A 44373-nucleotide genomic window follows, 5' to 3' on the forward strand; every position below is an offset into this window, starting at 1 on the left:
CCGAGGAGCCGATCGAGGGCGAGTGGGAGAACGAGGGTGGCGGGAAGTGGACGTTCACCCCGACCACCCCGCTGCCCGAGGGTGAGACCGCCGAGGTGGTGGTGACCGACCCGGCCGGGAACGAGTCGGAGGCCGCACCGGTGGTGGTGGACACCACCAAGCCGGACGCCGCGGTGGTGCCGCCGACCAAGGGTGAGGTGGTCGAGGTCGAGGGTGTCGAGGAGGGGGCGACCCCGTCGATCCGGGATAAGGAGACCGAGGAGCCGATCGAGGGCGAGTGGGAGAACGAGGGTGGCGGGAAGTGGACGTTCACCCCGACCACCCCGCTGCCCGAGGGTGAGACCGCCGAGGTGGTGGTGACCGACCCGGCCGGGAACGAGTCCGAGCCCACCCCGGTGCCGGTCGACCGCACCGCGCCGGACGCCCCGGTGCTGAACCCGACCAACGGCAGCGCGATCACCGGCACCGCCGAGAAGGACAGCACCGTCGTGCTCACCGACCCGGCCGGGACCGTGCTCTGCACCGTGCTCGCCCACGCGGTGACCGGTGAGTTCCGGTGCGCCTTCGACCCGGCACTGGAGCACGGGCTCACGGTCACCGCGGTCGCGGTGGACGCGGCCCGGAACGTCTCCGACCCGGCCTCGGTGATCGTGGACACCACGGTGCCCCCGGCGCCGAAGCTGCGGCCGACCAACGGCACGGTGGTCTCCGGCACGACGCTGCCCGGCGCCACCGTGGTGCTGAGCGTCGTCACCACTGGGAAGAGCCTGGGCAGTGCGGTGGCGAACGCGTCCGGCGAGTTCTCGGCGCCCTTCGACCCGGCGCTGGCCGACGGCACCGTGGTCGGCGCGATCGCGGTGGTGGCCACCGGGAACCGCTCGGAGCAGTCGATGGTGATCGTGGACGCGGTCCGGCCGGACGCCCCGGTGTTGAAGCCGAGCAACGGCACCCACGTGTCCGGCACCGCCGAGCCCGCCACCACGGTCACCCTGACCGCCCCGGACGGGAACGTGCTTTGCGTGGTGACCGCGAACGCCCGCACCGGCGAGTTCCGCTGCGGCTTCGACCCGGCGCTCGCGGACGGTCTGGTGGTCACCGCGGTGGCGACCGACGCCGCCGGCAATGTGTCCGACCCGGCGTCGGTGACGGTGGACGCGGTGTCCCCGGAGCCGCCGAAGGTGGATGAGACCGAGGGGGAGACGATCACCGGCTGCGCCGAGGCAGGTGGGACGGTGAACGTCTACGACTCCGAGGGCAACCTGATCGGGACCGGCACGGCCGACGAGGACTGCCGATTCGAGATCGTGCTGCGCCCGCCGCAGGGTCCGGGTTCGGAGATCGAGATCGAGGTGGTCGACGAGGCCGGGAACGTCTCCGAGCGGATCCGGATCACCGTCAAGCGCCAGGTGGTCGTGACGCTGTCCGCCGACCAGGTGACCGCCGGTGACTCGGTTACCGTGACCGCGACCGGCCTGGCCGGGAACGAGTCCGCCGAGGTCTGGCTGCACTCCACCCCGGTGCGGCTGGTCACGGCACTGACCGACGCGGACGGCTCAGTCCAGGTCACAGTCACCGTCCCGGCGGACGTCACCGCCGGGGAGCACACGGTGGTGGTGAAGGGCCTGGAGTCGCGGGCCGAGGGTTCGGCACCGCTGCGGGTCACGGCGCCGGTGGTCTCGCCGGTGGTGCTGGCGATCACCGGCGGCGAGGCGCTCACCGGGCTGGCCGGGGCGGCGGCACTGCTGCTGCTCGGTGCGGTGCTGCTCCGGGTCCGCCGCCGTCGCCAGGAGTCCTGACCGCACGACCACGCAGGGGCGGGCGAGGGAGCACCCTCACCCGCCCCTGTGGCGTGCTCAGACCTCGACGACGAAGGTGCTCAGCGAGTCGGCGGGCAGCACCGGGCTGACCACCTGGTCGCCGATCAGGATGCTGACCGGCATCTCCTGCGCGGTGTCGTTCTGCATCACCAGGATCAGCGAGCCGTCCGGGTTCCGGAACGCCAGCTGGTTCTCGTACCCGGCGTAGCTCAGGGTCGGCACCAGGCGGGCGCCGGGCCGGACGTAGTGGCTGACGTGCTTGAGCACGTAGTACTCGTGGGTGAACTCGTAGCGGGCGGTGTCCGGGTCGACCACCACCAGCGAGTTCTGCGACCAGCCCCACCGGCTGACCCCGCCGCGATCCAGGGACAGGTTCCAGTACTGGTAGGCGTTGGCGCCGTCGTTGAGGAAGTCCCGCATCAGCCGCCAGGCGTAGCGGGCGTACCGCCAGTCGTTGGCGCCGTCGCCGCACTCCTGCTCGGTCTGGAACAGCCGCAGGCCGGGGTAGTCGCGCCGCAGGAAGGGCATCAGGGTCTTGCCGTGCCACTGCACGCCGATCCCGCTGATCGCCTCGGCGGCGACCGGGTCGGCCAGCACACCGGCGACCAGGGACTCGTCCGGCCGTTCCACGGTGCCGAGGAAGATCTGCACGCCGCGCTCGCGCATCCGGGGCGCCAGCTGCCGGATGAACGCGACCAGCCCGGCCGGGGTCCAGGTGCAGCTGGGGTACGGCTGGGCGGAGTTGAACTCGTTCTGCGGCATCACCATCCGGATGTCGATGCCCTCGGCGGCGTAGGCATCGATGAACCGGGCGAAGTAGTCCGCGTAGGTCGCCAGGTACCGCTCGTCCTGGATGAAGGAGTCGGTGCCCTCGACCTGCACCTGGTCCGGGCGCAGGCCGGTCTCGACGCCGTCCACCCAGGGCAGCGACGAGGCGTAGTGCCCGTTGGTCTTCATCCACTGCGGCGGGCACCAGGGCGAGGCCCAGAGCCGCAGGTCGGGGGCGTACTGCTGGGCGGCGTGGATGTACGGGATCAGGCTGTCCCGGTCGTGGTCGATGCTGAAGTGCTCCAGTGCGAAGTCGCCGGGCACCTCGGCGTAGGAGTAGTAGTCCCGGGCGAAGTCGTTCGCGGCGATCGGCATCCGGCCGATCGTGAAGTTCGCGCCGGTGCCCGGGGCGTAGAGCTCGCGGAAGATCTCGGCCCGCTGCTCGGCGGTCAGCCGGCTGAGCGAGGTCCAGCCCAGCTCGTTGAAGGTGGCGCCGAAACCCTCGATCTCCTGCTGCGGGTCGTCCAGTTGCACCAGCACGTCCGGGATCCGGCCGATCGGTGCCGGGTCCACGGTCCCGAGGTCGCGCCAGCGCTCGTGCTCGCTCGTGCTGGTCCAGCTGGTGATCTTCATCGAACGTCTCCCACGTCGTCGTCGGGCTTACCTACTGACTGCTAGGTAGGCTAGCGCGGATCCCGACCGGCCGGAAAGCGTTCAGTCGATCCGCCGGATCGCCCGGGCCGGCACCCCGGCGACGACCGTGCGCGACGGCACGTCCCGGGTCACCACCGCGCCCGCCCCGACGATCGCCCCGTCGCCGATGGTCACCCCCGGCACCACGGTCACCGCGGCGCCGATCCACACCTGTCGCCCGATCGTCACCGGCGCCGGCTCCAGGTCGCCGCGGTGGTCCGGGTCTATGCCGTGGTCGAGGGTGGTGAGCGTGGTCCCGTGGCCGATCAGGGTGTCGTCGCCGATGGTGATCCCCCCGGTGTCCTGGAACCGGCAGCCCTGGTTGACGAACACCCCGGTGCCGAGCACCAGGTTCTTGCCGAACTCGCAGAAGAACGGCGGGAACAGCGTGACCGACTCGTCCACCTCGCGTCCGGTGAGCCGGCCGAGCAGCGCCCGGACCTCCTCCGGGGTGCGATACCCGGTGTTCAGCTCCGCGACGGTGCGCAGGGCGTCCTGGGCGGCGCCGTGCATGAACCGGTGGGCGGCCGAGCCGGCCGGGATCGGCTCCCGGCGGCGGACGTGGGTGAGGAAGTCGTCGAGCTGCATGCCCTCGACGGTAGGGCGGTGACCGTCGACCGCCGGAGGGCCTGCCAGGACCCCTCAGCCGAACAGCTGCACCGCCCGCAGCAGCGGACCGGCCACCACCAGGTACATCAGCCCGAAGAACACCGCCGCGGTGACCGTGAATCCGAGCGCGTTCAGTGCCGCGCCGGGGCCGCGCAGGTGGGCGATCAGCTTGGACACGATCCGCCACGGCCGCACGATGTCCCAGCTGTTCAGGCGCAGGTGCCGGCCGAGGTAGATCCCGAACGCGGCCAGCAGCAGCACCACCCCGGTGACGGCGTTCACCTCGGGGCTGGTCAGCCGGTCCACGTCGTCGAACCGGATCGCCACATAGCCCAGCTGCACCAGGAAGATGTTGAACAGCATGTTCAGCACCCCGGACATCGCCAGCGCGAGCACCAGCAGGATGTCGTACCACTCCGGCACCCGTTCGCCCGGGCGCCGGTGGTTCAGGTTCAGCTCGGTGATCAGGTAGCCGGCGTTCGGCAGCAGCAGCAGCCAGCCGGCCAGCAGCACGATGCCGACGATCAGGATCAGCACCGGCGGGGCGTCGACGTTGACCAGGATCGCGACCGCCAGCAGGGCGCCCATCAGCACCAGCACCGGCGCCACCGAGAGCCCGACGTTCAGCAGCATCGGCCGGTACAGCCTGGTGTGGAACAGCCGGGAGCGCGCCACGATCAGCACGACCGCCAGCACGTTCATCCCGACGATGCCGGTGATGCTGTCGTTGAGGAGCATGGCCCCATGCTGCCGTGCGGAGGGCTCAGGCGCTGGCCAGGGCCCCCGACCGCAGGCTCACCGGGGCCTCGAACCACACGGTCTTGCCGACCCCGGGGTGCACGTCCACGCCCCAGGTCGAGGACAGGGTGTCCACGATCCGCATCCCGTTGCCGCCCGGTCGCCCGGGGCTGGTCGGCCGGACCACCGGCAGGGTGGTGTCGGTGTCGGTGACCGCCACCCGCACTGCGTCGTGGCGGATCTCCGCGCTGACCGCGATCGGGGCGGTGGCGCCGGTGTGCACGATCGCGTTGGTGAGGAGCTCGCTGGTCAGCAGCGCCAGGGTGCGCTCGGTGGCCGGGCCTGCCTGTGCCCGGCGGGCCAGATCGGAGATCCAGTGCCGGGCGCGCGCGATCGAGGTGGGCACTGCGGGAAGCAGCAACCGCTCGGACATCCCGGCTCCTCTCTCGATCTCGGGTCCCGGTTCCAGGGTGGCCCCGATCGGACCGGTCTGCATCCCGGTGCCGGCGTGCTTCAGGCGGTGGCGGGCGGCGGGACGACCCGGATGCGGGTGATTCTACGGCCGCTGACCTGCACGATCTCCAACCGGTGCCCGCCGGCCTGGACGCTGTCGCCCACCCGGCCGAGCCGGCCGAGCCGGGCGAGCAGGAACCCGGCGACCGTCTCGTAGGGGCCGTCCGCGAGGGTCAGTCCGGTCAGCTCGGTGAACTCCTCCAGCGTCAGGCCGGCGTCGTAGGTGCCGGGGGCGTCCTCGCGGTGCTCCGGGCCGGAGGAACCCGCCACGTCGTACTCGTCGGTGATCTCCCCGACCAGCTCCTCGACCAGGTCCTCCAGGGTGACGATGCCGTCGGTGCCGCCGTACTCGTCCACCACCACCGCGATGTGCACCCCCTCGCGCCGCATCCGGGACAGCGAGGGCAGGATCTTGTTGGTGCCGGGCAGGGCCACGATCTCCCGCATCGCCTCCCGGACGGTCCGGCCGGGGTCGCGGGCGTCGATCAGGTCGCGGATGTGCAGGAAGCCCAGCACGTCGTCGACGTCCACCCCGGTGACCGGGTACCGGGACCAGGGCTGCTCGCGCACCTCCTCCAGGGCCTCGGCCAGGGTGAGCGAGGCGGACAGGAACTTCACCTCGCCGCGGGGGCGCATCACCTCGGACACCGAGCGGTCGGTGGCCTGGAACACGTCCGCCAGGATGCGGCGCTCGTCCTCCGGTAGCCCCTGGTGCGCGATCACCAGGTCGCGCAGCTCGGCCTCGGACATCTCCTCGCTGGTCGCGGACGGATCGCCGCCGAACAGCCGGACCAGCAGGTTGGTGGAGGAGGACAGCAGCCAGATCACCGGGCGCATCAGGGTGGCGAACCGGTCCAGCGGCGGGGCGACCACCAGGGCGACCTTGGCCGAGGACTGCAGGGCGATCCGCTTGGGCACCAGCTCGCCCAGCACCAGGGACAGGTAGGCGATCACCAGGGTCAGCACCACCAGCGCGATCGTGCCCGCCGGTCCGGGTGGCACCCCGAGCGACTCCAGCACCGGGGCGAACGCCGGCGCGATGGTCGAGGCGCCATAGGCCGCGGAGAAGAACCCCGCCACCGTGACGCCGATCTGCACCGCCGCCAGGAACCGGTTGGGGTCCCGGGCGACCGCGGCCACCCGCGCCCCCCGGGGGCTCTGGCGCTCCATCCCGTTCAGCTGGCTCTCCCGGAGTGAGACCAGGGCGATCTCGGTCCCGGCGAACACGCCGCCGATCAGGATGAACAGCAGGACCAGGCCGATGCTGCCCCAGGTCGAGGAGTCCATCACAGGGTCCGGCGCGGCGTGGGAGGCATGCACCGATCCAAGACAACGCTGCGCGGACCGTCAAACGGTCCACACCGGATCTTTACCCGGAACCGCCCCCGCCGGTCACAGCGGGTTCTTAGGCTGTCCGGGTCGGCGGGCCGCAGTGGCGACGCCTCGGACCCGGGAGTGGTGGATGCGGTCTCGCGCGGTGGCGGTGCTGGTGATCGCCGGTCTGGTCGGCGCCCTGGCGGCCTGTGGTGGCGGCGACGACGGTGATCTGCGCCAGGAGGCGGCCGACGCCCTGGCCGCGGCGATCGCGGACGGCGACTTCGCCGAGGTTCCCCTGGACGGTGCCGACCCGGATCAGGCTGCCGAGCGCCGGGACGCGGTGGTGGCCGGGCTGGACCCGTGGCAGCCGGAGGTGACCGCCGGGACGGTGCAGGACGGTCAGGACGACGACAGCGCCTCGGTGACGCTCAGCTACAGCTGGGACCTGGACGGCACACCCTGGACCTACGACACGAACGCCCGGCTGACCCGGGTGGACGACGAGTGGCGGGTCGCCTGGGGCTCGATGCTGCTCGCCCCGGACCTGACCGACGCCGAGGTGCTGACCGTGCAGCGCACCACCGCCGACCGGGCGCAGGTGCTCGGCGCGGGCGACGCGGTGCTGGTGGAGAACCGGCCGGTCAGCCGGGTCGGGCTGGACAAGACCCAGCTGCCCGCCGACCAGTGGGACGGTGCGGCCCGGGCGCTGGCCACCGCGCTGGAGTTCAACCCCGACGACTATGCGGCCCAGGTCGCGGCGGCCGGGGAGAAGGCCTTCGTGGAGGCGATCGTGGTCCGCGACGGCGACCCGGCCTACTCGGTGCCCGACCTGACCGCACTGCCCGGGGTGATCGCGGTGCCGGACACCCTGCCGCTCGCCCCGACCCGCAGCTTCGCCCGGCCGGTGCTGGGCTCGGTGGGCCAGGCGACGGCCGAGATCGTCGAGTCCTCGGAGGGCGCGGTCGCCGCCGGGGACCTGACCGGGCTGAGCGGCCTGCAGCGGCAGTACGACGAGCAACTGCGCGGCACCTCGGGGCTGACCGTGCTGGCCGGGGAGCGGACCCTGTTCAGCACCGACCCGCAGCCGGGCGAGCCGCTGCGGCTGACCCTGGACCCGACCGCACAGACCGCGGCGGAGGGCGTGCTGGCCGGGCAGGTCGAGGGCGCCTCGGCGCTGGTGGCGATCCGGCCGTCCACCGGGGAGATCGTGGCGGTGGCCAGCGGCCCGGGCGGCGACGGCACCTCCACCGCGACCCTCGGGATGTACGCACCGGGGTCGACGTTCAAGGTGGCGAGCGCGCTGGCCCTACTGCGCACCGGCGCCACTCCGGACACCCCGCTGGAGTGCCCGGCGACGCTGAACGTCGACGGCCGGGTGTTCCAGAACGTGCCGGGCTACCCGACGAACCGGCTGGGCACGATCTCGCTGCGCACCGCGCTGGCGAACTCCTGCAACACGGCCTTCCTGGGCGCCCGGGACGTGGTGCCGCAGGCGGCGCTTGCGGATGCCGCCCAGTCGCTGGGGCTGACCGAGGCGGATCTGGGCTTCGCCGCGACCCTGGGGTCGGTGCCGGCCGAGTCGGAGGGCACCGACCACGCCGCCTCGCTGATCGGGCAGGGACGGGTGCAGGCCACCCCGCTCGGCATGGCGACGGTCGCTGCGTCGGTGGTGGCCGGGCACCGGGTGGTGCCGCAGCTGGTGGTCGGCTCCACCCCCACGCTCACGCCCGCCGAGCCCGCCCACCCGCTGACCCCGGCGGAGGCGGAGGCGCTGCGCTCGATGATGCGGGCGGTGGTCACCGAGGGCGGGTCGGCCTTCCTGCAGGACCTGCCCGGCGCCGAGGTGATCGCCAAGTCCGGCACCGCGCAGTACGGCGACGGGTCGCAGGCGCACGCCTGGATGATCGCCGGCCAGGGTGACCTGGCGGTGGCGGCCTTCGTCGAGACCGGCAGCTCCGGGGTGGACACCGCAGGCCCGCTGCTGGAGGCGTTCCTCACCGCGATGGCCTGACCCCGGCCCGTGACGGGGCCGCGCGTTCCCCGTCGACCGGGTGAAAAAGCCAATTCGGGCGATCTTGGGGCCAATGTCCCTTCCGAGACGACCGCGGGTGAATCTAGAGTCTGATTCGTCAGCGATAAGGCAAACCCTCCGCGAGGCGGGGACGCAAAGCCACGGGACCCACGCGGTCAGCCGGGCTGCCGAACGAAGGACGTGGTCATGGACCCGCGTGGATTCTCCGAGTCGACCGAGCGCGACCTCGCCGAGCGGATCGCCGCCCGCCTGGGCTCCTGGAGCCGTGCGGCCGCCGCCCGGCTGGAGGTCATCCCGACCCAGGCCGAGGCGACCCCGCTGAGCTGACCGGCACCGGCCGGCGCTACAGCTCGCCGACCTTGCGCAGGTAGCGCATCGCCGCCCAGCCGACCGGGATCCGCAGCCAGTAGGTCAGCACCCGGAACAGCACCGCCACCGACGTGGCGACACCGGGGTTGACCCCGACCACCGCCAGCGCGCCACCGAGCGCGAGCTCCGTGGTGCCCACCCCGCCCGGGGTCGGGGCGACCGACCCGGCGGTGTTGCCGACCAGGAACACGATCGCGACCTGCACCAGCGACAGGTCCTGGCCGAAGGCCCGCAGGCAGACCTCGAAGGCCAGCACGTAGCCCAGCGTGGTCAGGGCGTTGCCGCCGATGCCGAGCAGCAGCCGGCTCGGCTGGCCGACCACCTCGATCAGCCGGGGCCAGGTCTGCTGCAGCGTCGGCAGCGTCTTGGCGGCCACCCACTGCCGCACCCGCGGCACCAGCATCAGCGCGGCGATCACGGCGACCAGGATCCCGATCGCCAGCACCACCACCGGGGAGATGGTGAACCGCTCCAGCTGATTGGTCCCGGAGGCCACCGACAGCACCAGCAGCATCAGCAGGGTCACCACGAACTGCGACACCTGCACCAGGGCCACGGTCGCGGTGGCCAGCGGCCCGGACACCCCGCGCTTGGTCAGCAGCCGCAGGTTCAGCGCCGCCGGACCGATCCCGGCCGGGGCGGCCAGCGCGACGAAGGTGGCCGCGGACTGGGTGACCGTGGCCCGCCAGAGCGGGATCTTCTGCGGCGCGAACGCCACCAGGGTGAGCGCGGCGCCGACCAGGGTGCTCATCCCGAAGGCGAAGGCCAGCACGCTCAGCCGCCAGTCGGTCTCGGCCAGCGCGTCGAGGATCTCCTGCAGGTTGATCGTGGTGAGCAGCACGATCACCGCGGCCACGGTCAGCAGGATGGTGATCAGGGTGCGGGCGCCGAACCGGTTCAGCGCCACCGGCTCCACGTCGGCCTGCGGCAACCGGTCCACCAGCGCCGACCGCAGCTCGGCCAGCACCTGCTTGTGCGCGCGCAGCTCGTCCCGGGTGCGCTGCGGCAGGGCGACGGTCTGCAGCAGCGGGCCGATCGCGGCGATGTCGCCCTCGTCCAGCACCGCCACCGCCGACTCCAGGGCGCGCGCCGGCCCGACCCGCAGCGCCAGCAGCGCCACCATCTGGGTCCGGTCCATCCGCTGCGCCAGCTCGGAGGAGGCGACGTCGCCCTGCTCCCAGCCGATGATCCACACCTCGGGGGCACCGGCCGCGTCCCGGCCGAGCAGCAGCACGTCACTGGTCAGCGCGCGGTGCGCCAGCCCGGCCTCGTGGGCGATGCCGAGCTGCCCCCAGATCGCCCGCAGCACGTCGTCGTCGATCGCCTCCGGGTCCAGGTCGGCCAGCGGCACCGCGTCGTCGATCCGGTCCTGCACCAGGATCATCGAGGAGTCGGCCTCGGCCAGGGCGTGCAGCTGCGGGGCGCGCACTCCGGCGGCGGTGGCGGTGTAGCTGAGCAGCGCCGACCGCTCCGCCGCGGACCGCAGCGACACCGTGGACCGGCCGTCCAGCCCGCGCAGCCGGATCGAGCGCCACAGCCGGGACAGGAAGCCGATCACCGCCCGGTCGCCGTCGTAGACCACCACGTCGTACCGGTCGCCCTCGACCGTGGTCATGTCGTAGACGCGGTGGTCGGAGTAGCGGGCCATCGCCCGGGCGGCCGGGGTGCCCGGCTCGTCCTGCGGGCGCGGGGAGTCGTCGCCGGGGATGTCCTCCGGGACCCGGATCAGCAGCGCCGGGTCGAAGCCCGCACGGCGGATGCCGGCCACCAGGCTGCGGCCGTAGGCGCGCTCGGAGTGCACCCCGGAGACGTACCGGGTGGCCAGACCGCCGGCCCGGCCGATCAGCAGTGCCACCCCGAGCCCGGTGATCGACACCGACCCGGTGATCACCATGATCCCGACCGCGACCCAGACCAGGTTCCACGACCAGGACACCGTGCGGCGCCGGGTGCGCGGGCCGGTGGCGGTCAGCAGACCGGCGATCAGCGCGATGTACCCGGGGATCGTGACCGTCCAGACCCCGCCGAGCCGCACCGACAGCCCCGCGATCAGCTGGTCCGACCCGACGTGCTCGACCAGCCACAGCACGGAGGACGACGCCAGCACGGACACCACCGCGGCGGCCACGCCCTCCAGCATCTGCCGGCCCAGCCGCCGGATCGCCAGTTCGATCAGCACCGCGGTCGGCACGAAGAACGTGACCACGCTCTCCAGCAGCGCGGTCGGCACCACCAGCAGGTCCTGCAGCAGGGAGGCGACGCCCTCGACGTCCTCGGCGACCCCGGAGGTGGTGTTGTGCGCGTAGGTCGCCAGCACCATCACCAGCACCGCGCCGAGCAGGCTGAGCACCACGCCGAGCAGGTCGCTGGGGTGGTGCACCCGGTTCTCCGGGGTGTCGACCACCCGGGCACGCGCCGGTGCCGACGTCGGCGCCGGCGGGGACGTCACGGGCGGCACACCGGCGTCGTCGCCGGACCGACCGGGCGCCGCCGGCGCGCTGGTCGGCGTGTCGGGCATGGTCCGGATTCTAGGCAACCGGTGGGTCGCAGGCCCGGTAGAACGGCCTGGATCCGGCGATTCCGTCCTTGCGACGGAGCCCGGCACGATGCGGGTCATCCCCGAGGAGGATGCGCGTCCCCGTGGTGCGCCGCACCGGCCGGGGCTAGCGTGACCTGCGCGGGGAGCGCCGGGCTCCCGGACGGGAGGCGCTCGGATGGACGTCAACGGTCGGATCTCGACCCTGCTGGGCCGGGTCTGGTGGATGCCGGTGCTGCGCGGGGTGCTGCTGGTGGTGCTCGGGCTCCTGATGCTGGTCGAGCCGCTGCGCACCCTGACCGCCCTGGGCTGGATCTACGGCGCCTTCGCGGTGGCGGACGGCCTGGTGGTGCTGGGTCAGGCGTTCCTGGTCCGCGGCCGTCCCGGTCTGGGCTGGTGGGTGGCGGAGGCCGTGGTGTCGATCGCCTTCGGCGTGATCATCATGCTGTGGCCCGGCCTGACCGCCCTGGTGCTGTTCTACCTGCTGGCGCTGTGGGCGCTGGTGGTCGGCGTGATGGCGCTGATCGTCGCCGCGACCCAGTTCCGGGCCCGCGATCTGGGCTGGGTGGGCACGCTGATGTTCGGCCTGATCGGCTTCCTGTTCGGCGTGATGCTGGCGTTGCAGCCGCAGGAGTCGCTGACCGTGGTGGTGGCGATGTTCGGGCTGTTCGCGCTGGTCGGTGGCGCGGTGATGATCGTGGCCGGCTTCGTCACCCGGTCCTTCGGGCGGCAGCTGCAGGCGTTCTCGGACAGCGCGGCGTCGTCCGGGGCCGGCCCGGTCTCCTGACGGACGAACCGCGTCGCTGACCTGGTCTTCTTCCGGTTTTGGACGCGATGGTGCGAGACTGGGGCCGCGCCGCCGGGGAGGTCCTGATGTCCGTCGTACCGAGTGAGTCCGAGTCAGCCCGGATCGTGCTGCCCGCACGGGCGCCCGACCGTCTGCGCCGGCTCGGGGTGTCGATCGAGCGCCTCGGTATCGCGCTGGACGCCGGGGACGTGGCCGCGCGACAGCTCGACGAGTTCGCCCCTGCGACCGGAGTGGGGCTCGAGCGCTGGATCCACACGGTGCAGAGCTTGCGTCAGGGCCTGGCCGAGGACGGCTGGACCATCGACAACCCGGACAACGTGCCGCTCGCCGTGGATCCGACCGGGACGACAGCGATCCGCGTCGCGAGCGGGACCTCTGACATCGGCCGCGCCGGAGGTGACGGACCGCAGCGCAAGCACCCCAAGCCCGGCGCGAAGCCGACCGGTCGGGTCAGCGGGCAACTGCAGTTCGACTTCGATGCCAGTCTCCGGCCGTGGCAACCGAGGACCGGCCTGCTCACCTGGTGGCTGCTCTACTACCGCGCTCCGTACGACGAGCTCCGCGCGGAGCTGTCGTGGGCGGTCGGCGAGTCGGCGGGTGAACTGACCTGGGGGGAGCGGGTGCTTCTTCCCCCGCGGACCTTCGGCCCGGATGTGGTCATTCCCGCCGACGCGGGGGACGACGAAGTCGAGTTCGATGTCCGCGCACGCTGAGGCGCGCCTGTCCCCGTCCCGGATTCGGCTCGCTCGCGAGCGCCGGGGCCTGACGAAGGTCGCGCTGGCAGCCGAACTCGGCGTGACCGCACGGGTCCTGCAGACCTACGAGAACGAGGGCGCCCCCGGCGCGCGGGCCGACGACCTCGCCGTGGCCCTGGAGGTCACTCCACGCTTCTTCCATCTGCCCGACCGGGACGCGATCACGCCGGAGCAGGGCTTCTTCCGTGCGCTGCGCCGGGCCAGCGCCGCCCAGCTCGGCCGTGCCCGCGCGGCGGCCGGGATCGGGTTCGAGATCTACGAGTGGGTGACCGCGCGGTACGAACTCCCGGAGCTGGTGCTGCCCGACGTCGACGCGGCCACTCCCGAGCTGGCGGCCGCGACCGTGCGCGCGGTCTGGGGGCGCGGCGATGAGCGGTTGCCGAATCTCGTCCAGCTGAGCGAGGCGCACGGGGTCCGGGTGATGAGCCTGCCCAGCGACGCCGAGGCGGTCGATGCGTTCAGCGTCTGGCACGCGGGACTGCCCTACGTGTTCCTGTCGAGGTCCAAGAGCCCGGAACGCTCTCGCTTCGACCTCGCGCACGAGCTGGGACACCTGGTGATGCACTCGGGCGCGCGGGCCGGGGTGGAGGTCGAACGAGAGGCCGACCAGTTCGCGGCCGCTCTGCTGATGCCCCGGGACGGCCTGTCGGCTCGTGCGGGTCGCGAGCCGGCAGTGCCCGAGATCCTCCGGCTCCGGAGTCACTACCGCGTCTCGGCCATGGCGATGACGAGGAGACTGCACGCGATCGGCAAGCTCACGGAGTGGTCCTACCGGCAGAACTGTGTGCAGCTGTCCCGGCAGGGTTTCCGCGTCGGCGAGCCCGACGGCATCGAACCGGAACGCTCCCGCGTCTTCGCGACCGTGTTCGCTGCACTCCGCGACCAGGGGGTGACCGCTCAGGATGTCGCGGCGGAGCTGGGGATCACCGCCCGGGAACTTCATCTCATGACGCTCGGTCACGCGCCCGCGCCGATCGAGGGTGGCGCCGAGCGGACCGAGCGCCCCTCGGGCGCCCATCTGCGCCTGGTGCGCTGACCGGCCCGGTCAGCTGATCCCGAGCGCCGCCAGCCAGGCGTCCGGCAGCAGGGCGTACCCGACGAAGGACACCACGTCCAGCACGGTGTGCGCGACGACCAGCGGCATCACCCGTCGCTTGCGCCGGTAGTACTCGGCGAAGACCAGCCCCATCACCACGTTGCCGAAGAACGGGCCGATGCCCTGGTACAGGTGGTACGACCCGCGCAGCAGGGCGCTGGTGACGACGATCGCGATCGGGCTCCACCGCAGTTCGCGCAGGCGCTCCATCAGGTAGCCGACCACGATCACCTCCTCCAGCAGCGCGTTGTACAGCGCCGACAGCAGGAGCACCGGGACGGTCCACCAGGCGCTGTTCAACGCGGCGGCCTGCACCTCGACCGTGATCCCGATCGCGCGGCCGGCCACGTACAGGCCCAGGCCGGGCAGGCCGATCAGTGCGGCCAGCCCGACCCCGACACCCAGGTCCCGCAGCGGCCGGGCGGCGTCCAGGCCGATCCGGCGCAGGGCGCTGCGACCGTTGTGGGACAGCAGGTACAGCGCCAGCGCGACCGGGACCAGCCCGAAGCCGATCGACAGCAGTTGGTAGACCAGGTCCAGGTACGGGCGCTCGGACTGGCTGACGTTCAGCGAGGCGGACTGGTCACGCAGCGGGGTGTCCGCTGTGAGCCGGGCGATGATGTTGACCACCGCGTACACCCCGGCCTTGCCCAGCGACAGGCCGAGGACGATCCAGATCTCGGCGGTGATCCGGCGGCGACGGGCACGTTCGGAGGGGAGTGGGGCAGCGGTGCTCACGACCGGGGCGGCATCGGACTCGGACACGTCGGCAGCCTACGGGGCCAGGCCGGGAGATCGCTGGACGGCGGCTGGGCGTCAGCCGCGCAGGGCCAGCGCCGCCGCCGACACCAGGGCCGGGTCGGTCACGGTGTAGCCCGCGTCGCCACCACCACCGGGACCGCCGTCGGCCTGGACCGCGCGGCTGGCCGACAGGTGCACCGCGTCCACGCCGAGGGCGACCAGCGGGGGGATGTCCTCCGGCCGCACGCCACCGCCGGCCATCACCTGGATCCGCCCGGCGGCGTGCTCGACCAGCGCGGCCAACCGGTCGGCGCCCTCGATCGCCCGGGGCGCGCCGCCCGAGGTCAGGACCCGGCGCACCCCGGCCTCGACCAGCTGGTCCAGGGCTGCCAGCGGGTCGGCGACGGTGTCGATCGCCCGGTGGAAGGTGACGTCGATGCCGTCGGCGGCCTCGACCAGCCGGGCGAGCAGTGCCCGGTCGACCTGGCCATCGGTGGTCAGGCCCCCGACCACCACGCCGTCGGCCCCGGCAGAGCGGATCATCCGCACGTCCCGGACCAGCACCTCGGCCTCGTGCTCGGCGTACTCGAAGCCGCCGGGCCGGGTGCGGACCAGCACGTGCACCTCCGGGGCGGGCCGTCCGGCGCCGCGCAGGAAGCCCCGCTCACCGAGCACGGTGCCCAGCAGGCCGGCGCTCGGGGTCAGGCCCCCGGTGGCGGCGAGGCCCGCGCACAGCTCGATCCGCTGGGCGCCGGCCTCCGCGGCGATCCGGTAACCGACCGCGTCCTGCACGGCGATCTCCAGGGCAACGGTCACGGCGGTCCTCCAGCGTCGGGTCGGCTTCGATCGCATCATGCCGCACGCGACCCGGGACCCTCAGGGAGTCCCGGGCCGACGTGTGCAGACCGGTCAGTGGAACCGGCGCAGCCGCAGCGAGTTGGTCACCACCAGCACCGAGGAGAACGCCATCGCGGCACCGGCGATCATCGGGTTCAGCAGACCCAGCGCGGCCAGCGGGATCGCCGCCACGTTGTAGGCGAACGCCCAGAACAGGTTCTGCTTGATGATCCGCAGCGTCCGGCGGGACAGCCGGATCGACTGGGCGGCGGAACGCAGGTCACCGCGGACCAGAGTGACGTCGGCGGCCTCGATCGCCACATCGGTGCCGGTGCCCATCGCCAGGCCGAGGTCGGCGGTGGCCAGCGCGGCGGCATCGTTCACCCCGTCGCCGACCATCGCGACCCGGGCACCAGCGCGCTGCAACTCGGCGACCCGGTCCACCTTGTCGGCGGGCAGCACCTGGGCGATCACATCCGACTCGGGAATGCCCACCTCGGCGGCGACCCGGCGGGCGGCCCCGGCGTTGTCGCCGGTGAGCAGCACTGGCCGCAGTCCGAGCGCCCGCAGGTCGTCCACCGCCTGGGCGGAGGTCGGCTTCAGCGGGTCCCGCAGCACCAGCGCACCGCGGGCGGCGCCGTCCCAGGCGGCCATCACGGCGGTGGCACCGTCCTGCTCGGCGGCGGCGAACCGCTGCGCCAGGCCGTCGTCCACCGTCACGCCCTGCTCGGTCAGCCACTGCGGCCGGCCGACCAGGACCCGGCGGCTCAGGGTCACCCCGCTGTGCGGCGCCCGGACCACACCCTCGACCCCGCGGCCGGGGACATTGGTGAAGTCGTGCACCTCCAGCTCGCCGGTGTCCGCGGCACGGGCCACGGCCTGGGCGATCGGGTGCTCGGAGCGGGACTCCACCGCGGCGGTGAACCGCAGCAGCTCGTCGCGGTCGCCGTCGGTCAGGACGTCGACCAGCTCCATCCGGCCCTCGGTCAGGGTGCCGGTCTTGTCCAGCACCACGGTGTCGACGGTCCGGGTCTGCTCCAGCGTCTCCGGGCCCTTGATCAGGATGCCGAGCTGGGCGCCGCGGCCGGTGCCGACCAGCAGCGCGGTCGGGGTGGCCAGGCCGAGGGCGCAGGGGCAGGCGATGATCAGCACCGCGACCGCGGCGGTGAATGCCGCCTGCACCGAGCCGCCGGACAGCAGCCACACCGCGAGCGTGCCCACGGCCAGCACCAGCACCACCGGCACGAACACCGCGGAGATCCGGTCCGCCAGTCGCTGCACCGGGGCCTTGCCGGTCTGGGCGCGGGTGACCAGCCGGCCGATCTGGGCCAGCCGGGTGTCCTCGCCGACCCGGGTGGCGCGGACCACCAGGTGACCGGAGGTGTTGATGGTCGCCCCGGTGACCTCGTCGCCGGGGGAGACGTCCACCGGCACCGGCTCACCGGTCAGCAGGCTGGTGTCCACCGCGCTGGTGCCCTCGACCACGATCCCGTCGGTGGCGACCTTCTCACCCGGCCGGACCGCGAACTCGTCCCCGGCGGACAGCTGCCCGATCGGCACCCGGCGCTCGGTGCGCCGGCCGTCCTCGCCGGTCACCAGCAGCGCGACATCCTTCGCCCCGAGGTCCAGTAGGGCGCGCAGCGCGTCACCGGCCCGGCGGCGGGAACGGTGCTCCGCGTAGCGCCCGGCCAGCAGGAAGGTGGTGACCACGGCCGCCACCTCGAAGTACAGCTCCGGCATCCCGGTGTGCTCGTCCGCGGCGGGCCACAGGCTCGGCGTCATGGTCATGCCGAGCATGCCCGCGCCGCCGAACAGCAGTGCCCACAGCGACCAGCCGGTGGCGGCGATGATGCCGATCGACACCAGGGTGTCCATCGTCGAGGCCCCGTGCCGGGCGGCGCGGGCGGCGGCGCGGTGGAACGGCCAGGCCGCCCAGGTCGCCACCGGCAGCGCCAGGACGGTCACCAGCCACTGCCAGCCGGTAAACTGCAGCGCCGGAATCATGCTGAGCAGCACGACCGGGATCGTCAGCACGGTGGCCACCCGCAGCCGACGGCGCAGGTCGGCGCCGCGCTCGTCGGTGGGGGCGGAGGTGTCCTCGTCCGGGTCCATGTCGTGCCCCGGGGCCATCGTGTGCCCGGAGAGCGCGTGCTCCACCGGGTCCATCCCGGCCATGCCGTCGTGGTTCATGTGCTCGTGGGCGGGCGCGGCGGTGCCGGTCCCACCGGTGACCGTGGCCTCGTAGCCCGCCTTGCGGACCGCCTCGACCAGTGCCTCGGTGTCCGCGGCGGCGCCGTCCACCGGGTGCAGCTCCACGTGGGCGGTCTCCAGCGCCAGGTTCACGGTGGCCTGGACGCCGGGCACCCGGTTCAGGCGCTTCTCCACCCGCGCCACGCAGGAGGCGCAGGTCATCCCGTGCACGGCCAGGTCGACGGTGCCGACCGGGGCCTGGGGGAACGGGGTCGGTTCGGCTGTCACAGCAACGATCCCTTCGGCGTGACGGCGTAGCCCGCCTCGTCGACGGCCGCGGCGATCGCGGCGTCGTCCAGCGGAGCCTCGGAGATGACGGTGACCGGCGAGGAACCCCCGGCGACCAGCTCGACCTGCACGTCCTGCACACCGGGCAGTGCGGTCAGCTCCTCGGTGACGTGCTTGACGCAGTTGCCGCAGGTCATGCCGTCGACGGAGAAAGTGGTGGTGGTCATGACGATGTCCTCTCGGTTGGGGTTCAGCTCCGCACCAGGCGGGCGATGGCGTCGGCGGCTTCCTTGACCTTGGCCTCGCCCTCCTCGGGCGACTTGCGGGCCGCGTCCACCACGCAGTGGCCGAGGTGGTCCTCGACCAGCGCGATGCTCACCGACTGCAGGGCCTTGGTCACCGCGGCGACCTGGGTGAGGACGTCGATGCAGTACACGTCCTCGTCGATCATCCGGGCGATGCCGCGCACCTGGCCCTCGATCCGGCGCATGCGCTTGGCGTAGTCGTCCTTGTTCGGGGTGTATCCGTGCACGGTGGCCTCCGGGTCGTCGGTGTCGACGGGCTCAACCGTATACCCCCTGGGGGTATTCCGCGCAGGGTCACCCCCGCCGCAGCACCGGCCCGTGCCCCGGCACCACGACCTCGGCCGGCATCGCGGCCACCGCCTCCCGCCCCGCACGGGCGAGCGCCGGGTCGTGGTGGAAGAACTCGGGCAGGTCGACCAGCCCGGGCCGCTGCGGCCGGGGACCCGCCGGGTGCCCGGTCACCGCGGTGTCACCGGAGGCGATCACCCCGGAGTCGCCGAGCACAACCACCGCACTGCCCGGGGTGTGACCGGGAACCGACCGCAGCACCGGTGCCAGCGGCAGGTCGAGCGGCTGATCGGCGGGGGCGGCGAGGGCGTCGGGCACCGCGACCTCCCGCAGGCCACCGGCGGCCATCGCGGCCAGCGCCCACCGGGAGACCCGGGGCCGCCAGAGCGAGGGGGCGATCTCCGCGATCCCGGCCTGGTGCACGGTCTGGCCGCGCAGCGCGGGCAGCTCTTCGGCCAGGGCGTACACCGGGAAGCCGAGCCCGGCGCGCAGCTGGGCGAAGCCGCCGATGTGGTCGACGTGGCCGTGGGTGGCGATCCCGGCGACCAGATCCTCCGGTCGGCGGCCGACCTGATGCAGCGACTCGACCAGGGCGTCGATCTGCCCGGGGTAGCCGGAGTCGATCAGCAGGACGGCGTCACCATCGACGGCGATCAGCCAGTTGGCCAGGGGCGTGCGGGCGGTGAACAGGCCGGGTGCGGTCTCCCGGACCGCGAGCTGCGGGGTCATGCTGCGACGGTAGGCCGGGGCCGGTGGTGGGCGCAGGCACTTCGGCCCACCACCGGCACCCGATCCTCAGGCCAGCGCGCGCCACTCCTCGCGCCGGCGCTCCTGTTCCGCGGGGTCCGGCACCGGCAGCGAGGCCAGCAGTCGCCGGGTGTAGTCCTCGCGCGGGTTGCCGAGCACCTGCTCGCCGGTGCCCTCCTCGACCAGCCGGCCGTGGTGCAGCACCGCGATCCGGTCGGCCAGCAGGTCCACCACCGCCAGGTCGTGGCTGATGAACAGGCAGGCGAAGCCCAGCTGCTCCTGGAGTTCGGAGAACAGCTCCAGCACCCGGGCCTGCACCGACACGTCCAGCGCACTGGTCGGCTCGTCGGCGATCAGCAGCTCCGGGTCCAGGGCGAGTGCCCGGGCCAGCGAGGCGCGCTGCCGCTGGCCGCCGGACAGCTCGTGCGGGAACCGGTCGCCGTAGGAGCGCGGCAGCTGCACCGACTCCAGCAGGTCGTCCACCGTGGCCCGGGCCTCCTCGGCCGACCGGGCCCGGCCGTGCACCACCAGCGGTTCGGCGACGCACTGGGCGATGGTCAGCAGCGGGTTGAAGCTGGTCGCCGGGTCCTGGAAGACGAAGCCGATCCGGCGCCGGATCGGCCGGAACTCGCGCTCGCGGACGCCGTTCATCTCCACCCCGAGCACCCGCAGCCCACCGCCGGAGACCGGGGTCAGCCCGGCGATCGCCCGGCCGATGGTGGTCTTGCCGGAGCCGGACTCGCCGACCAGGCCGAGCACCTCACCGGGCCGGATCGACAGCGACACCCCGTCCACCGCGCGGAACCCGGGGCGGCGGAACCGGCCGGGGTAGGTGATCTCCAGGTCGGTGGCCTCGACCACCGGGGTGGCGGCGGCCCAGTCGGCGGAACGGGCCGCCGCCCGGGCCGCGGCGTGGGTGGTGCCGCCCCCGACCCGGGGCACGGCGTCCAGCAGCCGCCGGGTGTACTCGTGCGCCGGTGCGGCGAACAGCTGCCGGACCGGCGCCTGCTCGACGATCCGGCCGGAGTACATCACCGCGACCCGGTCGGCCAGGTCGGCGACCACGCCCATGTTGTGCGTGATCAGCACGATCGCGGTGCCGAACTCGTCCCGGCAGCGGCGCAGCAGGTCCAGGATCTCGGCCTGCACGGTGACGTCCAGCGCGGTGGTGGGCTCGTCGGCCACGATCACGCCGGGGTCGAGCACCAGGGCCTGGGCGATCACGATCCGCTGCTTCTGGCCGCCGGAGAACTCGTGCGGGTACTGGTCGATCCGGTGCTCGGGGTCGGGGATGCCCACCCGGCGCAGGATGTCGATCGCGGCGGCGCGGGCCTCCTTCCGGCCGAGCTTCCGGTGTGCGCGCAGGCCCTCGATGATCTGCCAGCCCACGGTGTACACCGGGTTGAGCGCGGTGGACGGCTCCTGGAAGACCATCGCCGCGTCCCGGCCGCGCACCTCGCGCAGCCCGGCCCCGCGCAGGCTGATCACATCCCGCTCGGTGCTGCCGTCCTTGCTGGTCAGCAGCACGGCTCCCCGGGTGGTGGCGGTGCTGGGCAGCAGACCGAGGATGGTCTTGGAGGTGACCGTCTTGCCGGAGCCGGACTCGCCGACCACGGCCAGCACCTCCCCGGCGGCGACCTCCAGGCTGACGTCGTCCACCGCGCGGACGGTGCCGGCGTCGGTGGCGAAGGAGACCGACAGGTTGTCGATCCGGACCACGGGGCCGCTCATCGGGCACCCCCTTCCAGTTCACGTGCCTCGTCGATCCCACCGGGGTCGGCGACATGGGCGGTGAGCGCGCCACCGGGCACCACGGAGGTCGCGGCGACGTCGCCGGTCACGTCCGCGGCCCGGCGACGGGTGCGCAGCCGCGGGTCGGCCAGGTCGTTCAGCGACTCGCCGACCAGGGTCATGCCGAGCACCACCAGCACGATCGCGATGCCGGGGAAGGTGGCGGTCCACCAGACACCGGAGCTGACGTCGGCGATCGCCTTGTTCAGGTCGTAGCCCCACTCGGCGGCCGCGGTGGCCTCGATGCCGAAGCCCAGGAAGCCCAGGCCGGCCAGGGTGAGGATCGCCTCGGAGGCGTTCAGCGTGATGATCAGCGGCAGGGTCCGGGTGGCGTTGCGCAGCACGTGCCGGAACATGATCCGCGGGTGGCCGGCGCCGATCACCCGGGCGGACTCGACGAAGGCCTCCGCCTTGATCCGCACCGTCTCGGCCCGCACCACCCGGAAGTACTGCGGGGTGAAGACCACCGTGATCGACAGCGCCGCGGCGAGCACCCCGCCGATCATCGACGACTGCCCCCCGCTGATCACGATCGCCAGCACGATGGCCAGCAGCAGGGACGGGAAGGCGTAGACCGCGTCCGCGATCACCACCAGCACCCGGTCCAGCCAGCCGCCGAAGTACCCGGACAGCAGCCCGAGCAGCACCCCGACGAACAGCGACGCAGCCACCGCGATCACGATCACCAACAGCGCGGTCCGGGCACCCCAGATCACCCGGGACAGCACGTCGTAGCCGCCGACCGTGGTGCCGAGCAGGTGCTCGGCCGACGGCGGCTGGGTGGAGCCGAACAGTCCGGTGTCCGGGCTGCGCAACTGGCCGTAGCCGTAGGGGGCGAGCAGCGGGGCGAAGATCGCGGTGATCAGGAACAGGCCGGTGAGCACCAGCCCGGCGATCAGCATCCCGCGTTGCAGCCCGACGCTCTGCCGGAGCTGATGGACGACCGGCAGGTCCTTCCAGGTGCGACGGCGCATCAGTACCTCACCCTCGGGTCGATCAGGGCCGCGATGACGTCGACCAGGAAGTTGGTCAGGGCCACGATGATCGCCAGCATCACGACGATGCCCTGCACCGCCACGAAGTCGCGGGCCTGCAGGTACTGGGACAGCTGGAAGCCGAGCCCGCGCCACTCGAAGGTGGTCTCGGTCAGCACCGCGCCGACCAGCAGCATCGCCACCTGCATCCCGACCACGGTGATGATCGGGATCAGGGCGGGCCGGTAGGCGTGCTTGCGCAGCAGCCGGGACTCCTTGACCCCGCGCGAGCGGGCGGCCTCCACGTAGCCGGAGCCGAGGGTGCCGATCACGTTGGTGCGCACCAGCCGCAGGAACACCCCGGCGGTGAGCATGCCGAGCGCGAGCGCCGGCAGGATCGCGTGCTGCAGCACGTCGGCGATCACGTCACCGTTGCCGGTCCGGATCGCGTCGATCAGGTAGATGCCGGTCGGGTCGTCCAGCCGGCGCATCGCCAGTTCGGACCGGTTGGAGGCCCGGCCGGCGACCGGCAGCCAGTGCAGCTGCACAGAGAAGATCAGCTTGAGCAGCAGCCCGGCGAAGAACACCGGCGTGGCGTAGCAGGCGATCGCGAACACCCGCAGCAGCGCGTCCGGCACCCGGTCCCGGAAGTACGCCGCGAGCAGCCCGCCCGGGATGCCGACCAGGAACGCGACGATCAGCGCGTAGATCGCCAGCTCCAGGGTGGCGGTGCCGAAGGTGGTCAGCACCTCGGTCACCGGGCGGGTGTCCGAGATGGTGGTGCCCAGATCCCCGCGCAGCAGGTCGCCGAGGTAGTCGACGTACTGGGTCAGGATCGGCCGGTCGTAGCCCGCGGCGTGGATCCGCTCGGCGAGCTGGTCGGCGGGCAGCCGGCCGCCCTGGGCCGCGGTGATCGGGTCGCCGGTGGCCCGCATCAGGAAGAAGACCGTGGTCACCAGGATGAAGACGGTCGGGATGATCAGCAGGAAGCGGATCAGGATGTAGCGGCCGAGGCCGCCGCCAGACCGCTTGGGGCGACCGGCCGGGCGCGGGGTATCGACCGTGGTGGGGTCGAGCGTGGTGGACGTCATGTCACTCCTGACAACGCCCCGGGGCGGGCCGCTGGATGTGCGGCCCGCCCCGGAGTCGTGATGGTGGATCAGCTACGGCTCAGGGCGCCGTAGCGGAACTTGAAGGACGCGTCGAGGGTGTCCTCCGCACCGGCGATGTCGGTGCCGGTCACGGCGACCTGGGCACCCTGCAGGTACGGGACGGTGGACAGGTCCTCGGCGACCAGGCCCTGGATCTGCTCGATCAGGGCGGTGCGCTGGTCGGCGTCCTCGGTGACCGCCTGCTCCAGGATCAGGTCGTTGACCTCCTGGTTGTCGTAGTGGTTGCCCAGGAAGTTCTCGGTCAGGAAGAACGGGGTCAGGTAGTTGTCCGCGTCCGAGTAGTCCGGGAACCAGCCCAGCTGGTAGGCCGGGTACACGTCCGAGGTGCGGTCCTTGGCGTACTGCACCCACTCGGTGGTCTGCAGGTTGACCGTGAACAGGCCGCTGGACTCCAGCTGGTCCTTGATCAGCGCGTACTCCTCACCGGAGGACGGGCCGTAGTGGTCGTTGGAGTACTGCAGGTTCAGCTCGATCGGGGTGCTGACCCCGGCGTCGGCGAGGGTCTGGGTTGCCTTGTCGACATCCGGGCCGCCGTCGCCGTCGCCATACAGGTCCTTGAGCGGCTCGACCGCGCCGGTCAGGCCGCTCGGCACGTAGGAGTACAGCGGGGTGTAGGTGTCCTTGTAGACCTGGGAGGCAATCTCCTCGCGGTCGATCAGGTCGGCCACCGCCTGGCGGACCGCCAGCGCCTTGGCCGGGTCGGCCTCGGAGGTGGTGTTGCCGAACGGCTGGGTGTCGAAGTTGAACACGATGTACCGGATCTCACCGCCCGGCCCGTCGACCACCTGGACGTCGTCGTTGCCGCGCAGGTCCTCGATGTCGGTGGCGGACAGCGAGCGGAACGCCACGTCGATGTTCCCCTCCTGGATGTCCAGCTTGAGGTTCGAGGCGTCGGTGAAGTACTGCACGTCCACCGCGTCGTTCGCCGGGGCGCCGAGCAGGCCCTGGTAGTCCGGGTTCGCCTGGTAGCTGATCAGGTCGTTCTGCGAGTAGTCCGTGATCGTGTACGGACCGGCGAAGGCCTGACCGTCCACGATGTCCTGATCCGGGGTCAGGGCGTCGGGGGAGAAGACGTCCTCGTCCACGATCGGGCCGGCCGGGCTGGACAGGATCTGCGGGAAGACCTGGTCGTTCTCGGTCTTGAGGTGGAAGACCACGGTGGTGTCGTCCGGGGCGTCCACGCTGTCCAGGTTGTACAGCAGCGAGCCGGGGCCGTTGCCGCCGTCCGCGCCGGACTCGAAGATCGACAGCTGCCGGTCGAAGGTGAACTTCACGTCCGAGCTGGTCAGGTCGTTCCCGTTGGCGAAGGTCAGGCCCTCCTTGAGGGTGACCGTGTACTCGGTCGGGCTGGTGAACTCGGCCTTCTCGGCGATGTCCGGCTCGACGTCCGGGCTGCCGTAGGGGGTGTTCATCAGGAACGGGTACACCTGGTTCATCACGGCGAAGGACCCGTTGTCGTACGAGCCGGCCGGGTCGATGGTGGTGATCTTGTCGGTGGTGCCGATCAGGATCGAGTCGTCGCCGCCACCGCCGCTCGTGCCCTCGTCGTCGCCGCCACCGCTGCCGCAGGCGGCCAGGAGCAGACCGGTGACCACCAGACCGGTGGTCGGGACGATCAGGCGTCGGCGCGTGTGAACCGCTGTCATGGTGTTCCTCTTCCGTGTCGGATCGGCGAGAACCGCCTCGGCCGGGGCCGGCCGCACTGCCGCCGGGCCTGTGATGTGGGGCACAGGAAAGCACAGCGGCGGGACGATTGGTACATCCCTCTGTTAACAGGATGTTTCGGGGCAATCTCGCCGCAGGTCAGCCGCTGGTTACCGCTCAGTAGCGGTTCGGGTCGCCCAGGTCGGCCAAGTCGCCCGAACGGGTCACGCGCCGGGCAGGTAGACGTTCGGCCCGGCCGCCGACGAGCCGAAGGCCAGCCAGGCGGTCCGGCCCGCCGGGACCGCCCCGATCCGCAGGGCGGTCACGCCGAGCTCACCCGGGTCCAGAACGGTCACCGGCCGGGCCGCGGGGCTGGTGACGTCGGCCTGGACGTTCACCTGGGCGGAGACCGCGGCCGGCAGGGCGGTCAGCAGCGACTGCAGGGTGCTCTGGGCGGCCGACACCGCCGCGACCACCTGGCCCTGCGCCGGCATCGGAGTGGTGGTGCCGGTGCCGTAGATCGTGCTGGTCAGGGCGTTCGCCACCGCGGCCCGCAGATCGGCCTGACCGGAGGCCGAGTTGAGCGAGTTCCGGATCGAGGTGCAGGCGGCGGTGGTCACCAGGCCGCAGGCGTTGTTCACCCCGACCGAGACGCCCACCGTCCCGCCCTGCTGCGCCCGCAGCTGGTTCAGGGTGCCGGTGTAGGTGACCGACGTCGGCTCGGTCACCAGGCCCAGGCCGAGCAGGGACACCGTGGTGTCCACCCGGAGGGTCGCCACGCTGGTGTTCAGCGCGGTGGAGATCGCGGCCAGCACCGCGCTCTGATACGCCGGGAGCAGAGTGCCGACCGAACCCGCCGCCGCCGACATGATCGCCGCGGTCAGCACCTCGGTGTTCGGGGCCAGGCCGTTCACCCCGGCGGTGCTGCTGGTCAACGCCGCGACGTCGACGGTCATCCGGCCGGTCGCCAGGTTCAGCTGGACCGGGCCACCGGCGCCGAGGGTCTGGCCGGTCAGCCCGGCGACCGCCGCCGGGACGTTCACCGCCAGGCTCAGGGTCAGCGTCCCGGTCGAGGTGCCGGGGGTCAGGAGATTGAGCAGGTCCTGCCGGGTGCGGAACACGGTGTTGACGTTCGCGGCGGTGCCGGACGCCACCGCCCCGCCGGAGGTCAGCGAGTTCTGGATCGCGGTGGCCGCCGCGGTGGTCTGGGTCGCGACCGCCCGCAGCGCGGTGCTGTCCGCCTCCAGCCGCAGCCCGGACACCCCGTAGGCCCGGGTGGTGGTGTCCCGGGAGATGCAGGCGTCCCGGGTGGTGGTCGAGGCGACCGTGCCGGGGATCAGCCGCAGCCCACCGGTCACGTCGGTGGCGGCGGTGGCGCCCAGGGCCGAGGTCAGCAGCGCCGGGGTGACCAGGGCGCGTAGGTCCACCGTGGCCAGGTCCGGCAGCCCCGACCCGGCGGACTGGGTGGCGGCGTCCAGCACCCCGGCGTTCGACACCGCACCCGACCCGCCGGTCACCAGGCCGGTGCTCGCGGCGCTGCCGTACTGGTTGGCCTGCGCCGGGGTGACCGCGCCGAAGGTGACCGCGGACTCCAGCGTCGCGGAGCCGGCCTGCAGGGCGCTCGCGGACACCGGCGAGACGAAGGCGTTCGGCGCCGTGCCGGTCGCCCCGGCCGGGGTCGCGGAGACCGCCGACCCGGTCTGGGTCACCCGCAGCGGCGCCACCCCGGAGTCGGTGGACCCGCTGCCGACCGTCCCGGCGAACAGCTGCCCGCGGGCGGTGGTCCGGTACAGGCCGGTGTCGCACCAGGTGCTCCGGGTGCCGAGCGTGCCGGTCAGGTACTCCCGGTCGGTCCAGGCCGCGTCGGTGAGCTGCGGGGTCAGCGGGCCGTGCAGGGTCAGCGCGGCGGTGAGAGCCGCCAGCAGGCCCAGGGCGGCCCGGCGTCGGCGGGCCCCGCGTCGTCCTGGCCCGGCCCGGCGCCGGCGGTCCACCGGGCCGCTGCCGAGCGGTTCCGGCCCGGCCTGGCGCCAGCGGTTCACCGGCCCGCCTTGCGCCGGTCCCGTACCCAGGACCCCAGCACCGAACCCAGCAGCAGCACCAGCACCGCCCAGCCGGCCGGGCGCAGATCGGCACCGGTGAGCGCCAACCCGCCCGGACCAGGCGCCGATCCCCCCGCGCCCGGACCGCCCGCCCCCGAACCCGTGGCCCCTGGACCCGCGGCCCCCGGTCCGGGATCCTCCGACCCCTGCGGCGGCACCTCCCCGCCGACCTGATCGACCCGCGACTCCCCGAACGCGTCGAACCGCAGCGCCAGGTACATCGCCTGCCCCTGCGCCTCGGCGGGCAGGTCCTCGGCCACCTGGAGCCGCACCGCCACCTGCTGCGGCCGCTCGCTCGTCAGCTCGCCGACCGGCACCCGGTCCACCAGCACCACACCGTCCCCGGCCGGGGCGGGCAGATCGCGGGCGCCGTGCGGGCATGCGCCGTCCGCCGCCCAGCCGCCGTCACACAGCCGGAGGGTCAGCCGTACCGCGTCGCCGAGCTCCACCAGCGGGCCCCCGGCGATCAGGGTGACCCACACCCGGCCGGTGGCGGCGTCGGCACCGGCCGGCGGGCGGGCGGCAGAGGTGACCCGCCACAGCAGGTCATCGCCCGGCGAGAGAGACCAGTCCGTTCCCGGCGGCAGCGAGGAGGACAACGCCAACACCCCGTCGCCGGCCGGGTAGCCGGTGGCCGGGGGCGCGGTCGGCGTGACGGTGGGCGTGGGCGGCTCCGGGGCGGGTGCGGCGGCCGCGGGCGAAGGTCCCGGGCCGATCAGTACGGCGCCGGTGGCGAGCAGGACCAGGGCACCCGTGATCGCGGCGGTCCGGCGGCGGGGCCGGGGCGCCTCCGGCTCGGACGGCGTGTCCACCCCCGGCCCACCCGCGTGGCTCGGTTCCCGCTCCGGCCCACCGGCGTGGCTTGGTCCCCGCTCCGGCGCACCTGCGTGGCTCGGTTCCCGCTCCGGCCCACCCGCGTGGCTCGGCCCCCGCTCCGGCGCGCTCCGGCGGGGCGGCCACAGCGCCCACAGGATCACCCCGGCGACCAGCACCGTGATCGTCCCCAGCGCCCGCGGGTCGTGCAGCCGGACCAGCGCGACGCCCACCCCCGGCGCGTGGGCCACCACCCGCCGCACCTCGGTCACGTCGTAGGGGAAGGGGTCCGGAGCGTCGTTGGCGTCCCCGCGCAGCACCAGCCGGGTCGACCCGTCCGCCAGCGGCTCGACGGACACCACCCGGTGCGTCACCGGCAGCGGACCCACCGGCGAGGGCACGGTCACCACGTCGCCGACCTGGACCTGCTCTGCGGGCAGGGTGCGCACCAGGGCGGCCGAGCCGGTCGGGATCGCCGGGCTCATCGACCCGGTGCGGAACACGATCAGCCCCAGGTTGAGTGTCACCACCAGCATGACCAGGACGGCGCACACCGCGCCGAAGACCGCTGCGGCGGTCAGCAGCAGCTCGCGGGTCAGGTCGGCGGCGCGGCGCCAGGACCGGCCGGGTGCCGGCGGGGCGCTGTGCGTGCCGGACACCGGTGGCTCAGGAGCTCGTGGCCACGACGTTCCACACCGGTGTCACGGTCTGCCCCTGCAACGACGCACCGGTCGCGGTGGACGGCATCGTGATCTGGAAGCAGAGATCGACCGGCGTCCCGCCGGTGGTCGCATTCGGCGCGGCCGGGATCGGGAACGACGCGGTGCCGTTCGCGGTCAGCGGCTGACCGGCGGCCACGATCACGGTGCCGGCGCCGATCCCCGCGGCGGTGCAGTTCGCCTGGGTGACGCCGGTGCGCACCTGGTAGGTCAGGGCGGAGAACAGGGCGGTGTTGGTGTTCGGCCCGGCGACCGCGCCGTTCAGCACCGCGGTGCCCGCCACCGACCCGGGCGCCGCCCGCAGCTGCAGCGGCGCGTAGACCACCGCACCGGGGGTGAGTGAGGACGCGGCGACGGTGAAGTTCAGCTTCCCGGCGGTGGCGTCGGTGGGCCAGTTCTGCCGGTTCTGCCAGCTCTGCCCGTCGTAGACGTTCTGCTCGACGTTGAACACCGAGGTCCCGATCGGGGTGTCGTTGTTGGTGCCACCGAAGATCCACTCGGTGTCGGTCCAGGCCGCCAGGGTGACGGCGGCGCCGATCCCGAGCACCCCGGCGGCGGCCAGGATCGCGCGCAGGCGCCCGGGTCCTCGCCGCTTCCGGTCACGGGTGTCGACGGTGGTCTGGGTGTGTGGTGCGGACATGGATCCCCCCGGTCTCCACGGGTCGGATGCCCCCTGCATCCGACCGTCGCCCGAGGCGGCCGCACCGCCGCCCCGGGCCCTTATCGGCACAGCTCCCCCTGCTCGCTGTGACGCTCCGTCAGCATCGGCCATGACACCGATATGTGCAAACGCACAATCGAAGTCGCCCGGTTTGTACGGCGATTCTCGAGGGGTCGCGGCGTGTCGCGGGCAAGCGCCTTCCGCAGTGTGGACAGGTGCGCCCGAATCGCCGGAATCGTCAGGCCGGGGGTGTGGCCTCCGCGGCGGCCCGGGCGGCCCGGGGCAGGGCGGTCAGCACCCGGTCCAGCGCCGCGTCGTCGTGCGCGGCGGACAGGAACCATGCCTCGAAGGCGGACGGTGCGGCGTACACCCCGTCGGCGAGCAGGCTGTGGAAGAACGCCGGGTAGCGCCAGGACTCGGAGCCGAGCATCCCGGCGTAGTCCCGCACGCCGCCGTCCACCCCGAAGACGGTGCTGAACAGGTTCCCCGCCACCTGCACGGTGTGCGGCACCCCGGCGGCGGACAGCGACTCGTGCACCGCCGCCCGCACCGTGGCCGAGGCGGCATCGACCCGGGCGTACACGTCGGCGTCCGCGGCGCGCAGGGTGGCCAGCCCGGCGGCGGTGGCCACCGGGTTCCCGGACAGCGTGCCCGCCTGGTAGACCGGCCCGACCGGCGCGAGGTGGTCCATCACCGCCGCCGACCCGCCGAGCCCGGCCACCGGCAGCCCGCCGCCGATCACCTTGCCGAAGGTGAGGATGTCCGGGTTCCAGCCCTCCGGCCGGGACTCCAGCCCCCACCACCCCGCGGGGCCGACCCGGAATCCGGTCAGCACCTCGTCCTGGATCAGCAGGGCACCGTGGGCGTGCGCGATCCGGGCCAGGCCGGCGTTGAACCCGGGCTCCGGCGGTACCACGCCCATGTTGGCCGGGGCGGCCTCGGTGATGATCGCGGCGATGCTCGGGCCGTGTTCGGCGAAGGCGGCCTCGACCGCGGCCAGGTCGTTGTACGGCAGCACGATCGTCTCGGCGGCGACCGCGGCGGTGACCCCGGCCGACCCGGGCAACGCGAGGGTGGCCACCCCGGACCCGGCGGCGGCCAGCAGCGAGTCGACGTGCCCGTGGTAGCAGCCGGCGAACTTGATCACCCGGTCGCGGCCGGTGATCCCGCGGGCCAGCCGGATGGCGGTCATGGTCGCCTCGGTGCCGGTGGACACCAGGCGCAGCCGCTCGACGGCCGGCACCCTCTCCCGCACCGCCTCGGCCAGCTCGATCTCGGTCCGGGTCGGCGCGCCGAAGCTCAGCCCTCGGTCCGCCGCGGCGTGCACCGCGTCCAGCACCGCCGGGTGGGCGTGGCCGAGCAGCGCCGGGCCCCAGGACCCGACCAGGTCGACGTACTCCCGGCCCTCCTCGTCCGTGACGTAGGCACCGCGGGCCGAGGCCAGGAAGCGCGGCGCGCCACCGACCGAGCCGTAGGCCCGCACCGGCGAATTCACCCCGCCCGGCACGACCCCCTGGGCCCGTGCGAACAGCTCCTCGTTCCGGCCGGTCATCGCCACTCCTCCCGCAGCCAGTGGGCGAGTTCGACCGCCCAGTAGGTCAGCACCTGGTCCGCACCGGCGCGGCGGATGCCCAGCACCGATTCGGTGATCGCGCGGCGGCGGTCGATCCAGCCGTTCGCGGCGGCGGCTTCGACCATCGCGTACTCCCCGGAGACCTGGTAGGCGGCCACCGGCACGGTGCTCACCGCGGCGACGTCGGCCAGCACGTCCAGGTAGGGACCGGCCGGCTTCACCATCACGACATCCGCGCCCTCGGCGATGTCCAGCTCGACCTCGCGCAGCGCCTCGCGCCGGTTCGCCGCGTCCATCTGGTAGGTCCGGCGGTCGCCCTCCAGGGTGGACTCCACCGCGTCCCGGAACGGGCCGTAGAACGCGGAGGCGAACTTCGCCGAGTAGGCCAGGATGCCGACGTCGGAGCGCCCGGCGGTGTCCAGGGTGTCCCGGATCACCGCGATCTGGCCGTCCATCATGCCGCTGGGCGCCACCATGTGGGCGCCGGACTCGGCCTGCACCAGCGCCATCTCCGCGTACCGGACCAGGCTGGCGTCGTTGTCCACGGTGCCGTCCGGGGCGAGCACCCCGCAGTGGCCGTGGTCGGTGAACTCGTCCAGGCAGAGGTCCGCCTGGATCACCAGTGCGTCGCCGACCTCGGCCCGGGCGTCGGCGATCGCCCGGTTCAGGATGCCGTCCGGGTCGGTGGCGCCGGAGCCGGTCGCATCCCGGACCTCCGGCACCCCGAACAGGTTCACCGCGCTGATCCCGGCGGCGGCGGCCTCGGCGACCGCCTGCTTCAGCGAGTCCCGGGTGTGCTGCAGGACGCCGGGCATCGAGCCGATCGGCGCGGGCTCGGACAGCCCCTCCTTCACGAACAGCGGCAGGATCAGGTCCGCCGGGTGCAGCCGGGTCTCGGCGACCGAGCGGCGCATCGCGGCCGTGGCGCGGATCCGGCGTGGCCGGATCCGGCCGGGGTGCGCGGCGGCACCGGCGGCCAGGGCGGCGGCGTGCGGACGGGTGGGGTCGATGGTCATGACACCTCTCCATCTGGGGACATCGTGGCGATCAGGGCGGCGACCAGGCCGCTGGGCGACTGCTCCGCGGCGACCGCGGACACGGTCAGCCCGGCGCGCAGTGCCTCGGTGGCGGTGGAGTCGCCGATGCAGACCAGGCGCACCCCGTCGGGCGCCGGTCCGAGCAGGTCGATCAGGTTCCGGGCGGTGCTGCCCGAGGTCAGCAGGGCGGCGTCGATCCGGCCCGCGGCCCACTCCTGCCGGGTGTCCGGCTCGGGCATCGGGCCGGGGACGGTGCGATACGTGGTGACCACGTCCACCGCCCAGCCGTGCGCGCGCAGGCCCCCGGCCAGGGTGTCGGCGGCCAGGTCGCCCAGCGGCAGCAGCACCCGGCGCGGCTCGGGCTGGCCGTCCACCGCGGGCCACACCCGCAGCAGCGTGGTTGCCGACGACTGCCCGGTGGGCACCACGTCGACCCGCACCCCGGCGGAGCGCAGCGCCCGGGCGGTCGACCCGCCCACCGCGGCCACCTGCACCCCGGACAGCAGCTCCGGCAGCGCGGTGCCGGTCTCCTCGGCGCGATCGGCCAGCACCGGCACCGCGGCGGCGGAGGTGATTCCGACCCAGCCGTAGTACCCGGCCTGGACCGCGAGCAGGGTGTCGTCCAGCTCGGTGGGGTCCTCCGGCGGGACGGTCTGGATCAGCGGCACCACCACCGGCTCGGCGCCAGCCGCCAGCAGGGCGATCACCAGCGGGTCCGGTCCCTCGGTCTGCCGGGGCACCAGCACCCGCAGGCCGGTCAGCGGACCCTGCGGGGCGGGGACCAGCCCGGTGTCGGCGGTCATGCGCCCGGCCCCCCGAGCCCGGCCAGGTCGGCGGCGCCGTCGGCGAGCAGGTCCGCGGCCAGGCGCTCGCCCAGCGCGGTGGCCTCGGCGGCGTCGGCCACCGGGTCGCCGGTCAGCGGGGTGCTGCCGTCCAGCAGTAGGCGCTCGGTGCCGTCCGGGCGCAGCACCACGGTGGACAGGGTCAGCGTGCCCTCGGCCAGATGACCGTAGGCGCCGACCGGGGCCGCACAGCCGGCCTCCAGCCGGGCCAGCAGCGCGCGCTCGGCCAGCACCGCGAGCCGGGTGCCCTGGTCGTCCAGCGCCGCCAGGGCCAGGGCCAGCGGGCTGCCGGAACCGATCACCTCGGCCCGGACCTCCACCGCCAGCGCACCCTGCGCCGGGGCCGGGGTCATCACGTCGGTGGGCAGGGTGTCGGTGATCGCGTCCAGCCGGCCGAGCCGTGCCAGCCCCGCCCGGGCCAGCACCACCGCGTCCAGGTCGGCGGCCTCGCCCAGCGCGCGGGCCAGCCGGGTGTCGACGTTCCCGCGGATGTCCACCACCCGCAGGTCCGGCCGGGCGGCCAGCAGCTGGGCGGCCCGCCGCGGCGATCCGGTGCCGACCGAGGCGCCCACCGGCAGCGTGGCCAGGGTCAGGCCGTCCCGGGCGCACAGCGCGTCCCGGGGGTCCTCCCGCGGCGGCACGGCGGCGACCACCAACCCGTCGGCGTCGGCGGTCGGCAGGTCCTTGAACGAGTGCACCGCGACGTCGCAGCGACCGTCCAGCAGGGCGTCCCGCAGCGCGGTGACGAACACCCCGGTGCCGCCCAGGCTGGTCAGCGAGCCGGTCAGCCGGTCGCCGTCGGTGCGGACCCGGACCAGCTCGTGCGGTCCGGCCCCCAGCCGGGTCAGCGCATCGGCCACGTGGCCGGTCTGCGTCAGGGCAAGCTGGCTCGCACGGGTTCCGACCCGGACCGGTTGGGGCATGAGGCCAGTCTCGGTCACCCGGGCCGCCTTGTCGAAGCCGCGGCCGGGTCGCTCCCGGCGAGGTCGGCACCGGCACGCCGGGCGTCCGGCACCACCGAGGCCAATCCGTTCCCGGCCACCCAGGCACCCACCACGGCCAGGCCGGGCACCTCGGCGACCACCTCACGCACCCGGCGGACCGTCTCCCGGTGGGCGGCGCTGGGCACCGGCAGCCCCTGGCGCCAGGTGACCCGGGCCGAGGCGCGCAACCGGCTGCGGTCCAGTGGCACGCCCAGGATCGCCGAGGCGTCGTGCAGGGCCAGGTCGGTCAGGCCGTCCAGGTCGGCGGGCACGTCCGGCGCGCCCTCACCGGCCCGGCCGTAGGACAGCCGCACCACATGCCGCCCCGGACCGGCGGCGCGGGCCAGCCAGCTCCACTTGGCGGTGGCGTGGGTCAGTGCCTTGGCGCGCACCTCCGCCACGCCCTTGGCGACCAGCACCCCGGTGCCCCGGGGGTGAGCGTCCAGCTCCGGCGCGTCCAGCACCAGGGTGGCCAGCACGATGTCGGCGCCCGGGTCGGTGTGCAGGCCGGCCAGCTCGGGGGCGACCGTGGTCAGCAGCTCGGTGGCGCGGGGGGTGGCGACCACCAGCCGCGGCGCGGTCAGCGTGCGGCCGTCCGCCTCCACCCGGAACCGGGCGGCGCCCTGCGCCCGGTGCACCTCGGTCACCGCGGCACCACAGCGCACCTCGCCACCGCGCTCGACCAGGTCGGCGGCCAGCGCGTCCACCAGGGTGTGCAGCCCGCCGTCGAAGGAGTTCACCGCCGAACCGGCCGGGGCGTTCGCCCGCATCGCCCGCACCGCGGGACCCAGCGCGCCTTCCTTCCGCACCGCCGCGACCAGCCCGGGCGCCACCGCATCCGCCGCGATCGCCTCCGGGTCGGCGGCGTGCACCCCGGCCACCACCGGCCGGACCAGGCGCTCGAGCACCCGGCGTCCCATCCGGGCCCGGACCAGCTCCGCCAGGGTGATCACCTCGCCCTCCGGGCGCAGGCCGTGCCGGGTGGGCAGCAGCCGGTCCATCGCCGCGCGCAGCGAGCCGGTCCAGCCGATGGTCCGCCGGACGTCCGCGGCGAACGGGTGCGCCGGGATGCCGAGCAGGCCGGTGCGGGGCAGCGGGCCGGAACCGCGCGGCAACCGGACCCAGGCGCCGTAGGGCTCGGGGGAGACCACCTTGCCGGTCAGGCCCACCTCGCCCGCCAGGTCGGCGACCACGCCGCCGCGGGTGGCGAAGGACTCCGCGCCGGCGTCCAGCGTCATGCCGTCCACCTCGTGCCGGCCGACCACACCACCCGGCGTGACCCAGGCCTCCAGCACCACGGTGTGCAGCCCGGCCAGCGCCAGCTCCCGTGCGGCGACCAGCCCGGCGACGCCGCCGCCGACCACGATCGCGTCCCAGTCCTCGGCGGCCTGCGTCATCTCCACGTTCCTCTCATTCGTCCCCCCGGGCGGGAGCGGCCCTCGCCACTCTGCCGCGTCCGGGCCCGGACGGGCAGGGACCCCCGGCCCTTCAGCGCTCGATCGCGTGCACCAGCGCCACGACCCGGGTGAGCACGTCCGGGTCGGTGGTGGGCGGCACCCCGTGCCCGAGGTTGACCACGTGCCCCGGTGCGGAGGCCCCCCGGGCGACCACGTCGCGCACGTGCGCCTCCAGCACCGGCCACGGTGCGGCGAGCAGGGCGGGGTCGATGTTGCCCTGCACCGGCACCCGGCCGTCCAGCCGGCGCACCGCCTCGTCCAGGGCGATCCGGTCGTCCACGCCGACCACGTCCGCGCCCACGTCCCGCATCGCGGCCAGCAGCTCGCCGGTGCCGGTGCCGAAGTGCACCCGCGGCACCCCCAGGTCGGACACCTGGGCCAGCGTGTGGTGCGAGGCCGGGGCGACCGACCGCAGGTAGTTCTCCCGGGACAGCGATCCGGCCCAGGAGTCGAAGAGCTGCACCGCACTCGCGCCGGCCAGCACCTGCGCCCGCAGGAACCGCCCGGCGACCTCGGCCGCCCAGGTGGTCAGCCGCTGCCAGGAGTCCGGGTCGCCGAGCATCAGGGTGCGCGCGGCCAGGTGATCGCGGGACGGGCGGCCCTCGACCAGGTAGGCGGCCAGCGTGAACGGCGCTCCGGCGAAGCCGATCAGCGGGGTACCGCCGAGGTCGGCGACGGTGAGCCGCACCGCCTCGGTGATCGGTGCCAGCGCCGCGTCGTCCAGCGACTCGGCGGGGTGCTCGGCCAGCAGCCGGTCCACCTCCGCGGCGGTCCGGACCGGGGAGCCGAACACCGGGCCGATCCCGGGCTCGATCCGGACGTCCACCCCGGCCAGCTTCAGCGGCACGACGATGTCGGAGAAGAAGATCCCGGCGTCCACATCGTGCCGGCGCACCGGCTGCAGGGTGATCTCGGCCGCCAGCGCGGGGGTGAGACAGGCCTCCAGCATCTCGGTCCCGGCCCGGGAGGCGCGGTACTCGGGCAGCGACCGCCCGGCCTGCCGCATGAACCAGACCGGCCGGCGCGCGGGCGTGCGGCCGCGGTAGGCATCGATCAGCGGGGCGGAGGCGGTGCGGCCGTCCACCAGCGGATGACCGGCCGGCAGACCGGTCCCGTCGGGGTGGCTGGGCAGCGGACGTGACGGAGTCGACAGCGCGGAGATTGGTCCGCTCCTTTCCTGGAGTGATTCAATCGTAGCTGTGGTGCTGCTCTCGCTGGCCGCGAGCCATCACGATCTCGATCTGTCCGTGCTGGAGCGGCTGTCCGCCGACGCGCACGCGGTGGGGCGGGAGGTCGTGAGCGGACTCGCCCCCGTCTCCGGTGCGGTCGTCCTGGCGACCTGCAACCGCTTCGAGCTGTACCTGGATGTCGACGACTCCGCCGACCCCGAGGCGGTGGACGTGGCCGCGGCCGCCGCGACCGAGGTGGTCGCCGAGCGCTCCGGCTTCCCCGCGCAGCGGGTGTCCGAGGTGCTGACCGCCGCCAGCGGCACCGCGGTCGCCGAGCACCTGTTCTCGGTCGCCTCCGGCCTGGAGTCGATGGTGGTGGGCGAGCGGGAGATCGCCGGGCAGGTCCGCCGCGCGCTGACCTCCGCCCGCCGCGACGGCACCACCACCTCCGGGTTGGAGGGCCTGTTCCAGGCGGCCAGCCGGACCTCCCGCACCGTCGGCTCGCACACCGGGCTCGGCGCCGCCGGCCGCTCGGTGGTCGGGGTGGCCCTCGACCTGGTCGAGCCGGTGCTGCCGGACTGGTCCGCGGTGCGCTGCCTGCTGATCGGCACCGGGTCCTACGCCGGCGCCAGCCTCGCCGCGGTGAAGGCCCGGGGCTGCACCGACATCACCGTCTTCTCCGCCAGCGGCCGGGCCGGGCAGTTCGCCGCCGACCGCGGGGTGGACGCCGCGGTCAGCGACCTGGCCGGGGCGCTGGCCGGGATCGACCTGGTGGTGGCCTGCTCCGGTGCTGCCGGGTCGCTGCTGGACGCCGACGCGGTGCGCCGTGGTTCCTCCGGCCCGCTGGCCGTGGTCGACCTGGCGCTGCAGCACGACGTCGACCCGGAGGTCGGCACCCTGCCCGGCGTCACGCTGGTCGGCCTGGGCACCGTCGCCGAGCACGCCCCCGAGGGCACCTCCGCCACCGTCGCGCAGGCCCGGCGGATCGTCGCGGACGAGGTGCACACCTTCGAGTCCGAGCTGCGCACCCGGGACTGGGACCCGCCGGTGGTGGCCGAGCGCCGCCGGGTGATGGCCGAGCTGGCCGTGGTCAGCGCCGGACTGTCTCCGCGCGATGCCCGGTCGCTGCGCCGCCGGGTGCGTACCGCGCTGCACAAGCCGACCGTCCGGGCCCGCACCGCCGCCCGGGCCGGGGACACCGCGAGCTATGCCGCCGGCCTGGCCGAGCTGGCCGCGATCGATGTACCGTCGCTGGTCAGCGGGGCGGGCGCGGGGGCCGCGGTCCTGGGCTGACGGCCCTCAGTCGTCGAGGTGCGCGACCAGGGACGCCGCCAGCCCGGTGTACGTCGCCGGGGTCAACGCCGCCAGTCGCTCGGCCACCTCCGCCGGCAACCCCAGCCCGGCGATGAACTCCCGCATGTCCGTCGCGGTGAGCCGCCGCCCCCGGGTCAGCTCCTTGAGCCGCTCGTAGGGGTTCTCCATCCCGGTCACCCCGGCCACCGCCGCCGCGCGCATCGCGGACTGCACCGGCTCGCCGAGCACCTCCCAGTTCTGGTCCAGCTCCGCGGCCAGCAGCTCGGTGTTCACCGACAGCGCCGCCAGCCCGCGCCGCACGTTGTCCACCGCGAGCAGTGAGTGCCCGAATGCCGGGCCGATGTTGCGCTGGGTGGTGGAGTCGGTCAGGTCGCGCTGCAACCGGCTGGTGACCAGCGTGGCGGACAGGGTGTCCATCAGGGCGCAGGACAGTTCCAGATTGGCTTCGGCGTTCTCGAACCGGATCGGGTTGACCTTGTGCGGCATCGTGGACGACCCGGTCGCCCCGGCCACCGGGATCTGCACGAAGACGCCGCGGGAGATGTACGTCCACACGTCGGTGGCCAGGTTGTGCAGCACCCGGTTGAACCGGGCGAGGTCCGCGTACAGCTCGGCCTGCCAGTCGTGCGACTCGATCTGGGTGGTCAGCGGGTTCCAGGTCAGGCCCAGGTGCTCCACGAACGTCCGGGACACCTCCGGCCAGTCCGCCCCCGGCACCGCCACCACGTGCGCGCCGTAGGTGCCGGTCGCCCCGTTCAGCTTGCCCAGGTACTCCGCGCGCTCGATCCGGCGCAGCTGACGGCCCAGCCGGTGGGCCAGCACCGCCAGTTCCTTGCCCAGGGTGGTCGGCGTGGCGGGCTGGCCGTGGGTCAGCGCCAGCAGCGGGACCTCGGCGTGCTCCCGGGCCAGGCCGGCGACCTGCTCGACCAGCGCGGTGGCCGCGGGCAGCCAGACCTCGCGCACCGCGCCGCGCACCATCAGCGCATAGGACAGGTTGTTGATGTCCTCGCTGGTGCAGCAGAAGTGCACCAGCTCGCCGAGCGCCGGCAGCGCGGTCCCCTCGGCGGCGGCCAGTCGTCGCTTGAGGAAGTACTCGACCGCTTTCACGTCGTGCACCGTGGTGCGCTCGATCTCGGCCAGTTCGGCGATCTCCGCCGCCCCGAACCCGGTCACCACCGCGCGCAGGTACGCCCGCTCGTCATCGGTGAGCTGTGGCGCGCCCGGCACCACCCGGTGCGAGGTGAGGTGGATCAGCCACTCCACCTCCACGTGCACCCGCTCCCGGTTGAGCGCCGCCTCGGACAGGTGGTCGACCAGCGGTGCGACGGCGGGCCGGTACCGGCCGTCCAGCGGACCGAGGGCGAGCGGCGGGGTGACCTGTGCGAGCTGGACCCGGGCGGCGGACTCCTGAGGCATGGTCCGCATCCTCCCATGTGCCCCGCACCCTTCCCCACCCCGCCCACAGTGCGGCAGCACTGCTGCGAGATCGCGCTACCTCAGTGCACACAGTCCTCAAACACTGAGACCTCCGACCGCAAACCCGGCCCTATAGCCCGCGATCGTCAGTAGTTGGTCCCGTTACTCGACTCGACACCTCCGTGCGACCGATGGCAGCCGTTCAGTCTCTCTACGTGTACGAAGGCCGGGATGGGCCAACGGCCCGGTAGACAACCAAGGAAGAGGTCATGCGCGAACTGGTCGGGGGAGTCGACGCGCTCATCGCGGTGCCGTCTGCCCCGGCTCGGATCTCCGGCGGTGGCGTCCGGACATCCGCGTGCCACTCTCGTCGGCCGGTCCGGCGGCCCATCCCGTGCCCGGCCAGCGAGCGGGCACGATGCAGGCCGATGACCGGTCCTCAGATGGTCGACGGGCCGTCGGCTCCTGTGACGGATCGAGCGTCCGTGGCGCGCGAGGAACGCGGAGGAACACCGATGGTGGCATCCACCGCTGAACGGTGATCGACAACTGAGGCGCGACCTTCTTCGGGACGATGGGCGAGCCGCCAGATAGACAGTGAGGCGACCAGCCCGTTCGGATTGTCCCGGCTGGTCTTTTCGCGTCTGCGATGTGTTCTTTTCGCGCGGATCGCCCACCCGAAGTCGGTGAGCGTGGCGTCGGCGTCCCGACGGCGAACCCACCGGCCGAGCCGACCCCTGCCCCGCGACCGTCGTGTCCGCGAACCGGCGTACCGGTCTCCGCGATCCAGCTCCTGCCGCCCGTGAGTCCACGGGCCCTCCGGCGTCTGGCGACTCCACCAGTGCATAGATGCGAGGCCGGGGACCGCCAGGTCCTCTTGCTGAGCCGTGAACCGAGCCGTTGGAGGCCACGCACGATGAGGAAGACCGTCCGAACATCAAGAAGTCCCGTTCAACGGGCAGCCGCATGGGTCGCCGCGGCGGCGATGCTGTGCGTGACCTTTGTTGTCGGGGGAGGTGTGCAACCGGCCACCGCGGCCACGGCGGATGACACCGCCAAGGTGGAGATCCGCGGCACCGACTTCAACGTGCGACTCGCCAGCGGTTTCAACGGTGAGGTCCGCTCGATCATCGCCGCGCATGACGGCGGGGTCATCGTCGGCGGAAACTTCACCTCCTTCGCCGGGAACTCCAGCATTCCGAACCGGCTGGTCAAGATCAACGCGGACGGGACGCTGAACCACGAGTTCAACGCGAACCTGGGCACCGGATTCGGTGGCGTCGTGTACGACGTGATCGCCCTGTCCGACGGCGGCTACCTGGTGGCGGGGAACTTCACCTCGCTGGCTGGGAACTCCGGGATCCCGAACCGGCTGGTCAGGTTGAATGCCGATGGAACAGTCGACGCGCGGTTCAACGCGCAGCTCGGCACCGGTTTCAACGGTGTGGTGTGGACCCTGGCTGAGGACTCCGCGGGGAACCTGCTGGTCGGCGGCGCGTTCACGTCGCTGAGCGGCAACTCCTCGATCCCGAACTACCTGGTCCGTCTGAAGGCGAACGGCTCGCTCGATGCTGACTTCAATGCCCGCCTGGGCACCGGTTTCAATTCCGCCGTGTACTCGGTGGCGATTGCGCCGGAGGACAAGGTTGTCGTCGGCGGTGCTTTCAACCGACTGAACAATGATGCTACGGTTCCCAATGCGCTGCTGCGGCTGAACGCGGACGGATCGCTGGACTGGGAGCACAACGCCGAGCTGGGCACCGGTTTCAACGGCAACGTCCGGAGTGTGTCGATCACGTCGGTGGGCGGGACGCTGGTGGGTGGAACCTTCACCTCGGCGAATGCCAACTCCGCGGTCCCCAGTCGCCTGGTCAAGCTGAAGCCGAATGGTGCGATGGACGCCGAGTTCAATGTCGGACTCGGGTCCGGGTTCAACGGCACGGTGCAGGTCGCGGTCGAGACCGCTGACCAGGGTGTGATGGTCGGTGGCTCGTTCACCAGCCTCAGCGGGAGCGCGCAGCCGCGCCGCCTGATGAAGTTGGACGCCAACGGCATGTACGACGCCGCTTTCAACGACAACCTGGTCCAGGGCTTCGACTCCACGGTGTACGACGTGTTGATCAACGGCGGGGACGCGGGTGGTTACCTGATCGCCGGTGCATTCCGCAGCCTGGCCGGCAGTCGGTTCATTCCGGCACGCATGGTCTACCTGCAGGATGACGGCACCCCGGGTCCCGACTTCAACTCGCAGCTGTCTGGCGGGTTCAACGGTGACGTGCGGGTCTCGCTGGAAACCTCCGACGGGAAGATCCTGGTCGGCGGAAACTTCACCTCGTTCCGTGGCGACGCCACCGCTCCGGACCGACTGCTCCGCCTGAACAGTGACGGGTCGCTGGATGAGGCCTTCGCCGAGCGCGTCGGCACCGGGCTGAACTCGGTGGTCTACGACGTGGCCGAGCAGGCCGACGGCAAGATCCTGGTCGCCGGGAACTTCACCTCGCTGAATGGCGATGCCACCGCCTCGGACCGGCTGATCCGGTTGAACCAGGACGGCACGCTGGACCGTGAGTTCAACACCTATGTCGGCACCGGGTTCAACTCCGCCGCCTGGACCGTGGAGGTCACCGCCGAGGGCAAGATCCTGGTTGGCGGCGCGTTCACCTCGCTGAGCGGCAACTCCTCGATCCCGAACCGGATGGTGCAGCTGAACGAGGACGGCACGCTGAACACCGAGTTCACCGGCCAGCTCGGCACCGGGTTCAACTCCTACGTCTACGACATCCACGTCCAGGAGGACGGCAAGGTCGTGGTCGGCGGGAACTTCACCTCCCTGGCGGGCAACTCCGGGATCCCGAACCGGCTGGTCCGGCTGAACGCCGACGGCAAGCTGGACACCGAGTTCACCGGCAAGTTGGGCACCGGCTTCAACTCGGTGGTGATGACCGTCTTCGTCTCCGACAAGGGCCAGGTCCTGGTCGGCGGCAACTTCACCAGCCTGAACGGCAGCACGGGGATCCCGCGTCGCCTAGTCCGGCTGGTCGAGGACGGGTCGCTGGACTATGACTTCAACTCGCGGATGGGTCGGGGCTTCAACTACCAGGTCGAGTCGGTGCTGCAGAGCGCCGATGGTGGTGTCCTGGTCGGTGGCCGGCACACCGCGCTGAACAACAACTCCGCCAGCCCGGACCGTCTGGTGCTGCTGAACGCGAGCGGGTCGATCAACACCGACTTCTCCGGGCAGCTGGGCCGCGGGTTCAACGGCCGGGTGTACTCGGTCACCGAGACCTCGATCTCCGGGAACGGCTACCTGGCCGGCGGCACCTTCACCACGCTGGACCGGTCGTCGAACATCCCGGCCCGGCTGATCAAGCTGCACACCGCGGCCAGCCAGGAGGGTGGCGAGGAGGTCGTCGCCGAGCCGCAGATCACCGCGCCGCTCAATGACGAGGTCTTCGACGCCACCGGTCTGGTGCGAGGCACCGGCCAGCCCGGTCGGACGATCACGGTCACCGCCGGTGGTCAGCTGCTCGGCACCACCGTGGTGAACGAGCGTGGCGACTGGATGATCCGGGTGTCGACCCCGCTGACGCAGGGCACGCACGCGATCGAGGCCGAGCAGGAGGAGACCGAGAACACCGCGATGGTCACGGTCGACGTCCTGGGTCACGCCGTGGAGGCGTGGGGCACGGTCGACGGGTATGGCTACGACAGCCAGGACAGCGCCGACCGGGTGATCCAGATCTCGTCCTCGGACGGGTCGGACCCGATGACGGTCGCGGTGACCGAGGACGGCCGCGCCCTGGTCTGGGGCGTCAACGCGGAGTCGCCGGTCCGGGGGATCGCCAGCCAGCAGGGTCTGGTGCAGGTCTCGGTGGGCGACGGCTTCGTGCTGGGCCTGACCCGGGACGGCCGGGTGGTCGGCGCCGGGAGCAATGCGGCCGGTCAGCTCGACCTGCCCGCGGCGCTGGACGGCGCGACGGTCGTGGCGGTCGAGGCGGGGCAGGACATGTCCTACGCCCTGCTCGCCGACGGCACCGTGGTGGCCTGGGGCGCCAACGACAGCGGTCAGACGACCCTGCCGGAGGCGTTGGATTCCGCCACGGCCGTGCAGCTCAGCGCGGGTGACGACCACGTCCTGGCGCTGACCGCGTCCGGCGAGGTCATCGCCTGGGGCAGCGACGCCGAGGGCCAGAGCACCGTTCCGCTCCAGCCGGAGGAGGAGACCGTTCCGGACGAGGACGAGGAGTCCGATCCGGATGGACCCTCCGCCGTGGACGGCTTCGTGCGGGTGGTCGCCGGCGCGGCCACGAGCATGGCGGTGGACGCCGACGGCACCGTGACCGGATGGGGTCGCAACGCCGAACAGCAGCTGGACCTGCCCGCGGGCGTCCAGGGCGCTGTGCAGCGTCTGGCCCTTGGTCATGGCAGCGCGACCGCGCTGCTCACCGACGGCACGATCGCGGTCTGGGGTGCCGATGCGGCTGCCTGGCAGCAGGTGTCCGACGAGCTGGACCGCATGGTGGCCGTGGATGTCGCCGCCGGCCGGGACCACGGTGTGGCCCTGGTCGACCGGGTGGACATCACCAGCCCGACCGCGGAGACCGAGCCTGGCTCGATCAGTGAGCTGGCCGGGACCGCGGCGCCGAACACGACGCTGTCGGTGACGGTGGGCAATGAGAGCGGCAGCCGCGCGCTGTCCGCTGAGGTCGGCGCGGACGGTCGCTGGAGCGTGCCGCTGACCAGTGGGATCGACCCGGGCATCTACACCGCCACCGCGGTGTCTGCTGCGGGCGCCTACGACTCGGTGACGGTCGACGTGAGCTGGCAGTCCGCACTCGCGGCCTCCGGTGGTGCGGTCGCTGCCGACGGTGTCGCCACCCACTGGGTGGAGGTCACCGCCGCCGACGCGACCGGCAACCCCGTGCAGGGCGCCCAGGTGGTGCTCACCCTGCCGGAGCAGCTGATCCTCGCCGGGGGTGCCGCCGCCGGGACGACGGGCGCCGATGGCACCTACCGGGTTCTGGTTGCCTCGAAGGTCGCCGGGGAGTACGAGGTGACGGCGACGGTCAACGGCCAGCCGGTCACGGTCGGCAGCCCCGCGGTGGTGCGGTTCGAGAGCGGTCCGCTGTCGGTCGAGCACTCCTCGTGGGTGGTGGAGCCGGCTGGCTCGCTGCCGGTGGGTGAGCGGTTCACCGCGACGGTGTCGCTGAACGACGCGCAGGGCAACCCGGTGGGTGCTGGGCGCGAGGTGACCTTCTCGGT

At 73.0% G+C, this 44373-nt stretch carries 34 protein-coding genes and 1 riboswitch; of the genes, 8 read left to right on the plus strand and 26 right to left on the minus strand.

Annotation, left to right across the window (positions count from 1 at the left end; all coding sequences use genetic code 11):
* The coding region (locus HGA03_RS17995) for an Ig-like domain-containing protein (protein WP_247602277.1) at positions 1-1796 on the plus strand (1796 nt) is incomplete at its 5' end.
* A 57-nt stretch (positions 1797-1853) separates the two neighbouring features.
* On the opposite strand, the gene HGA03_RS18000 is transcribed toward HGA03_RS17995, so the two are convergent.
* The 5 genes from HGA03_RS18000 to HGA03_RS18020 form a co-directional block, all read right to left on the minus strand.
* Entirely contained in the window at positions 1854-3218 is a 1365-nt protein-coding gene (locus HGA03_RS18000; protein WP_168631678.1) for a glycoside hydrolase family 30 protein, read from the minus strand.
* An 81-nt stretch (positions 3219-3299) separates the two neighbouring features.
* Positions 3300-3866: a DapH/DapD/GlmU-related protein gene (locus HGA03_RS18005; RefSeq protein WP_168631679.1), complete on the minus strand. Its 567-nt coding sequence runs from the start codon at positions 3864-3866 to the stop codon at positions 3300-3302.
* A gap of 54 nt (positions 3867-3920) precedes the next feature.
* Complete coding sequence (locus tag HGA03_RS18010) at positions 3921-4625, minus strand: DUF1361 domain-containing protein (RefSeq protein WP_168631680.1); 705 nt, start codon at positions 4623-4625, stop codon at positions 3921-3923.
* 25 nt (positions 4626-4650) lie between these two features.
* A complete protein-coding gene (locus tag HGA03_RS18015) occupies positions 4651-5058 on the minus strand; it encodes an ATP-binding protein (RefSeq protein ID WP_168631681.1) in 408 nt (135 codons plus the stop codon).
* A gap of 80 nt (positions 5059-5138) precedes the next feature.
* Positions 5139-6425 (minus strand): hemolysin family protein, encoded by a 1287-nt coding sequence (locus HGA03_RS18020; protein WP_168631682.1) that lies wholly within the window; start codon positions 6423-6425, stop codon positions 5139-5141.
* Positions 6426-6600: 175 nt separating this feature from the next.
* Between HGA03_RS18020 and HGA03_RS18025 the strand changes: the two genes are divergently transcribed.
* A complete protein-coding gene (locus HGA03_RS18025; protein ID WP_168631683.1) occupies positions 6601-8466 on the plus strand; it encodes a penicillin-binding transpeptidase domain-containing protein in 1866 nt (621 codons plus the stop codon).
* Between the two features lie 118 nt (positions 8467-8584).
* A riboswitch (cyclic di-GMP riboswitch) is annotated at positions 8585-8659 on the plus strand.
* Positions 8660-8673: 14 nt separating this feature from the next.
* On the plus strand, positions 8674-8814 hold the full coding sequence (locus HGA03_RS18030) for a hypothetical protein (protein WP_168631684.1): 141 nt from the start codon (positions 8674-8676) through the stop codon (positions 8812-8814).
* A 16-nt stretch (positions 8815-8830) separates the two neighbouring features.
* On the opposite strand, the gene HGA03_RS18035 is transcribed toward HGA03_RS18030, so the two are convergent.
* Positions 8831-11374, minus strand: a complete 2544-nt coding sequence (locus tag HGA03_RS18035) for a lysylphosphatidylglycerol synthase transmembrane domain-containing protein (protein ID WP_168631685.1) — start codon at positions 11372-11374, stop codon at positions 8831-8833.
* A 196-nt stretch (positions 11375-11570) separates the two neighbouring features.
* Between HGA03_RS18035 and HGA03_RS18040 the strand changes: the two genes are divergently transcribed.
* The 3 genes from HGA03_RS18040 (at position 11571) to HGA03_RS19490 (ending at position 13991) form a co-directional block, all read left to right on the plus strand.
* Positions 11571-12179, plus strand: coding sequence for an HdeD family acid-resistance protein (locus HGA03_RS18040; protein ID WP_168631686.1), 609 nt, complete (start codon positions 11571-11573; stop codon positions 12177-12179).
* An 86-nt stretch (positions 12180-12265) separates the two neighbouring features.
* Positions 12266-12913 (plus strand): hypothetical protein, encoded by a 648-nt coding sequence (locus HGA03_RS18045; RefSeq protein ID WP_168631687.1) that lies wholly within the window; start codon positions 12266-12268, stop codon positions 12911-12913.
* The gene (locus HGA03_RS19490; protein ID WP_281728339.1) at positions 12897-13991 is read left to right on the plus strand and encodes an XRE family transcriptional regulator; all 1095 of its coding nucleotides are present in this window, start codon (positions 12897-12899) and stop codon (positions 13989-13991) included. The genes HGA03_RS18045 and HGA03_RS19490 overlap by 17 nt, the downstream gene beginning before the upstream one ends.
* 9 nt (positions 13992-14000) lie before the next feature.
* On the opposite strand, the gene HGA03_RS18055 is transcribed toward HGA03_RS19490, so the two are convergent.
* From HGA03_RS18055 to hemE, 19 genes are all read right to left on the minus strand, one after another.
* Positions 14001-14816 carry a CPBP family intramembrane glutamic endopeptidase gene (locus HGA03_RS18055; RefSeq protein WP_168631689.1) on the minus strand — a complete coding sequence of 272 codons (816 nt, stop codon included), beginning with the start codon at positions 14814-14816 and terminating at the stop codon, positions 14001-14003.
* Positions 14817-14867: 51 nt separating this feature from the next.
* Positions 14868-15608 (minus strand): copper homeostasis protein CutC, encoded by a 741-nt coding sequence (locus HGA03_RS18060; RefSeq protein ID WP_168631690.1) that lies wholly within the window; start codon positions 15606-15608, stop codon positions 14868-14870.
* A 93-nt stretch (positions 15609-15701) separates the two neighbouring features.
* Positions 15702-18107: a heavy metal translocating P-type ATPase gene (locus HGA03_RS18065; protein ID WP_275407618.1), complete on the minus strand. Its 2406-nt coding sequence runs from the start codon at positions 18105-18107 to the stop codon at positions 15702-15704.
* The gene (locus HGA03_RS18070) at positions 18104-18334 is read right to left on the minus strand and encodes a heavy-metal-associated domain-containing protein (protein WP_168631691.1); all 231 of its coding nucleotides are present in this window, start codon (positions 18332-18334) and stop codon (positions 18104-18106) included. Before HGA03_RS18070 ends, HGA03_RS18065 begins: the two co-directional genes overlap by 4 nt.
* 23 nt (positions 18335-18357) lie before the next feature.
* Positions 18358-18597, minus strand: a complete 240-nt coding sequence (locus HGA03_RS18075) for a metal-sensitive transcriptional regulator (protein WP_210732647.1) — start codon at positions 18595-18597, stop codon at positions 18358-18360.
* A gap of 109 nt (positions 18598-18706) precedes the next feature.
* Complete coding sequence (locus tag HGA03_RS18080) at positions 18707-19429, minus strand: MBL fold metallo-hydrolase (RefSeq protein WP_168631693.1); 723 nt, start codon at positions 19427-19429, stop codon at positions 18707-18709.
* 66 nt (positions 19430-19495) lie between these two features.
* Positions 19496-21178, minus strand: a complete 1683-nt coding sequence (locus HGA03_RS18085; RefSeq protein WP_168631694.1) for an ABC transporter ATP-binding protein — start codon at positions 21176-21178, stop codon at positions 19496-19498.
* The gene (locus HGA03_RS18090; protein ID WP_168631695.1) at positions 21175-22212 is read right to left on the minus strand and encodes an ABC transporter permease; all 1038 of its coding nucleotides are present in this window, start codon (positions 22210-22212) and stop codon (positions 21175-21177) included. Before HGA03_RS18090 ends, HGA03_RS18085 begins: the two co-directional genes overlap by 4 nt.
* Positions 22212-23303 (minus strand): ABC transporter permease, encoded by a 1092-nt coding sequence (locus tag HGA03_RS18095; RefSeq protein WP_168631696.1) that lies wholly within the window; start codon positions 23301-23303, stop codon positions 22212-22214. Before HGA03_RS18095 ends, HGA03_RS18090 begins: the two co-directional genes overlap by 1 nt.
* A gap of 68 nt (positions 23304-23371) precedes the next feature.
* Positions 23372-25030, minus strand: a complete 1659-nt coding sequence (locus HGA03_RS18100; protein WP_168631697.1) for an ABC transporter substrate-binding protein — start codon at positions 25028-25030, stop codon at positions 23372-23374.
* A gap of 222 nt (positions 25031-25252) precedes the next feature.
* Positions 25253-27067 (minus strand): choice-of-anchor G family protein, encoded by a 1815-nt coding sequence (locus tag HGA03_RS18105; protein ID WP_168631698.1) that lies wholly within the window; start codon positions 27065-27067, stop codon positions 25253-25255.
* Entirely contained in the window at positions 27064-28599 is a 1536-nt protein-coding gene (locus HGA03_RS18110; RefSeq protein WP_168631699.1) for a signal peptidase I, read from the minus strand. Before HGA03_RS18110 ends, HGA03_RS18105 begins: the two co-directional genes overlap by 4 nt.
* Positions 28600-28606: 7 nt before the next feature.
* Positions 28607-29299 carry a SipW-dependent-type signal peptide-containing protein gene (locus tag HGA03_RS18115; RefSeq protein WP_168631700.1) on the minus strand — a complete coding sequence of 231 codons (693 nt, stop codon included), beginning with the start codon at positions 29297-29299 and terminating at the stop codon, positions 28607-28609.
* A 259-nt stretch (positions 29300-29558) separates the two neighbouring features.
* A complete protein-coding gene (gene hemL, locus HGA03_RS18120; RefSeq protein WP_168631701.1) occupies positions 29559-30872 on the minus strand; it encodes a glutamate-1-semialdehyde 2,1-aminomutase in 1314 nt (437 codons plus the stop codon).
* Positions 30869-31807 (minus strand): porphobilinogen synthase, encoded by a 939-nt coding sequence (gene hemB, locus HGA03_RS18125; protein WP_239073755.1) that lies wholly within the window; start codon positions 31805-31807, stop codon positions 30869-30871. Before hemB ends, hemL begins: the two co-directional genes overlap by 4 nt.
* 98 nt (positions 31808-31905) lie before the next feature.
* Entirely contained in the window at positions 31906-32733 is an 828-nt protein-coding gene (locus HGA03_RS18130) for a uroporphyrinogen-III synthase (protein ID WP_168631703.1), read from the minus strand.
* Positions 32730-33695: a hydroxymethylbilane synthase gene (hemC, locus tag HGA03_RS18135; protein WP_168631704.1), complete on the minus strand. Its 966-nt coding sequence runs from the start codon at positions 33693-33695 to the stop codon at positions 32730-32732. Before hemC ends, HGA03_RS18130 begins: the two co-directional genes overlap by 4 nt.
* 14 nt (positions 33696-33709) lie before the next feature.
* Complete coding sequence (locus tag HGA03_RS18140; protein WP_168631708.1) at positions 33710-35152, minus strand: protoporphyrinogen/coproporphyrinogen oxidase; 1443 nt, start codon at positions 35150-35152, stop codon at positions 33710-33712.
* A gap of 91 nt (positions 35153-35243) precedes the next feature.
* Positions 35244-36374, minus strand: coding sequence for a uroporphyrinogen decarboxylase (gene hemE / locus HGA03_RS18145; RefSeq protein WP_373307722.1), 1131 nt, complete (start codon positions 36372-36374; stop codon positions 35244-35246).
* Positions 36375-36411: 37 nt separating this feature from the next.
* Here hemE and HGA03_RS18150 point away from each other — a divergent pair, with 37 nt between their 5' ends.
* Positions 36412-37674: a glutamyl-tRNA reductase gene (locus HGA03_RS18150; protein ID WP_168631705.1), complete on the plus strand. Its 1263-nt coding sequence runs from the start codon at positions 36412-36414 to the stop codon at positions 37672-37674.
* A 6-nt stretch (positions 37675-37680) separates the two neighbouring features.
* Here HGA03_RS18150 and purB read toward each other — a convergent pair whose 3' ends face one another.
* A complete protein-coding gene (gene purB / locus HGA03_RS18155) occupies positions 37681-39111 on the minus strand; it encodes an adenylosuccinate lyase (protein ID WP_373307720.1) in 1431 nt (476 codons plus the stop codon).
* A 994-nt stretch (positions 39112-40105) separates the two neighbouring features.
* Here purB and HGA03_RS18160 point away from each other — a divergent pair.
* On the plus strand, positions 40106-44373 hold a 4268-nt coding region (locus HGA03_RS18160), incomplete at its 3' end, for an Ig-like domain-containing protein (protein ID WP_210732645.1).

The organism is Cellulomonas denverensis, from assembly GCF_012396125.1.
GTDB lineage: Bacteria > Actinomycetota > Actinomycetes > Actinomycetales > Cellulomonadaceae > Cellulomonas > Cellulomonas denverensis.

Coding starts and splice junctions, on each gene's coding strand:
- HGA03_RS18000 (WP_168631678.1), bottom strand. CDS start 3,218: ATGAAGATCACCAGCTGGACCAGCACGAGCGAGCACGAGCGCTGGCGC.
- HGA03_RS18005 (WP_168631679.1), bottom strand. CDS start 3,866: ATGCAGCTCGACGACTTCCTCACCCACGTCCGCCGCCGGGAGCCGATC.
- HGA03_RS18010 (WP_168631680.1), bottom strand. CDS start 4,625: ATGCTCCTCAACGACAGCATCACCGGCATCGTCGGGATGAACGTGCTG.
- HGA03_RS18015 (WP_168631681.1), bottom strand. CDS start 5,058: ATGTCCGAGCGGTTGCTGCTTCCCGCAGTGCCCACCTCGATCGCGCGC.
- HGA03_RS18020 (WP_168631682.1), bottom strand. CDS start 6,425: ATGGACTCCTCGACCTGGGGCAGCATCGGCCTGGTCCTGCTGTTCATC.
- HGA03_RS18025 (WP_168631683.1), top strand. CDS start 6,601: ATGCGGTCTCGCGCGGTGGCGGTGCTGGTGATCGCCGGTCTGGTCGGC.
- HGA03_RS18030 (WP_168631684.1), top strand. CDS start 8,674: ATGGACCCGCGTGGATTCTCCGAGTCGACCGAGCGCGACCTCGCCGAG.
- HGA03_RS18035 (WP_168631685.1), bottom strand. CDS start 11,374: ATGCCCGACACGCCGACCAGCGCGCCGGCGGCGCCCGGTCGGTCCGGC.
- HGA03_RS18040 (WP_168631686.1), top strand. CDS start 11,571: ATGGACGTCAACGGTCGGATCTCGACCCTGCTGGGCCGGGTCTGGTGG.
- HGA03_RS18045 (WP_168631687.1), top strand. CDS start 12,266: ATGTCCGTCGTACCGAGTGAGTCCGAGTCAGCCCGGATCGTGCTGCCC.
- HGA03_RS19490 (WP_281728339.1), top strand. CDS start 12,897: ATGTCCGCGCACGCTGAGGCGCGCCTGTCCCCGTCCCGGATTCGGCTC.
- HGA03_RS18070 (WP_168631691.1), bottom strand. CDS start 18,334: ATGACCACCACCACTTTCTCCGTCGACGGCATGACCTGCGGCAACTGC.
- HGA03_RS18075 (WP_210732647.1), bottom strand. CDS start 18,597: ATGCGCCGGATCGAGGGCCAGGTGCGCGGCATCGCCCGGATGATCGAC.
- HGA03_RS18080 (WP_168631693.1), bottom strand. CDS start 19,429: ATGACCCCGCAGCTCGCGGTCCGGGAGACCGCACCCGGCCTGTTCACC.
- HGA03_RS18085 (WP_168631694.1), bottom strand. CDS start 21,178: ATGAGCGGCCCCGTGGTCCGGATCGACAACCTGTCGGTCTCCTTCGCC.
- HGA03_RS18090 (WP_168631695.1), bottom strand. CDS start 22,212: ATGCGCCGTCGCACCTGGAAGGACCTGCCGGTCGTCCATCAGCTCCGG.
- HGA03_RS18095 (WP_168631696.1), bottom strand. CDS start 23,303: ATGACGTCCACCACGCTCGACCCCACCACGGTCGATACCCCGCGCCCG.
- HGA03_RS18100 (WP_168631697.1), bottom strand. CDS start 25,030: ATGACAGCGGTTCACACGCGCCGACGCCTGATCGTCCCGACCACCGGT.
- HGA03_RS18115 (WP_168631700.1), bottom strand. CDS start 29,299: ATGTCCGCACCACACACCCAGACCACCGTCGACACCCGTGACCGGAAG.
- hemL (WP_168631701.1), bottom strand. CDS start 30,872: ATGACCGGCCGGAACGAGGAGCTGTTCGCACGGGCCCAGGGGGTCGTG.
- hemB (WP_239073755.1), bottom strand. CDS start 31,807: ATGCGCCGCTCGGTCGCCGAGACCCGGCTGCACCCGGCGGACCTGATC.
- HGA03_RS18130 (WP_168631703.1), bottom strand. CDS start 32,733: ATGACCGCCGACACCGGGCTGGTCCCCGCCCCGCAGGGTCCGCTGACC.
- hemC (WP_168631704.1), bottom strand. CDS start 33,695: ATGCCCCAACCGGTCCGGGTCGGAACCCGTGCGAGCCAGCTTGCCCTG.
- HGA03_RS18140 (WP_168631708.1), bottom strand. CDS start 35,152: ATGACGCAGGCCGCCGAGGACTGGGACGCGATCGTGGTCGGCGGCGGC.
- purB (WP_373307720.1), bottom strand. CDS start 39,111: ATGCCTCAGGAGTCCGCCGCCCGGGTCCAGCTCGCACAGGTCACCCCG.